The sequence below is a fragment of the Acinetobacter sp. YK3 genome, from assembly GCF_001729365.1.
GTDB classification, from domain to species: domain Bacteria; phylum Pseudomonadota; class Gammaproteobacteria; order Pseudomonadales; family Moraxellaceae; genus Acinetobacter; species Acinetobacter vivianii.
In genome coordinates, this window is the sequence record NZ_LZPJ01000001.1 from 1 (window position 1) to 57,671 (window position 57,671).

The window sequence follows — 57,671 nt, forward strand, 5'->3', positions numbered from 1 at the left end:
GTGACACCAGGTGATGATGTGAAACGCCAGCAGTTTGATGGTGGCCGTGGCCGCTACTACATCGATGTAAAACGTAATAGTCACATCGTTGACGTGAACTGGAGCTTAGGCAAAGCCGACTTCAATAAGATGATGGCCTTTTGGCGTGTTTACCAAAGTCAGCCTGCATCATTCTATGTCGATCTGGTGATCGATCAGGGCACACGTCAGCAATACCTGTGCAACTTCATGCCAGGTACTTTTAAAACCAATGAGGTCAACGGCAATCTGTACCGAGTCAATGCCCAGCTGGAGGTTGTGCAGAATCAGAAAGACTTGGCAGCAGATCAGGCCTTAATTAAAGATTGGGTGGTGTGATGGATCAGGAATATGCAAGGTTCTTTCTCAACCGTACAGTCGACATTTATCAGCTGGAGTGTATCGAGCTGACACATCCGTCATTCATCAATACCTATCGGGTGGTCCGCAATGATGATCAGGGTGTTTACGTCCGGCACAAGGAGAATGACAGCCAGCTGTTCTATGAATATCTGCCTGCCGAGATCCAGCGTTCGGGCATGCTCGGCGATCTGGACCAGTCCTTGACGATTTCAATATCAGGCTTGGGTGATGTGCTGCCGGATGAGTTTGAGCGGGTGATGGAAGGGCAGTATCCGGATATTAAGCCAACCGTTAATTACCGGCTGTACAGCTCGGACAATCTCAATACACCGATGTATTTCTTGCTTGGGTTGCAACTCTCAGGCGTGGCGATGGACCACAAGGCAGTGACATTTAAAGCCGAGTCACCACGACTCAATACTGCCAAGACGGGCGACATCTTCTCACTGGATCGTTTCACCGGTCTCAAGGGGGCATTATGAAAGGTCATGACCATTTACTTGATCGGCAATATGATCAGGAAAATTACAACTGTGTTCACTTTGCCCACGAAGCTGCGATGGATCTGTATAGCATAGACCGTGGGGAAGCACTGGAACTGTTTATGCAGCCTAAGGGCAGTATTGAGTTCAAGCCATCCAGAATAAAGCTACTAAATCCGCTGCCCATGCCCAAGGAGGGCTGCATAGTCGCCTTCCACCCAAGACTAAGAAATAAGCCCCCGCATGTGGGGCTTTTTCGTGGGGGGAAGGTTTTGCACCTGATGGAAAGTGGAGTTTCTTATTTATCTGAACAAGTCGTAATGGCAATGGGGTTTAATCGGGTCAGTTACTATGATTAAGATTATTTATAAACAAGATCCTTTATCTGAAAACAAGGTTGTAGAACGAGCTGCAACCTTAGGGCAATGGCTTACAGCAAAGTATGCGCATATGCCTGAGCATCTGCGCATCTTCCACAATCCAAGTGATATGGAGCATGCTGAAATTTCGGTGGCCAACGAAGTTACACCCAAAAATGCCCATGATCTGAAACAGCTCGATTTTCTACCTGGTACATTCATTGTGATTGAGAATCCGAAGGGGATTCCTGCATTGATTGCTGCAGTTGTATCGTTAGTTGTGGGGCTGGCCGTGGCACTATTAATGCCAACACCGTCGATCGCACAGACTAACCAGAATAACAACCAGTCCTCATCCGCCAATAACGAGCTTTCAAGCCGTGAGAACAAGATGCGGGTAAATGGCCGTATTGTGGATTTATACGGCGCAGCAAACGATACACCTGACCTGATCGCTGTGCCTTACAAAGTCTACGAGAACAATGTCGAAGTTGAGCATATTGTCGGGTGCATTGGCCGTGGCCACTATAAAATCAATGGTGCCTTTGACGGCGAAACCAATATTGTCGATATCGCCGGTGCATCGATCGAGGTGTATAGCCCTGATGTCGATATTGTTACTGGCAATCCGTATTTCTTTTTAGGCAGTGAGATTACAACACCGCCGTTGTCGGTACAGCAGCAAAATTCAGTCAATGGCCAGATCCTGCGCTCTGCAGATACTCAGGTACTGGAAGGTACAAATCATCTACGCTTTGGTTATCCCAATGAGATTTTAAGATCTGCCTCAAATTTTACGGATCTAACCACCAAGTTTGTCAGTAATGATCGGGTGGAAATCACCAATAGCGGTTTCTGGTTCAATAACCAGTTCTATCATCTGGATGGTGTCTACAGTGTCTTGTCGGTTGCTGATGACCGGATGACCTTATCCAATCCGGCAGCCGTCAATCCAGGCTGGTGGATCCTGAAGGAACTCGCAACCCAGAAAACTGCAGAACTATCACCAAGACTTGCTTCGATAGGCGAGAAGTGGATTGGTCCTTTTGTCCTGGATAATGTTGAGCGAAACCGGGTACTGTGTAATTTTGTCGCTTCAAATGGATTGTATGCAATTTATGAAGGGAATAATCAAGGTGCTGTAAACATTACCATTGAGGTAGAGGTGACTCCAGTCAATGTGAATGGTGAACCATTGGGCAATCCGATGTACCAGCGGATCACGATGAAGGGATCTGCAAAGTCACGTCAGACGGTGGGTGTCACGCTGGACATGACCACGTTTCAGGGCCGTTGTAGTGTGCGTGCACGTCGGGTGACTGGTGCAATCAATGCGCCAAGTGTCATGGATGAGGTGAAGTGGCAGGCACTCTATGGAGCGTTTCCTTTGCAAAGCACACGGTACCACAGTGAAACTGTTTTTCGTGCCAGAACCTATGCCACCACCGGCGCTCTATCGGTCAAGACCCGCAAGATCAACTTTGATCTGCAGCGGATGCTGCCTTTTTACCAGAATGGCGTAATGACCAAGGAAGTCTTTCCGACTTCAAGCTTTGCAGATGCCCTGGTATCGATGGCACTGGATGACAAGATTGGTCGCCGTACAGTTGACGAGCTGGATCTGGAGAATATCTATCGGACTTACTTTGAAATTGTGGATTACTTTGGTACACCGCTGGCCGCAGAGTTCTGTGCAACCATTGATGATACAAACCTGTCCTTTGAAGAACTGGTCACCAACGTTTGTGACGCAGTAGGGTGTACGGCCTATCGCCAGAACAACAAGCTCAAGCTGTATTTTGAACGGCCTACAGATAACTCGGTACTGTTGTTTAACTTCAGGAATATTTATCCGGAAACCTATCAAAAGGATCTGAGCTTTGGGGTGATGGATGACTATGATGGCCTAATCTATGAATATACGGATCCTGCTGACGATAGCCGTATCAATATCTATCTGCCGGACAAGAGTGCCAAGAATCCTAAAGTCGTGAAATCGGTAGGTGTACGTAACAAGTGGCAAGCTCACTTTAATGCGTACCGGTTGTGGAACAAGATGCGCTTCCAGCGTCGATCCATTACCTTTGATGCTGCATCTGAGTCAGAGTTACTGGTACTGCGTGACCGGATTGCAGTGGCGGATTATCGCAATCGTATTCACCGCGGCGGGGATGTGCTGCAGCAGGAAGGCCTGATCCTGACCTTAAGTCATGATGTGGAGTTTATTACAGGCAAAAGCTATGTGATTTATCTGCAGATGAGTGATGGCAGCGTGGATCTGATTCCGGTGACTGCAGGTGCGGCTACAAATAAAGTTGTGTTAGGGAGCTTGCCAAATGGACCGCTTAAGCTAAATCCAGAGGATTACATCAACACGACGTATATCGTGGTGAGCGATGATACTAAAGGCTCGTTGCCTTATCTGGTGGCCAAAAAGGAACCTGTGGGTAAGACGAGTAATAAAATCACTGCCATCAATTACGATGAACGCTATTACCTGAATGATAAGGACTATACCGACACCCCGATTGACGATAGCCCGATCTATATCCGTTACGATCAGCTCGATATCAATCTGGCTCGGTTGTACCAGATGCAGAGAGGTGAGTTGCCAGTCTCTGGAGTCATTAACTTCGTTGTGGAGCCTGGTGTACTGGTGTGCAGCTCAAGTGCTTTTCGACCGTACACAGAGCTTATTTATAAACATAGTCGGGATTTTGCCTCAGTTAAATATGTAGTGCCAGAATTACCAGAAATTTCAGCCATTGATACAGGAGAGTTTCCACCAGATCTGGTGGTGAATCTCACCATTAAAGGTGCAATTGTAGGACGTGGTGGTGATGGTGGTATTGCGCATGCAGCTTTCTATGATGGAAATGACTATGAGAATGCTTTCACGAAAACTCGACGTGACGGCAGTATCGGAGCACCAGGCTTACTGGTGCGTCATTCTAAAGTGAATCTGATCATCGATGGCGGTATTGTTGCGCGTGGTGGATCCGGTGGTGGTGCCACTCCAAGTGGACGTAGTACACGATATAGCTATGCAATGCAGGGTACATGTGGTGGCGGCGGTGCACCGTTTGGCATGGCGCTGAGTTTTGTTCCAACGTCCAGCGAAGTACCGCAATTCAGGGGCTATTTTAATAACAATTACCAGACCGATAAGATTACTGATGCCCAGAGAGATATTCCAGGCAGAGGTTATCAAAGAGTGACTGGCGATTATGGATCACCGTTTTCTGGTAATGGTGGTGGTTGGGGCCAACGCGGTACCAAGTCAGTTAATACCGGGACTTGGAACTGGAACTATCACGGAACACTTGAGGGTGAGCCAGGACTAGGTGGACCGGCCATTATTGGTGCACCGTTACTGACCCTACAGATAATTAATGGAGGTCAAATTTTACAAACGCTTTAACAGTCTTAAATCTTTTATAAGCACCCAAACGGGTGCTTTTTTATTGTCTATTGGAGACAGGAAATGCAAGAACAGGCAGCAAGCGCGGTTGAAGCTGCTACAAACACAATCGCAGCAACAGCATCCAAGGTTTCATATACATCAGCGGGGTTATCAGTGGCAGCGTATGCAGCAAGCATTGATTGGGCGGTATGGGCCTCAGTCTTTATCGGTGTAATTACTTTTTTTACCACACTGTATTTTAAACGGCGAGATGACAAGCGGGCCCAGGAGATCCATGAATTGCGTAAGAAGCAATATGAGCAGAATAAAGAACGTTTAAAGGGGAATTGTGATGACAAGTGAACAGACTCGGGCTTATCTGGCCTTTGCACTCGTAGGGCTAATGTTTGTCCTGGTGATTGCTTTATTTTTTGTGGATATGCCACGGGAGAACAGCAACCTGATCAATACAGCATTAGGTTTTATTGCTGGGGCAATGACAACGGCCTGCGGTTTCTATTTTGGTAGTTCAGAGCAAGAAAAGAAGAAAGATAAAGACAGTCCAAATCAGTAGTTAAATTTTTAAATCAACGTGACCGCCTTCGGGCGGTTTTTTTATGCATGAGGAAAAGTGATGAGCATTCAAAATTTACAGAAAGCATTGGGCGTTAATGATGACGGTATCGTTGGCCGTGGAACGCTGACAGCATTATTCAAGAAACTAGGTGCACCACATGCACGTGCGGAAGAGCTTGCACTTGCAGCGAATGTACACATGCGTACATATCATATTTTAGATAATGATCTACGTCTGGCGCACTTCATAGCTCAGTTGGCGCATGAATCGGGTAATTTTCGCTATATGGAGGAAATCGCCAGTGGTAGAGCATACGAGGGGCGTAAAGATCTAGGGAACACTGAAAAAGGGGATGGTACTCGATACAAAGGCCGTGGACCGATCCAGTTAACGGGCCGTGCAAACTATCGCAAGTATGGCCGAGCTCTTGGGATAGACTTTGAGAATAATCCGGAGATTGTGGCTTTACCTAGTATCGGGATGCTGGTGGCATGTAAGTACTGGTATGACAATGGATTAAATGAGCTGGCCGATAAAGACGATATCAACCTGATTACACGCCGGATTAATGGCGGTTTCAATGGTTTGGATGATCGTAAGGCAAAGTTAAATACGATGAAAAATATGTTGGGGAAGTGATGCGGTACCATTGCAGACGTTCACCTGCATCCATTGCATTGAGCCTTGCGGTATTGATACTTTTGCCAGGATGCACGGCGCATACGATCAACAATAATATTCATGTTGGGATTTGTGTTCGAGCACTTTAATATTATTGTATGATTGGCATTATCTTCCAGATTAATTTTTTGGCCACAAGATCTGCAGCGAAGATCCGGGCAAACGATCGACAACCTAAATTATTGAAAAATATATAAACCAAAAAAAATGCCAATTTTTAGGGATTGGCATTTTATTACATTTTACGGACAAAATATTATTTCAGTTTTAGACACTGAATATCACCCATAGGATTTGCCGAGTTTTTAAGAATCTTATCAATTTCTGGCTGAAGAGCTAAGGCTTTATCTGATAGATCTTTTACGTCCGGTGAAATTTTACTTCCAGACTTAACCTTTAAAGCTGAGTACTTTCCAATAAATTTATTACCTACACATAAAGCATCTAGGGCATTTAGTGTCATGGCACTATTTTTCCCTTCTGAAAGCGCTTTAAGATCCCCGGATAAATTAATGCCCAAAGTGTCATAAGTGGTTTTAATAGCATGGGCTTGATAGCTTGCAAAATTTAATAACTGATCATTGGTTTTGGATACTTGTGTAGCCTCTTCATAAGCAGCACTAAATACAAATTTTGTGTAATACAGTTGATTAAATTGAGCGTAGAGGGAAGCCTCTCTTGCCTTGTTTAGATCGTTTTCGACTTCCTGTTCGGTTAATTTATTTGTGTTATCTGCCTGACTGCAGGCAGCTGTAAAACCGGCAATAAGAATAAGTAATATTTTAAATTTGTTCACTGTTTAATCTCCCATTTTTCGCATTTCTGATAAAGGTCTTTCATAGCCATATTCTGATACGGCCAGATTATAAGCCTTCCTATTCCATTTTTTTCCATTTCCAAATACTACTTCGTACATTACCTGGTCGATGTAGAAAGGTCCTCTATTCATTGGGATCGCTTCAGCATAGGCCACGTAACTGGCTTTTGAATACATACCCATACCAGAAGGAGCAAGCTTAATCAGCCCCTCAATATCTCTATAATTTGCAGCAACACGAATATCGAAAACATCTTTAGATAGCTCGATAATCGCTTTACCGGCTCGGCTTGTCGCAACGTTTTTTAGATATGATGCAAAGCGTAAATACATCAATGTATGAAAATACTCTGTATAGATTAAGCCAGGTGTACTTTGTTCAATTTCACGTAGATCAAATTGCAAGCCGAAATGTAGAGCCATGTCGTACTCAAATGGCTGTTTATTCTTTACATGATCCCAGTGTGCCTGAGACATGCCAAAGGTATAGGGCACAGTCTTTTTAACTTTTATTAGGTTTTTCCACCCGTCACATGCAGTTAGATAACCATCTTCAGCATGACACATATTTACTGTTTGCTTGAGATCTATACTTGATGCTGCATCAGAGCTGATCGGTTTCTTATCATAATTTTTGTGGAAAATTATTCGACCTAAATTTGTCGCATTACTTCTTTCGGTTGTCATAATTTAAACTCAAATTGGTTCGAGAGTTTTAGATAAATCAATGGTGATAATTTCAATCGATTCAGGGGAGTATTGACTGTCATAAAGCGCAGTCATACCGCTTTTATCTGTATAGCCTCTCACTAACAATTCGCCTGAATCCTTGCTATATAGTTCGTATAAAATTTCTGTCAAAGGCTTGTTAGTCGTTGTCTCCATGACTTGAAACTGAATTTTGTGTAATTCATTGTTCTCAGCAACAAGTGAATCTTTCTGTTGTTGTGTTGCCATAGGACTTGAAGCAGATGCCGTAGCTTTAGCCGTAGGTGATGGGCCATTGTCTTGTACAACAAGGCTCTGTTTTGGTAGTAACTTACAGCCACATGAAAGTGAGTCATTGACTCTTGCTGCAGCTTTACCAAAGATCTGCATGCACGGATCGCCTGAGATGATCGTTGCAACGGTTTTATGTTTCGGGCATGTAGCCTTATCACCGACACAAGCGATTGGAATGCCTTCTATCTGGAACATGCTATTGCCAGATATAACTTGCCCACCTCCAGTGGTCGGGCAGCCAACAACAATATATGGTGTGGCCATAAAATTTACCCTCTGTTTAATTTTTGTGAGAGGATAATAACAGTCACTGTACAGAACATACTGTTTAGTTTTTTTTAATGACTAAGAATCAAAAGAAGATGCTTGGATAAAAATAATAAAATTTTTTTAACTTACTGATTCCTTATTTATTCTTAATGCGACAATGATAAATATCATTTATTATTTAATTAAAATTTAATGGATAGTTGGAAAATGTTAAAACAAGTACCAATTCAACAAACTGAAGCTGAGCTTCAAGTCGGATACAAGCCGACTGTTCTAGAGACGACATTTGATGTTTTACCTTTTAATAATTTAGGGGATCGTGAATTTGAGCTTCTTGTATATTCTTTGCTTAAAGCTGAAATTTCATCTAATTCATTAGAGGGAGTTAAGACAGTTTCATTAATGCAGGGTGTTGGAGAGAGAGGAAGAGATTCAGTTTTATATGATGATAACGGTGTTTGTGGAATAATTCAGTGTAAAAAATATGCTGGAAGAGTTACTAAACCAGCAATTCTGAAGGAGTTAATAAAATTTGCTTTATATGTTAATAAAGATCCATCAATTATTTCCAATAGAAATAATGTTGATTATTATTTCTATATATCCAATGATTTATGTGGCCCAGCTATAGATTTAATTCATGATTTTAAAAACGTTTTAAATACTGAAATCATAGTGGGTAATGTTGAAAAATACTTAAATGAAATTGTTGAAGAATATGAGTCATTTAGACTAGAAAGAGCTTCTCCCCCTTTTGAACAAGTTAAATCTATTCTTTTTTCCTTTGATGTACATGCTGTTGTTGGTACAGATTTAACAAATAGACTCCATAGCCAACCCGAGGTTTTAAAGGCCTTTTTTAGTGTAAAGTCGATAGTATCGGTAGAGGATGCCGATAAAGTTGTGAGATCTGCATTAGAAGATTTTGGGCTTAAGTTAATTACAGATGATGATCTAAAATATATTCAAGAACGAATTTCTCAATCAAAAAGTGAAGATCGTCTAAGTTATGGAATGGTAGATTTTTATGGTTATAGTATTGATTTCTTTAGAACTATAGAAGCAAACCATTTAGGCGAAATTGTACAGAAGGCTATAAGTGTTCAATCTGAACTAAATATGCATTTAATGAATTATTTTTCTGATAAAATGCAAAATTTAATTTTAACTCGTGTTACAAACAATTTATTAAGAGCTGGAGTTATTCACCAGTATAGTGTTGGTATTTGTGCTCCTTACTTAACAATTAGAGTTTCGCCCAAAATTCTGAATACACGTATTTTTGAAGGTGGTAGCGAGAGCAAAACTGATGTTTCTAGCGAGTTTGTTTTAAACACAACAATTCAGCGTTTGATTAATAGTAGCACTAAAATATTACAAGGCGATTTTAGTGCACTTGTTGGAGATGAAAAAGATATAGCCTTTAAAAAAGAAATTTACAATCATTTACACCAAGGGCTTAATAATGTAGAGGAAATAAGGGCCCGCATTGAAAAAGATTTAAAAATATTAAAGCCAGTCCTGTTGGCGATGGAAGAGGAATTGAATAATTTATTTTCACAATCAAAAACTATAATGATTTCTGATTTTTCGTTTATAGAGAATAAAGATAAATTAATAAAAACATTTGAATCTGTAAGGCGGTTGGAAAGTTAAAGAAGTGAAATAGAAGCCTTATGTAAAGGCTTCTATTTTTTTAAAAATTATATTTTACTAGTCACAGGTATTAGTTGAGGTCCAGCTAATCTAGCCTTTCCAATTATTTCAACCAGCTCATCATAAGTTAATTCGAATTTATCTTCACTATCAAAAACATACTCGACATTCTTTCCTTTCAATTCAGCAGGCTTCTCTGGCACAAACCGCTTCGGAATAAGGATCTGTGCAAGTTGTTCGTTCGTTAGCTTAAAAATATGCATAGTGATTATCCGATTCTAAAAAGTTCGTTCCAGTTGGTTAGATAAGAGGGAGAGCGGCGATTCTGATTCATTTGCCAGATAGCTTTAGTGTTATTGCAAAGCCCTAGCGAGACATGATCTTTTCCGTATTTTTCTTTGATGGCTTCCATTGTTTGTGAAAGCTTTTCGCGTTGATTTCGATGTGTGTAATCCGTGAATAGATCAGGTACAAATTTAGACTTGGGAATTAACTCGAGCAGAACAATTCCCGCCTTTTTATACTTGAATCCTTTCTTATAGATCTGGTCGATCCCTTTCATAGCCGCCCTAGTAATCTCTAACAAATCGTCTGTATGCTCAGGCATTTGAACAATAATATACGGGGAATAACGCTCATCTTTATTGAATTTCCCAGTCTGAATAAATACACCAATCATCTTGCAGATAGATCCGTCATGACGCATTCTTTCTACGCCTCGAGTCACGAATAAGCGTACTGAAGATTTGATATCATCTTTCTCGTATACAGGTTGGCCATAGGATCTGCTGCTGATAATTTGCTGTTTTGATGGGTTCTCATTTTCTATATCAATGCATGAAACACCCTGCAGCTCGCGAACAGTCTTTTCCATTACAATCGAAAATGACTTTTTAATTTCCTTTGGATTTGCTTCAATCAGATCCAGAACACTCTTAATATTCATTAAGTTTAGTTTCTTACAGTTCTGGCGGCCAACGCCCCAGACTTCAGCTACGTCCACCTGCGATAGCAATTGTTCAGCAGAGCACGGATCCATCTCAGCTAAATTACACACACCATCAAAATATTTATTCTTCTTCGCTATATGGTTGGAAATTTTAGCCTCGGTTTTACTGCGGCCAATTCCAATGCAACAGGGTAATCCAAGCCACTGTTGAGCCTTCATTCGCATTTCCTGAGCGTATGCTGTCAGATCATAGTTTTTTGCATAAGTTGTTAGATCAAGAAAGCATTCATCAATACTATAAATTTCCTGCTCACCAGGTGCCACATACTGGCCAAGTAGACTCATAAAACGGCGTGACATTTCAGCGTAAAGTGCGTAATTGCTTGAGAGCACTTGTACGTCATATTTCTTAATAACATCTTCAATTTGGAATACCGGTACACCCATTTTGATACCGATATCTTTTGATTCTTGGCTGCGAGCGACTGCACAGCCATCGTTATTGCTGAGTACTATTACTGGGCGATCATTCAGGGATGGATTAAAAACACGTTCACATGAGACGTAGCAGTTATTCACATCCACGAGCGCGAATATGCGAGTATTACTTTTCATGACTATTCTTCTTATTATGAGCGGTAATGCATACGCTTTAAGTTGAATGTCACGACACCCCAAACAACAACGGTTTGATTATCTGCAGGGATGATGTGCTCATACGCTGGATTTTCAGCTTTAAGCCAGACCTTAGGTAATGGATAGTTCTCATCACCAAATATCTCTTTAATATCATTTTTAGACATCTTTGCCGTGATCATGAGGCGTTTAATCGTTGAGTCTTTATTGTCGATTAACGCAACCACGATGTCTTGATGAGCAGCTTCAATGCTCCGATCGATGATAATAGGGTCATTAACCTCAAGACCAGCACCGAGCATTGATTCACTATCAACGCGCGCTATGAAAGAGGATATCGGGTTATGAATCAAGTATTCATTCAGATCCACAGTTGTGGTCATATCATCTTTTGTGGCGAAAGCTGGACCAGCAGGAATGCGCTCTAAAGCCATCGGGATCGATGCTTTAGATTTTGGAAGGATAGGGGTTAGACCGAGTTTATCGATCAGATCTGTTTGAAACGCGATTTGTTCAAGAAGGATATTAATTGTGGGACTAGGTTTCCCGTCTTGGCCCATGAGATTTTGAAGGCTCGACCAACCAAGATCAGAGAAGTAGATAGGTAACTTCTTAGACATTTTTAAACTCCTACGCTACTGGGCGTGTTTGGAATTGAATTTACCTTTTTAGGATATGATTTTTATCATTAGAAACACAAATTAAAAAAATCGTTTATGAACAGATAGATGTCATAGATTGACGTAACCTATTGTGCATTTGGTCGGAAAATAAACTTCCAAAAATATTTAGATAAATCTTTGATAGTGAGTGAGTGGTTTTTAACCATTTCTTTGATTTTAGTTTGTAAGGGATTATTACGGATCCCTAAAAAAATACCTGTTCCAGATTAGTTGAAATGACTATTTTTTAGGGAGAAAGCCATTCTATGTAATTGTTAAATAAGTGATTAAAACATGAAAAAAAATTTACTAAAATGTCAATTATTGATCTACTGCGAAAAATCACTTACTGTATTGAATATCAAGTAAAAACTTATTTGAGATCTAGGGGATATAGAGAAATTTATAGAACTTAGAAGAAAGGCTGCCACTTACTTTCGTCCTCGACCAAAATTTCGAAAATAAGTGGCTTTGTATAAAACTGCGAAGCTAGACGAAGTCTAACGAAGCTAAGTTTTCAACTTTTAAACGTTAGTTTTAAGCGGTGATTTCTACCGTACAAACTAACGATGAAGTTTAAAAGCGGAAAATAAGCTGAGCTTTATAACTTATGGTTTTAATGTACCAAAAGAAGACGACGTTTAGCAACGCTTATTTGACGGAGCGCTGCTATGATGACGATCATTGTCATTATGTTGCGACTAATCAGCTTCTTTGCTGATATGTTGCAAATAGCCGATTTCATTATTCGGTAATTGAACCGGTCTAAGAATTTCAAATGAAAAATCGTTTGTTTAGGCAGGCGATTTTTTTTGTAAATATTACTGATGCCTTTGACTTAAATCCTTTTTCGGTGCCGCAGTGTATTCATCGGGTGGCAGATCTACTAAAAAATCTCGCGCTTGATTATGACCGCAGGTAAGCCAATCTTTACGGCGACCCTTCGGAATTACAACGATCGACCGTTTTTCATCGTCTGGCGCATGAAACTGTTTCATGAATGGATGCATGTCTGCATTGATTGTTAGCATGCTCATTGATACCACTGGTTCGCCGTTAACAACGGCATATTCATAAATACCGGCGACAGTGAAGGGCATATCATCTTGCCGATAAATACCATACCAATGCGACTTTCCATCAATGTATTTTGGTTCAAAGATCGTTTCTACTGGGATTAAACAAAACTGATTTTTAGACCAGGCATGGCGAAAACTTGGCTTCGATGCAACGGTTTCAGATCTTGCATTATGAGTGTTGCGCACTTTCCTAATATCTTCTGCCCAATTTGGTACCAGTCCAAATCTGGCTTCGCGCCACTCGATGCCATGCTCGGTCGCGATGAGGATAGGTCCGCCGTAACCTGGGTATAGATCCGCTTTATATTCGAAAGTCGGTTCAAGCAGATTAAGTAGCTGTGCTCGGCTTCGAGCTATTGGTTCGTAGTTTGCGCACATATGACTCTCCATCTCATGCCAAAAATATGATCAAATAATGGGTTTAATTGGAGGATATTTTTGTTATAAATATTATGTGTCTGTAAATTAAAATCATATGCAATGAAGAATTTTTTTAAAAAAAACTTTTTGACAATTATTGGTTGGCTATTAAGTCTTATATGGCTAATGATCGTTGCAATTTTATTATACACTCAAGATTTACCAAAAAACTTAAACGAAATTGGTGATTTTGTAGCAGGCATGGCTTCGCCATTGGCCTTTTTATGGGTAGTGATTGGATATTATCAAAGCCAAGAAGCATTGAGGTTACAGGCCAAAGAATTAAGTCAAAGCTCTGAGGCTTTGGTTCATCAAGTAAATGAGATGAGAGTAGCTACTAAACTACAAAAAGAACAATTAGAGCAGATTAAAAATCAGTTCGAAAATACAATTTTAAGTGAAAAATACAATTTACAGCCTTTTTTTGATTTAAGAATAAAAAGCATTGTGGATATGGAAGAACCAGATGATTTTTATAAATTTATAACGTTTGAATTGGAGTGTATTGAGGGTAGTGCGAGATTTATAACTTTATTCAACGAGAAAGATAAAAATAATTCTTTTGATAGAATTAATCAAATAACAAAAGGGAAGATTGATGTGTTACAAATAGACGTGGTCGTGAAAGATGACGTTAAATTACATGGGTTAATATTTAGTTTAAGTTATTTTGATGTGAGGGGGAATATAGCCTCTCAGGAATACATGTTGACAGTAAATGGTCAGATTAAAGAAATGGTACATAGTAGAACACTAGTTACTTAATAGTAATTTAATTGAATTAAAACATTTTTTTATTTTATATTAATTTTAGTGCCGTTTATCGCTTTTTTTATTGAAATATTATCTGAAACGATTGAAAAAAAACTATTTAATCCCAGAAAGGATAATTCTAATAATCAAGTTCTGGAGAACTTAAATGCAAGAGCATAATTTTTTGGTCACTTACTCTGTTAAGGGAAAAACACCAAGACAAATAGACCAAGACAAAGCTGCTGATGTAAGAAATGCTTTAAATAATCTTAAAATAACGAATTGGACTAAGTTGAAAGATGTTGAAACAGTCTTTTCAGGTATTTTATCACTTAATTTTTCAACAATACAAAGTCGTAGAAATCAGGCTTTACGCCATGTTTCTGATGTCTTTAATAATGTCATAAAGCAGGAGAAAGCATCAAGCCACGTTAATATCTACGGAGTATTTTTAGTTGATAAATTAGGGGAAGAAATTTCATTTACTGTCTAAATCAGAATAATGCTACTCAAACTTGAGTAGCATTTTCTATTATATAGTTTATAGAATGCTTATGCTTTAAAAGTAATTTTTTAAATTATGCTGCATCTAACATTCTGGCAATTTCGGTTGCAGTCGGGTTGTAGTATGTATTGACCAGAATTGAAATTGTTTCGTGTCCAGTAATTTTAGATAGAATTTCAATCGGCAATTTAAAATTATGCACGAATCTGGTGATAGCTTCATGTCGTGTATCGTGGAAACGGATCTTACCTACAAGACCTGTTTTAGTGAGATTGCGTTGCCAGATCAAACGGAACGAGTTTGCATTGTGCGGAATTAATCTGTCGTCATCAATTGGGGTTGCAAGCAACATAAGAAGTTCTTTTGCACGTCGTGTCAAAGGCACATCTCGTGATTTTCCGTTCTTAGTATCAACCAAGCGTATAAAATCATCAAAAACATTTTTCTTCTTAATGCTGAGGATTTCACCCTTTCTCATTGCAGTTTCCAATGCAAATAGAAAAGCCCAAGCAACATAATGCATTTGTTTCGTAGGAACTTTGCCCCAGTGGTAGTCAAGGCCGGTTATGATTGCCTCGATGTCATCATCACTTACACGTTGATTACGTGGTTGAGCCTCGGGCGGCCTGTTTACTTCTTTGAATGGATTTTCTTTCGTTAAAAACAGTTCCTTTCGTGCATAGTTAAACGCAGCACTGAACACAGCAAACTGTCTACTGACGGTCGCAGGTTTTACAACTTTCAATCGCTTATCTCGCCAGTCTTTAACAATTTGCGGAGTTAAATCATGAATTGATAGATCGGCAGCAGGACCCCATTGTTTCCTTAATAACTTTAATTGCTGATCAATAAAATTTTTACTTTTTTTATTTCTGCCTGATTCATTGTAATACTTTTCAAAAAGAGAATGGAAAGATAGGTGAATTTTCTCAGGCTCTTGGCTTTTGTTGCCGCTGGCTTGTAACTCTAATAATTTTTTAGCGGCCCACTGTTCACATTCTTGAGCTGTATCTCTGGTTGCTGTGAATCGTTGACCATTATGGCGTAGGGTAATACGCCAAGCGTTGCCGCGTTGTACGGGTTTCTGCATGAAAACACTCCAAATTTCGTGGTGTCGCAACGTCACCAAAATTCAGAAAAAGTCTAAAGACCCTAACTTTCTTGGTGTCGTTACGGAAATATAAAGCGTTTTTTAATGTGAAATACAGTAAAAATGATCTACTGTAGCTGACCCATCGACAATAAAAAACAAGCCACATAGAAAACTAATTCCATGTAGCTTATTGATTTTAATAAATAAAATCTTGGAGCGGGAAACGAGACTCGAACTCGCGACCCCAACCTTGGCAAGGTTATGCTCTACCAACTGAGCTATTCCCGCAATAGGACGCATTATAGAGAGTTTCATTCAGCTGTCAACTCTCTGGCATGCTAAGTGTTGAATTAATCAGCACGTCGCCAGATCGTTCCTTGACGTGTATCTTCCAAAACCACACCCTGATCCAATAAAGATTGGCGAATACCGTCGGCTTTGGCAAAGTCTTTGGCTTTTTTCGCATCAACACGTTGCTGGATAAAATCTTCAATTTCAGCATCTGAAAGCGCTAGCGCTTCCTGACCAATATCTGATTTGAGGAAGTCATCAACATCATGCTGAACCAAGCCAAGAATGTCAGTTAAATGGCGTAGGGTAGAGTAAAGAAGCATGGCTTGTTCAGCTTGTTCTTCTTTGACTGCACGGTTCAGTTCCTTATTGAGTTCAAACAGGACTGCCATTGCTTCTGCCGTATTGAAGTCGTCGCGCATCGCACTATTAAAACGCTCAACAAAGTGCTGCTCTAAAGTCTTAGTGTTTTTTTGACCATAGACTTGCTGATAGGCTTTAAAAGAGTGATAGAAACGGCTGAGTGCTGTTTTAGCTTCTTTTAAGGCCACATCAGAGAAGTTGACTGGACTACGGTAGTGCGATGACACGATGAAGTAGCGAATCACTTCTGGATGGAATTTTTCCATCACATCACGGATGGTAAAGAAGTTGCCTAAAGATTTAGACATTTTCTCGCCATCAACGTTGATGAAGCCCACATGCATCCAGTAATTGACATATTGTTCGCCAGTCGATGCTTCACTTTGCGCGATTTCATTTTCATGGTGTGGGAACATCAGATCTGAACCACCACCATGAATATCGAAATGATTGCCTAGGCAGCAAGTCGACATTGCAGAACATTCAATATGCCAGCCTGGACGGCCATTGCCCCAAGGTGAAGCCCAAGCAGGTTCATTTTCTTTGGCATGTTTCCAAAGCACAAAGTCAAATGGATGTTTCTTTTCAACTTCAACATCAACGCGCTCAGATGCACCCGCTTGCATGTCTTCCAGTTTACGACCAGATAGACGACCATATTTATCGAATTTACTCACTTCAAAATAAACATCGCCATTGCTAGACGGATAAGCAGTGCCTTTATCAACCAAGGTGTTGATCATGCTTTGCATCTGATCAATATATTCAGTTGCTTTTGGCGCTTCGTCAGGTGCAGCACAGCCTAGGTTCGCTGCGTCTTCATTCATGGCATCGATAAAACGTGTAGTGAGTTGCTGAATGCTCTCACCATTTTCATTGGCACGTGCAATGATCTTGTCATCAATATCGGTGATGTTACGGATATAGCGAACTTTCCAGCCCTGACTACGCAAGAAGCGAATGATGTAGTCAAATGCAACCATAACTCGAGCGTGCCCGATATGACAGTAATCATAAACAGTCATACCACACACATACATATCAATTTGACCTTCTTTGCGTGGGACAAATTCAACTTTTTTACGTTGCTCAGAATTATATAGAACAAAAGGTTGCATAAGGGTTTTCAAACACTCTACAAAAATCGTTATTCATCATAACGTATGCACCATATTTCATAAAGTTATCAGTAGAAAAAAGATGGTTTTGGTTTGCAATATTTTTCCTTATTCAAAACGTAGTTTGCTGGTCGCTCGAACTTGAGCTTTTTTTGCAAAATAATAATAAATCACTGCTGTTGCTAAAAGACCGACCAGCCAGGAAATATCAATACCACCTAATGCAGTGGCAATTGCACCTGTAAAAAACTTACTATGAATAAAAGGAAGCTGTAGTAAAACACCCATGACATAGCAGCCAATACCGATACTATTCCAGCGCCCATACTTTCCGTTCGGATCATATAATGCAGCCACATCGCACTCTTCTTTAGAAATGAAATAGTAATCGACTAAATTAATTGCACTCCACGGGATAAAAAAGGTGAGCAAGAACAGGATGAATGCTTTAAAGGTATTTAAGAATGTATGTTCACCCAAGATTGCGATCAAGGTCGAAATAGCCACCATACCCAGTACGATACTTAACCGCGTGAGTTTAGAAATTTGATATTTGGGTTTGAAGCTATTCCAAATGGTTGCAATACACATGAAGCAACCATAGGCATTGAGTGTCGATAAGGTGACTTTGCCAAAGGCAATGCTGAAATATAAAAAAGTAATCACCAGTGCAGCAGCATTCATACCCACTACATATTGCACCTCATTCCCGACAAAGCCACCTTGGGAAATCTGCGCAATGAATACACCCAAGGTCATGGAGATTTGTGAACTGAGGAGTGAACCTAAACCCACCGCTAGAAAAACACGGGTGGAGGAGGTGTTTGAGGGTAAATACCTGGAATAATCTGCCACATAAGGGCCGAATGAAATTTGCCAAGAGGCTGAAAGCGAAATTGCCAATAAAAATGAAGGCCAGCTAAATTTTTGAACTGCGATTAATGCTAAGAAATTTGAATGAGTTAAAATCTGACTCAAAATAATCACAAATGCAATGATGCCAATCACGCTGGCAAATTTTCCAACCCAGTGGATTAAGCGGTAACCAATGGTCGCAAAGATCACAATAAAAGAGGCGTAAATTAAAATACCAGTTGTACTACTGACATTGATCAATTGTGCGATAGCTTTACCTGCCAGTACCTCACCAGTGGCTGTAAATCCGATATACATCAGACAAACCAACAAGATAGGAATACAAGCACCATATACCCCAAATTGAACGCGGCTTGAAATCATTTGTGGAAGACCAAGCTTTGGACCCTGTGCTGCGTGTAAAGCCATCACAACGGCTCCGAAACATTGTCCAATCAGTAAACCAATAATGGACCAAAACACATCTCCGCCAAGCACAACGGCCAAAGCACCAGTAACGATTGCAGTTATTTGTAAGTTGGCACCAAACCACAGGGTAAATTGACCAAATACACTGCCATGTCGTTCATGTTCTGGAATGAAGTCAATACTTCGGTTTTCAACAAACTGGTGTTTTTCTTTCTCATCCAATGAGCTCATCTGTTACTCCTGATCCATGAAGCATTGATTGTTATAGAAAATACATGATCTGGTTTTAGTATACTTATGTACAATCTAGTGTGTATATGTATATACAAGTTGTTTTAAATCTGGGCAAATTTATTTGTGTTAAGAAAGGTAAGTTTTCTGTCCCTGATGAAGCTGTAAATCCTATACGGAAGAGAATAACGAAAATTTTGTATTTCACACAAATTCGTGATCGATGATTGCACGCCGAAAAGCTCTCCATTTTTCATGAAAACTTATACATTTAGAAACGTGCATAATTCACAGTTATGTTAGAATCGCCCTCATTCTTTTGATTAAAATCATCTGCCAATAGGTAGATAGAGTATTATTTTGAGTCAAGCTCATATGTCACAAGCCATAAATTTCCAGAAAAGCGCAATAGAAACTCTGCGTATTGAACAGCAAGCGATTGAAGTACTTGCAACACAAATTAATGAACATTTTGATCGTGCCTGTGAAATATTGCTGCAATGCCAAGGGCGTGTTGTGATTACCGGTATGGGGAAATCGGGTCATATCGGTCGTAAAATGGCGGCAACCTTCGCATCGACAGGTACACCTTCATTTTTTATGCACCCAGGTGAAGCGGGTCATGGCGATCTGGGCATGTTGGTGCGTGGTGATGTACTTATTGCGATTTCAAACTCGGGCAAGAGTGATGAAATTATGATGTTGATGCCACTGATCAAGCATTTAGGCGTGCCATTAATCACGATTAGCCGTGATGATAAAGGTCCAATGCCACAAAATGCAGATGTTGCATTAACACTGGGCGCAGCTGACGAAGCATGTCCTTTAGGCTTGGCACCAACATCAAGTACAACAGCTACGCTGGTTCTCGGTGATGCTCTAGCGGTTGCATTATTGGAAGCACGCGGCTTTACGGCAGATGATTTTGCGCGTTCACACCCAGCAGGTGCATTGGGTAAACGTTTACTGTTGCATGTGAAGCATCTCATGCATACAGGTTCTGAATTACCAAAAGTACGTCCAGATACACCAATGAATAAGGTGTTATATGAAATTTCTGATAAGCGTCTTGGTTTAACCACGATTGTTGATGACAATGATACGTTATTGGGTATTTTCACCGATGGTGACTTACGTCGAATGATTGACCAGCAACAAGGTTTTGATGTCAATCTGGCAGTTTCTGAAGTGATGACCAAAAATCCGTTAACGATTTCTCAAGAAGCCCGTGCGGTCGAAGCATTAGAAAAAATGCATGAGAGAAAAATTAATCAGTTTGTTGTGGTGGATGACGCGAAAAAAGTGATTGGTGTGATCAGTATGCATGACCTTATTCAGGCGGGAGTAAATTAAGCCATGGCATCTTATGCTTTACAAGAACAAGCACGTCATTTACAGGCACTCGTGCTTGATGTGGATGGAATCTTAAGCGATGGCTTTGTTACATTAACTAACTCGGGTGATGAAATTAAATCATTTGATATCCGTGATGGTCTGGGCATGAAATTAGTCCAGCAAGCGGGTATGAAAGTGATTATTATCACGGGCCGAAAAAGTCATATCGTTGAAAAACGAATGTCTGATCTCGGTGTTGATCTGGTGTATCAAGGGCGTGAAGATAAGGGAACAGCTTTACGTGAAGCTTGCGCCCAACTCGGTCTATTGCCTGAAGACTGTATCTATATGGGTGATGACTGGCCAGATTTATCTGCATTTGCAATTGCTGGGATGAAAGTGACTGTTCCAAATGGTCATGAAGAAGTCCGCCGCCGTGCCAATCTGGTGACTCAGGCGATGGGCGGCCGCGGAGCTGTTCGAGAAGTCTGTGATATGTTGTTGATGGCAAAAGGTGTTTACCAAGAACTGCTTGAAAAATATCTTGCTGTACCACATTAATATAGTGTTGATTTGCTCAAAGGTTAGGTAACCCAGTTTATGGATACCAAAGTTTTATATGTTGTTGCTGTTGCAGTCGCTGCGGTGAGCGGTGGCTATTATTATTACAGTGGCAAGGCAAAAAAGCTGGATGTTGATTCAGCCAAGAATATGACTTATTCCGCACAGGGTGTTCACTTAACACAAACTGATGAGAAGGGTAATTTATATATTCGTGCTGAAGTGAAGCAGTTGCAGCAAAATATGCAACTTAAAACCTCTCAGCTGGATCAACTGAATGCAGTGATGTACAAACAGGGCAAAGCAGACGCAACCTTTTACGCAAAACAGGCAAATGGCTATGATGACAACACTAAAGTTGTCTTGCTTGGTAATGTTGTTGCGACGAAATTGTCCGATCAGGGTAAAATGGAGTTTCATACCGATGAGCTCACAGGTTACCCAAAAACAAGAGAACTCGAAACACAACATCAGGTCACGGTTCAATCGCCAACTGCTGAGTTTGTGAGTCAAGGTCTAAAGGCTAATATGAATAATGGTCAATATGAATTTTACAAAATTCGAGGAAAGTATGCGCCAAGCTCTTAATTCTAAATCTCGTCTAACTTTCCTTAAACAAGCCGGCTGTGTCGCTGTGGTTGCGTTATCTGCAAGCACGAGCTTTGCCTTGCCGTCAGACCGCAATCAACAGCTTTCTCTGGTTGCTGATCGTGCAACCTATAATGATAAATCGGGTGTAACGACCTATACCGGTAATGTCGTGATTGAGCAGGGCACTATGAAATTGCAAGCAGACTCACTGGTTGCAAACTTAAATAGCCGTAAAGAAATCCAGACCATTACGGCAAAGGGGCGACCTGCGAAGTTCCAGCAACAAATGGATGCCAATAAAGGTCTGGCACGTGGCGAAGCTCAAAATATCGTATATAACGCAGATACTGGGATTATCACGCTAACAGGTAATGCTTACCTGTATCAGGATGGTTCAAGCATTCGTGGTAATAGCCTGAAATATAGTATGAATAAAGGTGATGTCGAGGCTCAAGGTTCTTCGAGCAATCGTGTACAAATCATTATTCCACCATCAAGCTCTAAAAGCTTCCCAGGGGCGCGTGATTAATGGAACAGGCAGTGCAACAACCACAGACTTTATGTATTAAGCATTTAGCTAAAAACTATAGTAAACGTTGGGTGGTAAAAGATGTTTCTTTTACTATGCAAAGTGGACAAATCGTTGGTCTGCTTGGCCCGAATGGTGCAGGGAAAACCACTAGCTTTTATATGGTTGTTGGTCTTGTTCGTATGGATAAAGGCGAGATTCATTTAGATGATCTCGATATGTCTGATCTTGCGATGCATGAACGTGCGCGTAAAGGGATTGGCTATTTACCCCAAGAAGCTTCGATTTTTAGAAAGTTAACGATTTCTGAAAATATTATGGCGATTTTAGAAACGCGTAAGGACTTGAACAAACAGCAGCGCCAGCAACGTTTGAATGAGTTATTAAGTGATTTTAAAATTACCCATATTAAAGATTCATTGGGTATGAGTGTATCTGGTGGTGAACGCCGCCGTGCTGAGATTGCGCGCGCTTTGGCTGCTGATCCGAAATTTATGCTGCTGGATGAGCCTTTTGCCGGGGTTGACCCGATTTCAGTCGGTGATATTAAAGATATTATCCAGACGCTCAAAGATCGTGGTATTGGTGTACTCATTACCGATCATAACGTGCGTGAAACTTTAGCGATTTGTGAAAAAGCTTATATCGTCAGTGAAGGATCCGTGATTGCTGAGGGTACTCCACAAGAAATTCTGGATAATGAGCAGGTGCGTAAAGTGTATTTAGGTGACGATTTCGTCGTTTAATACCGAATGCATTCTGTATTTGAAGAAAGAGCCGAAAGGTTCTTTTTTTATGGCAGTTTTTTAAGTGAAAATCCTGAATACCAACGCTTCTGCTCGGAAATATTGGGGATTTTGCTGTAATTTGCTGATAAATATTTATTTTATTTTTTTAATTAGTTTGGCATATTTTATAAAAATGAGAACTGTTTTACAAAAATAAACACTTATAAATGTGTGAAAACGTGTTTAGAACATAGTGTTTTATGTAAAAAAATGATTAAAATGAAAATGCTGAAATGATAACAATACGAAAAAATATGAACTTAAAGAAAGATATAAAAGTGAATAATGGATCATGGAAAAGAAGTATGGATTTTAAGTGGTTACTTTATGTAGCAACGCTATCTGTGCCAATGACACATGCAACAACACCAAGTGAACAATATCACACTTTAAAGAATAATCTGTCACGGCTGTTTGTTCCGCAAAGTAGTGATGAATTTAAAGTTGCCCAGATGCAAAAGCTGAGTAACTTCTCGGTCGATTCATCATTAGGCAGTGATTTGCCTGTTGTTGGATCAGGGCGTCCGCAAGAGACGGCAGTCGCAAATGCATTTTGGCAGAATCAACGTAAAGTATTGAAAGATGCAGTGCAGGTTGCGGTACAACGTAATCCTGATATCTCTCAAGGAATCGCAGCATTGGCTTCACAAAATGCCAATATCGATGTTGCAAAATCGGGCTATTACCCACAGATTGGTGGCGGTGTCAGCACGGGAGACTTAGGTAAGAAAAGTACTCGCGGTCAGCAATTACTGACTTTAAGTGCAACCCAGATGCTTTATGATTTCGGCAAGGTTAAATCTGGCGTTAATGTAGAAAAGGCCAAGGTTGTTGTTGGGCAAGCCAATGTGCTGGTGAAAATTGATGATATTTCACTAGATGTTGCGCAAACAATTATCAATATTCAGCGTTATCAAACTCTTATTCAGATTGCAAATCAGCAGATCGCAGGGATCAGACGGATTCAGGAAATGGCGAATCTGCGAGCAAATGCTGGAATCAGTAGTCAGGCTGACCCGATCCAAGCGCAATCGTATTTACAATCAGCACAGTCAGCGATGATTGCCCAGCAATCTTTACTCAGTCAGTATCAGCAACATCTTTATACATTGCTTGGTTTTGATACCCGCAATGTGAAATGGGCGATTCCTGAAGATTTTGTAAAACAATCAGATTTATACGCAACACCACAATTCAACACCATTCCGCAAATGATCGCTGCACAGGCGGGTATTGAAGTTGCACGTAATCAAAAATTACAGACACAAGTGAGTAATTATCCGACACTATCTGTAAAAGGAGAACTGAGTCAGGCTTTACACGGACGCAACCCGGGTAATGATAAAGAGGGTGGCTTTGATAGTGCGATCATGCTCGAAGCCAGCAGCCAGTTCTACCAAGGGGGAGCAACTTCCTCAAGAACCAAGGCCGCAAGTTATGCTGAAGAGGCAGCAAGAGCACAGGTCAATGCGGTTTATCTAAAAGTGCTGGATCAGATCAGAACCAGCCGTGAACAAATTGAAAATAAACAACGTCAGATGCAGGTATTGGCGGGACAACAAGCAACAACAATACGTACAAGAGAGCTTTATCAAGAACAATATAAGTTGGGAACACGAACTTTAGTCGATTTGTTAAATGCAGAACAAGCGATTCATAGTGCGAACTCAGAGGCTGAAACAGCACGTTATGATATTTACAGTAGCATTGCGCAATATATTGCTGCGACAGGACGTTCTCGTCAGGCCTATGACCTCAATAATTTAAATATACAAGGGTTTGAGGTACAACCATGATTACTACAAAAATAAATTATCAGCCCTGGTTACAAGCAATATTAACCATCGCCAAGCATTACCGAATTGAACCATCTGAAGAACGGATTCGCTTACAACTGGACTGGAATCAAAACCAGAATCTGGATGAGGTTCTGGTGCTGATTAGCCGCCAGATTGGTCTGAATTTACGCAAAGTTGCTTTCACCAATGAAGTGATCAACCCTTGGCGTTTACCTGTATTAGTCGAATTGGCTGATGGACAGGTAGGTGTTATCGATAAGGCTGATGGTACTGGCCATGTCAGTATTCAATTGAGTGGTGATCAGGGACTTTCGCAAAAATTTGCGGTGGGTGCGCTAAGACACATCATTAAAAATGTCTATGTACTGCGTCCTGAACAGTCGGTGCCTGATGCGCGTGTTGATGAATATATCAAACCTTATCAACCAAGCTGGTTCTGGTCCATCGCTCTGCAAGACTGGAAGCGTTATATCGACATTATGCTGGCATCGATGATTGCCAACATTCTGGCATTGGCGACCATTATTTTCTCGATGCAGGTGTATGATCGGGTGGTACCTTCACAATCCATTCCGACGCTTTGGGTATTGGCAGCCGGTGTATTAATCGCTGCGATTTTCGAATTTGTACTGCGTCTTTCGCGTATTTACATTTCAGATATTATTGGAAAGCGTGCCGATTTAAGAGTGTCAGATCGTGTATTTGGTCATGCACTACGTATCAAAAATAGTGAACGTTCTAAATCTACCGGTACTTTTATTTCTCAAATTCGGGAGCTGGAAGGCGTACGTGAGCTGGTCACTTCGACCACAATGGGCGCGATTGCAGATTTACCTTTTTTCTTCTTATTCCTGATTATCTTTGCGCTGATTGGCGGAAATTTATTTTGGGTTATGCTACTTGTTGTGCCTTTAATGATTTTGCCTGCGATCTTGGCACAAAAGAAACTGGCTCAACTGGCACAAGAAGGGATGCGCGAATCCTCAATTCGTAATGCGATTCTGGTCGAAGCCGTACAAGGGATTGAAGATATCAAGCTATTACGTGCGGAGTCACGTTTCCAGAACCAGTGGAACCACATGAATGAAGTGTCTGCCGATATTAGTATGCAACAACGTAAAATTGTTGGTGTGCTCACGGCATGGACACAAAAGATTCAGGGTCTAACCTATGCCGCGGTAATTCTGGTGGGCTGTTTTGCGGTGATGAAAGGTGATATGACCACGGGTGCATTGGTGGCATGTTCGATTTTGTCTTCTCGTATGCTGGCTCCCATTTCGCAAATCACAGGGATTCTCGGACGTTTACAACAGGCCAAAGTGGCTAAAAAAGGTCTGGATGAGTTAATGAAAAAGCCTGTTGATCAGGCAGATCAGGCTCATCTGGTTCATAAAGAAGTGCTACATGGCGACTACGAGCTTAAAAAAGTTGTATTCCAATATTCCGAAGATGATCCTCGTCCAAGTTTGTCTATTCCACATTTGAAGATTCGTGCTGGTGAACGTATTGCCATTCTTGGGCGTAATGGTGCAGGCAAATCAACACTGCTCCAGATTTTATCTGCCATGCAATTTCCGAATGCAGGTTCGGTTCATTTAGATGATCTGGATATTAGCCTGATTGATCCGTCTGATGTACGCCGTGACATGGGCTTACTCAATCAGAATGCACATCTATTCTATGGCACGATCCGTGAAAACCTGACTTTAGGCGCACCACTCGCACGCGATGAAGACATTCTAAAAGCACTGAAAGTGACGGGTGCATTGAGCTTTGTGCATGAGAAGAAAGAAGGGCTTGATCATCTGGTTTTAGAAGGTGGAGTCGGTTTTTCTGGGGGCCAACGACAAGCTTTATTACTCGCACGTCTGTTAATCCGTCAACCGAACATTCTGTTGCTTGATGAGCCAACGGCAGCCATTGATGATGTCGCCGAGAAGCAGCTTATTGACCATTTAAGAAACTGGCTCGGTTATCGAACTTTAGTGGTGGCGACCCACCGTCGTGCTGTACTGGAATTGGTTGACCGGATTATTGTCATGAATGAAGGCAAGATCGTGATGGATGGGCCAGTGGAACAAGTCTTACAACAATCAGCAATAAAACAAAAAATAGTTTAATACTTAGAGAATAGAGGCAAATTTATGAGTGAAGAACAAAAAACGAGTAGCCGTCCGATGAATGTAACTTACAAGGAACCTAAGTTACCTCGTTCGACACTCGTTGTTTGGATGATTGGGATTGGTTTACTTGTACTCTTGATCTGGGCATGGTTGTTTAATTTAGAAGAAGTTTCTACGGGGACGGGTAAAGTTATTCCATCTTCAAAAGAGCAGATCATTCAGTCACTTGAGGGTGGTATTTTAACCAAGCTTGATGTGAATGAAGGTGATGTGGTGGAAAAGGGGCAGATCCTTGCTCAACTTGATCCGACACGTTTGGCTTCGAATGTGGGGGAGTCGCAGTCTTTACTGATTTCGGCACAGGCAACCGCAGCGCGTTTACGTGCGGAAGTAAATGGCACGCCACTGACTTTTCCTGAGGAAGTTAAGAAAAGTCCTAAGCTGGTTCAAGAGGAAACCGCACTTTATTATTCGCGCCGTGAGAATCTGGAGCAATCCATCGCAGGTTATGAACAGGCTGCCAAGTTAGTGCGACAAGAGCTTGCCATGACTGAGCCATTAGTGGCAAAAGGTGCAGCGAGTGAAGTTGAAGTATTGCGCTTAAAACGTGAAGCCAATGACTTGAATAATAAGATCAATGACACGCGTAACGAATATTATGTCAAAGCGCGAGAAGAGCTTTCCAAAGCCAATACTGATATCCAGACACAACAACAAGTGGTGAATGGACGTGCTGATAGCTTACAACGTGCGGTATTTAAAGCGCCAGTACGTGGTGTGGTCAAAGAAATTGATGTCACGACTTTAGGTGGGGTGATTCCGCAAAATGGTAAATTGATGACCATTGTCCCACTGGAAGATAAACTGTTGATTGAAGCTCGTATTTCTCCGCGAGATATTGCTTTTATTCGTCCGGGACAAGAGGCCTTGGTGAAAATTACGGCCTATGATTATTCGATCTATGGCGGTCTGGATGGGAAAGTAACAGTGATTTCTCCAGATACCATTCGTGATGAAGTGAAGCAGGATCAGTTCTATTATCGTGTTTATATCCGTACCGATTCGGATCGCCTCTATAACAAGGCGGGTAAGGCATTCAGTATTACCCCGGGTATGGTGGCGACAGTGGATATTCGTACAGGTCAAAAAACTATTATGGATTACCTGCTTAAACCGTTTAATAAAGCCAAAGAAGCATTACGCGAACGCTAAGTTGTGCTGATTGAGAAAACCTCGCTTCAGGCGAGGTTTTTTATTTGTCAGTTAAGCGGCTATAATCTGTTTTTCAGTTTTTATCTTGTTTTTTATGCCATTTACCATTGCCAGTACGGTAACTTTTGAAGAAGACATTAAAAAAAGTCGTTTCCAAGCGATTGCGGCTGTTGTTGAAAATGAACAGCATGTTAAAGATTTTCTCGAGCAATACAAAGATACTTCAACCACGCATCAATGCTGGGCATGGAAAATTGGACATCATGTCCGTTTTAATGATGATGGCGAACCTTCAGGCACGGCAGGTCGACCCATTCTTGCGACTATTGAAGGTAATGAACTGACCAACGTTATTGTACTGGTCAATCGTTGGTATGGCGGTATTAAATTGGGTACGGGTGGTTTGGTACGTGCCTATGGCGGTTGCGCAGGTCAGTGCTTATTGTTAGCAGAAAAAATTGAACTGATTGAAAAAAAAGAAATCCAGTTTGCATGCTTGTTCAATGAATGGGCCATTATGCAGTATGAGTTGATGCAGCAACAGATTGAATATCAGGAAAGTTATACCGATACTGGTGTTACGGTTCAGGCCCGACTGCAAGTGCATCAGATTGAGCCTTTAAGACTTAAGCTGCAAGATGTGAGTAGAGGACGTGAGAAATTACATGTATGTGATGACTGAAATGTATCTGTCCTCTCTTGCGGGGCAATGCCTCTCAGGGCGTGAAGTGCTGAAGGTCATTGAGGAGCAAGAAGATGAATGATCCTTTACTGAAATATCGTGAGCAGCATAAGCAGCGCCTTAATTATATGCCTTGGTTATATTGGACACTCAAGCCAAAACATCGTGAATGGGCAGAAGCATGGCAAGCTGAATATCAGGCCTATTTAATGGACATGGAAACGGTGGAAATCGGCAAGAACTGTTTCATTTCTCCATTGGCACATATTTTTGCAGAACGTGGTCGTAAGATTTCGATTGGAGATAATACCTTTATCGCCGCAGATTGCACCTTGCATGGCCCGTTAGAAATTGGCAATGAAGTTGCGATTAACCATCACTGTATTCTGGATGGGGGGCGTACAGGGATCAAATTAAATGACCAAGTCAGAATCGCGGCTTATAGTCATTTATATGCCTTCGATCATGGTATGGAAATGGATCGTGCTATCTATCAGCAACCTGTTAGCTCTAAAGGAATTGAAGTGGGACGCGATGTCTGGCTCGGCGCGTATGTGGGGATCAAGGATGGTATTAAAATTGGAGATCATGCAGTTGTGGGCATGAACAGTATGGTAACCAAAGATGTAGACGATTATGCAATCGTGGCAGGGAATCCAGCAAAAATAATTCGTTATCGTAATGAGTAAAGGTTTATTAAAAAGCTTATGAGATTCGATACATAAATTTAACCTTCCTCGCTTTTATCTGTGATAAGTTAAAAATAAGTAGAAGACCTAAGGTATTACCTAAAGAGAGGCGAAAAATGAACCGTGTAATTGCATGTATTGATTCTTCACCCTGCATTGATGCTGTGGCTGAGGCGGCTGTGTGGGTGGCCAAACAGACACAAAGAGAATTGGTACTATTGCAAATTCTGGACTATTACCCAGCGAGTTATCATTTAGGTGAAATCAGCGGTGTGATTGGCTTTGAAAGTAATGCCATGCTGCTCAAAGAGCTGGCTGAGCTAGAACAAAAGCAAAGTGAGCTTGCACTGGATTATAGTAATAATTTGCTTAAACATATCTCTGAGCTTATCGAAAAACAGTATGGCTTAACCAGCACCAAGATTCAGGAAAAAGGTGATTTTCTTGAGCAAAGTTTTAATCTTCTCGATGAAAACGATATTGTGATTATTGGTCGGGTGGGTGAGCGTGCTGCCGAGAAAAACAAACCGATTGGTAGCAATGTTGAAAACTTCATTCGTGGTGCAAACTGTACTGTTATTACGGTAGGCGAGCATTTCCAGCCACCGAAACGTTTTATCTTTGCCTATGAATATTCACCAACCTGCCAGAAAATGCTGCAACGTATTGCAAAAAGTGACCTGTTGAAACTCTTGCAATGCCACTTGCTCTACGTTGGTGATCATCCTGAAATGCTGGCTGAACCAGAGAAGTACTTAACCGATGCTGGATTGGAAGTGGTATCCGTGTACCGTTATGGTGATGTCGCGCAAAATATTCTTGAATATCAAAGGGAACATGATATTCAGCTGATTGTATTAGGGGCATTTAGCCACAGTAAAATTCATCAGTTCTTCTTGGGTAGTATCACCACCACGATCTTCCGTAATGCCAATGTACCTTTGCTTGTTGCTAAGTGATTCATTTCTTTCCATATAGTTATCCGCAATTCCTGTGGATAACTGTATGGAAAAGCATTAGAGATAAATATAATTTGTTGATATTGCACAACTAAATTAAATAGGTTGTTTTTTAATCTCTATTTTACGATGGCAATTGCAAAGCCATCATGACCTTTTGAGCCTACGGTTTGTAATGCTGTGCAAGATAACAGTTGCGGATGGTCTTTTAACGCCGTGAATGCTTCACGAATCCCTTCAATACTTGGCTTCTTGTTATTTTCATCCAGAATATCTCCTGCACGAATCACATTATCAAGCACGATAATGGTACCTGAATGAGCAAGTTTTAAACTTAGCTCAAAATACTCAGGATAACTTTGCTTATCCGCATCAATGAAAATGAAATCAAATGGCTCACTGCCTTCTGCAATCAGCTGGTTCATGATATCTGCACCACGCCCTTTTTTTAGTTCGATGGTGGTTGGCATATTGGCAAAATCAATATTTTCCTGCGCAATGATGACATGGGTATCACGTCCTTCAACGGTGAGTAGATAACCATCTTCTGGCAGCGCTTTTGCAAGCCAAATAGTGCTGTAAGCACCAAAAGTTCCCAGTTCCAATACACGTTTGCATTGGTTCATCTGGATCAGCATCTGCAAAAACATGCCTTGATTAGGCGCAACAGCCAAATGATTAGAAAATCCCTGAGTATCGGTATTATCTAATGCATGTTGAAGTCTTGGGTCTGTGGGAATTAAATGTGAATTGATATAGTCATCAATGTCGGTCCACATCTGTTGCATAATCAAGTTTACCTATGAATCTGTTAGCTGCATTTTAAACGTTTATGATCAGAGTGCAATTTGATTGCTCAATTAATCCTGTGTAATGAAACAAAAAAGAGATCAATTTGATCTCTTTTTAAGTTGCCGAGGGATTTTTAGAAATTACACATCGAGCTATTGCGGGTCAGGTCAGGACCCCAAGTACGATAGCCTTGCGTATCAATATGAATCTGTCCAGAACTATATAAACCAACGCCTATATCCAGACTTTGTCCATGCTGTGCCCAGAACTGGCATAACTTGAATTTGGTCTGTTCGATAAAGGCATAATCTTGTGGCTGTGGGTATTCAGGGCCAATACGGAAATCAATGGCCGAGTTAAATAGATGTTTTGAAGAGCCCGCACCACCAGCACATTGGTTCAAAGGCAGATCTCGATAAACCGAGGTAACTTCAAAATCCGTTAAAACTTTTGCTGCGACCAGATATTTAAAGACACGTAAGGTTGGCAGGGCATTTCCCCATAACTCACGATTAGGCACCATATATTCTGAACGGCCACATTTTTGCCAGTCTCGTGCAGTACGCAGCAACTCAAAACTTGGAACAATATGGGCAACATTATTACGGGCAAGATACTGCTCGTATTCGCGAACGCGTGCATAATTATCGCCTTGACCGAGCCATCGGCGATAGGAAGCAGGTTCGACTTTATTTGGAACAGGGCGGGTTAAAGTAACTTGTTCTTGAGGAATGTAAATTCTTTTACCTTGGTTTTGATTTACTTTTGTGGTTGAACTTGTACAACCTACCATCATCACAGGGATGGCAAATAATGATAATAGACCCTGTAATTTATTTCGAATCATAAAAAGCGCAGTTCATAATCGATAGGCGTATTATTTTAATGCAAAATGGCGTATGAATAATGAGGTAATTGCAAAGAAATGTGTGATTAAAGTATAAAAAAGACCAGTAAAACTGGCCTTTTTCAATTATTTTTCTAAATATTGCAGCTTGTCTGGCTTGCCATTCCACTCTTCACGGTCAGCAGGTTGCTCACCAATTTGAGTGATGTTATTGCCAGCCCATTTTTCAGACAATTCAGCATTGAGTTCGATAAAGACTTCTTGGCCTTCTGGTAACTCATCTTCCGAGAAAATTGCATTTGCTGGACACTCTGGTTCACATAGTGCGCAGTCAATACATTCATCTGGATTGATCACAAGGAAGTTTGGACCTTCGTAGAAGCAGTCTACTGGACAAACTTCAACACAATCTTGATATTTACATTTAATACAATTTTCGGTGACAACAAAGGTCATGGCGGCAGCTACCTAAAAAATATGGTTTTCATTTTGCATAGCGTATTTTAGGCAAAAAATACCGATAGAAACAATTCCTTTTATTGATATTTATTATTCGTATCAATGAAATGGACTTATTTATATGACTTTTGTTGATAATAAGTCTCAACTACAGCCGCAATTTGCTTATTTGTGCTTTTTCTTGAGACCACCACCATCTTGCTTATTCACCGTTGCCCAAGCAATACGTTCAGCATCTTCCTGAGAGCGACCTTGTTCCAGTTCACTTTCTTCAATATGCTTGGCTTGTCGTTTCTGTTTTGCTGTATATGCAGATTTATCGCCACGAGACATGGTATTTCCTCCACAGAATAATTTTCTAGGTTAGGAATAACATGAACCTTAAAAATGGTGGGTGAGCAATTGTTAGATTACGCAAGCGCTATGTAAATAAGCTCTACCTCAAAGGATAGAGCTTATTGATCGGTGGATTAATTCTCAAGTGTCTGACTGGTCTTAAATAAAGCTTTGAGTTGATAAAGCTGTTCAAGCGCTTGACGTGGCGTCAGGTCATCAACATCAATGTTTTGTAACAACTCTAATGCAGGTGATTTTGCTTCAACCTCAATTACTTTTTCAATAACTTGGGTTTCGATTTCATGCTCAACGGCACTGAATAAGTCATTCTGCACACTATTTGGTAAATGTTGATGCTGCTGCTTTTCCAGAATTTTTAGTCGCTTTTGGGCTTCCTTAATCACACTTGCAGGAATACCTGCCAGTTTCGCAACCTGTAAACCGTGACTTTGGCTTGCGGGGCCATGTTGAACTTTATGTAGCAAAATCAAATTGCCATTTAGTTCTTGTGCGGTGACATGGTAGTTATCAATGCCTGCTTCGCTACCCAGTTCAGTCAGCTCAAAATAGTGAGTCGCAAACAGACACAAACATTTTACGCGTTTGGTTAAATCAACCACACAGGCCCAAGCCAGAGAAAGACCATCGTAGGTACTGGTTCCACGACCAACTTCATCCATCAGTACTAAAGACTGACTGGTTGCGTGATGAAGAATCTGCGAGGTTTCGGTCATTTCAACCATAAAGGTTGATTTACCTGTCGATAAATCATCTGCAGAACCAATACGGGTAAAGATACGGTCAATCGAACCCAGCTTTGCAGCTTTGGCTGGGACAAAGCTACCACAATAGGCAAGCAAACTAATAAGCGCCGTCTGACGCATAAAGGTTGATTTACCGCCCATGTTCGGGCCCGTAATAATTGCCATACGGTGCTGTGGATCAAGGAAGGTATCATTCGGCGTAAATGGTGCTTTATTTAACGCTTCTACCACAGGATGACGACCAGCCTGAATCTTGATGCAGGTTTCAGCGGTAAATTCTGGTCTTGCCCAACTATTTAATCGCGCTTGATGGGCAAAGTTTGCCAGTACATCGATATGTGCAATCGCCGCACTCATCATTTGTAAATGCGCAATATTCTGACGCAATTCATCTAACAACGATTCAAATAAAAGTTTTTCACGGGCGAGGGCGCGTGACTCACTCGAAAGCACTTTATCTTCAAAGCCTTTGAGTTCTGGCGTAATATATCGTTCAGCATTTTTTAGGGTTTGGCGACGAATATAATCGGCAGGCGCCTGTTCAGCTTGTGCACGTGTTAATTCGATATAATAGCCGCTGACGCGGTTATAACCGATTTTCAGGGTGTTGATTCCTGTACGCTCACGTTCTTTAATCTCTAAATCAATCAGGAACTGACCCGCATGATCACGAATTTTGCGTAATTCATCCAGTTCTTCGTCATAGCCTTCTGCAATTACATTGCCATCACGAAGAAGTACAGGTGGGCTTTCAACAATCGCAGCCATTAAGTGCTGATGGAGGCTCTTAAAGTCGCCCAGCTCTTGGTCAAGCTGTGTAAGTAATTTAGATTGCTGGGTTTTTAATACAGGCGCTAAGGCATGACGTAAGAACGGAATCTGTGCACAGGCATGACGGAGTTGTACCAGATCACGGGGACGAGCACTGCCTAAAGCAACACGGCTGAGCACACGTTCAATATCACCAATTTCTTTTAATACCAAACGAACAGGCGCTTCATGGAAACCTTTTAATAACTGTTCAGTCGCATCAAGACGTGCATCGAGAATGGCTGTGTCACGGATCGGTTGCATCAGCGTTCGGCTCAGCAAACGTCCGCCCATCGCCGTTTGGCAATCATTGATGAGTTGAAACAGCGAAGTACCATGTTCAAATAGAGGTTCAATGATCTCTAAGTTGCGGCGCGTAATCGGATCAAGCGCAATAAAGTCAGTACTTTGCTCAATCTGAATTGAACGGATATGGGGTAATGCCGTTTTTTGGGTTTCTTTAGCGTAATGAATCAGCGCAGCAGCGGCAGCTCTGGCAAGTGGTAATGGATCTAAACCAAAGCCAGATAAGGTCGAAACTGAAAATTGGTCACATAACGTCTTTTGGGCATTATTTAAATTAAAGTCGACATTTGGGCGCTTGGTAATCGGGCAGTCCAGATTCTTTTTGATTTGCTCAATAATATTTTTATCAATCAGATCTTCATCAATCAGGATTTCGCTTGGCATTAGACGTGCCAGTTCGATTGCCAGTTGCTCTGGCTTATAGTCTTGTTGCTGGACTTTGAAAATACCTGCACTGAGATCAAGCAAGGCCAAACCGATTTGATTTTGCTGAATGCAAAGCGCAACCAGATTTGAAGATTGATAACTGCCAAGCAGTGCATCATCTGTTAATGTTCCAGGCGTCAAAATACGAACGACTTTACGCTCAACAGGCCCTTTTCCTGTAACTTCACCGACTTGCTCGCAGATCGCAACAGTACGTCCAGCTTTGACTAAACGTGCGAGATAACCTTCGGCTGCATGATAAGGCACGCCAGCCATTGGAATCGGTTGACCGCTGGCTTTACCACGATGGGTCAGTGTAATGCCGAGTAATTTGGCCGCTAAATGAGCATCTTCAAAAAAAAGCTCGTAAAAATCGCCCATACGATAGAACAGCAAAGCATGTTGATAGTCAGTTTTGACTTTAAGGTATTGCTGCATCATTGGTGTATGGTTGGATAAGTCAGCCATGATTTCAGCGCTGTTCATTCGTACTAAATCCTTGAAACTTAATATTTAGATAAATCTGATCTGGAGGATTAACGATGTTATCCATCCTCATAATTCTGTGCAAATCTGACTGAATTAGATAAAAAAGTATAGCTTTTTTATGTCACATTAAGTCAGTGGCATATGCGGTGCAGTTAAATTTGCACGTGGTTCATCTTAACAAATCCATAGAAATTCACAAAAAGGATTGCTTGGAGAAATGAAGAAATAAGCAACAAAAGAAGTTGCTTTGTCAGCTTGTACAACAGTTAATTACAGGTTTGATGATCTTTCGCTTTGACGTTATTGAAATGAGAGGATTGATACTAATATCAATAAATGTAAGTTCATTCGTTTTTTTAATAAGAATCTATTTTAAACCCCCTTCCCAAAATTTATTTGCCGCATAAATTGGGTCATTCGTTTCTTCAATGGCTTTCACCCATACATTGTAATGATTAATAAGTGGGTAGAGTGGCTAGGATGAAAGTCTTCTTTTAAACTATCTAAAATTAATGGCATTTTTGTGGTCATAATACCTTTCGGGCCAAAAAGCCAATCCTTTCCTTTATCCAACATCAGTTTTCTTTCATTGTGATTAAAACCATCGCAACGTAACATAATATTTGCTACTCCAAGTGCTGAATCAAAAATAAGAGAAAAAGTTTTGCGAAAGGCGATGACTCTCATCTCTTCATCAACATTGCCCACTTGTTTCATGACATTGAAAGCAACTTCTCGATGCTCCATTTCTTCTATAGAGTGCCAAATCCATAGCGCTTGCATACGTGGATCCGCCTCAGCAAAAACTTGTCTATCTTCAAATAAACATTGGGCGAGTAGGGCTGTAACATGTTCATATGCAACTGTAACTGCTAAATTGAATTCTAGAGATTTATTATAATTTAATGAGTTTTTAAGCACGCCCATCAGACGCTTAACTGGAATATTTTGTTTCTTGAGATTTTCATTCATTAAGTTATGAATAATGCCATGCTGGGCTTCTTGTTTGATAAAGACGGAGATATCAGTGAGCAGCTTAGGATCTGTGACTTTATCTCTAAAAGCTTTAACGCTTTGTATGAAAAATTTCTCTCCGTCGGGAAAAGATAACCCCAAAGCATCAAAAAAACGAGTTTTAAAGGGATCTTCTCCAAACCAATATTTAGGTACTTGATCAAAGTGGAACTCTAAATTCGTTCTGGAGACTATTTCGTCTGTTTTATAAAGAGTGGCATTTTTCATAAACGTATATAAACTGAACAAGAAAAATCTTATCTAGATAAAATCAGAGTGTTGGTCGAGATAGCAACATAAGGCATATTTTGTTAATTATTTTGAGTTTGTTTGAGCTAATAAATAATCAATATGTTTTTCTTTAAACTGTATAATATACGATATAGAAAACCATACTTACAGCTAACCGAAGAACTTATTTATTATTATCTATATGATTAAGTTAGTTATTTGTATAAGTGGTTATATAAGGGGGAGTTTGCATGAAGAGGTTATCCCGACTAGATCAAGATGAATAGAACAATACTACTTTTGCTGGTTCTGTATGATTGCGTATTATCAGCTTCAAACAAGTTATTTATTCAGTTTAAATTAAGCTAATCGCTCTAATCTAAAACTACGGTATAACCGTAGCAAGCAAAGCAATACTTTAGCCACATTCTCCAGATGTGGCTTTTTTTATCCAAAAATTATCAATGATCCTTTTTAGATACCCTTATTTTTTTATGGAATATGGGGGTATATTCATAGGGCTATGCTAAAAATATTGGGAATGATCTTTTATCGGCCTTTCGAAATACGTTCTTCGATGGCAAATTTGAGTAAAGAAGCACTGCGGTAAAAACCGTGTGCGAACTTTCCAAATGGCATGGTAATGAAGAAGGTCATGACTGTAGCTAAATGGAAAATCAGTAAAAGTGCCATGTAAGGTGTATTGCGAAATGCCATGAGGGCTAAGCCTGAAGCACTGACTAAAATTAAAAGGAAAATAAAGCCTCGATCTACAGGTTTTTGCTCACGGTCACCATGTAATGGATGGCGTTTAAGGTTTAAATAGAGCAAGCCAGATGGTCCAATCACTAAGCCAAGTCCACCTAAAGTGCCTAAAATAACAGGCAAGCTAAAGATAGGGTAAGGCGCATGTAGGTTAAGGAAATAGTGATATAAAGTCGCTACGCCTGTGGCTGCAAAGCAAAGCATAAAGCCATAAAAGGTGAGGTGATGGAACACGCGGCGGATTTGTGTATAACGGTCATCTTGTTCATTACAGCCTTTGCCATGTCCACCATCTAAATATTTAAGCGTTAACACATTTTGGGTAGCTTGAACTAGGTCGGGTTTTTCTACTTTGCCGTGAATAACTTTAGACGTCTGTCTCCAAAATTTACTAATTCCAATGCCGAGCAAAACAATCGCAACTGTAAAGGTTGCTCCAAAAAGTAGAGCTAAAAAGTTATGCGGGAAAATTGCATAGAAGTTACCTTGATAGCCTGCAAACAGGTCGGTGCCTTTGTACCAGACCACAGCTAACATGCATAAAAAGAAAATGAGTGATAACGCTGAAACAAAAGGAATGCCCACCGATTTATAAAGTCGGCCTAGCGGTTGAGGGGTCGCAAATTCTTGGTAAGTTTCCAAACGTACTTGCGCCATTGCTTTTGGAATGTTTACACCAAACTCATGTGGCGGGGCATATTGGCAAGCATGTAAACACGCACCACAGTTATGGCACAGGTTTGCGAGGTAATGAATATCGGCTTGATTAAACTCAAGACGCTTGGTCATCGCCGCAAATACAGCACAAAACGACTCACAGTAACGACAAGCATTACAAATCTGTAGGGCTCTTTGAACTTCCTGCTCATGGTCAGAGAGCTGAACAACTGGAATTAGGGCTTTAGTACTAGCATTCATGTTCAACTCCTTGTGAAAGTGCATAGTGGGCTGCATTTTTTCCGGCAATGCGTCCAAAGGTTGTGCCAATCGACATACCAACGCCTGCGGTATAACCCTGACCGAGTACGTTACCTGCCATCATTTCACCAGCGACAAACAGGTTGCGGCTGGCTTTATCGTTAAAACGGACCGCAGCATCATCTTCGACTTTTAAGCCTAAATAGGTAAAGGTAATGCCGGGTTTAAGCGCATAGGCATAGAAGGGAGGGCGATCGAGAGGAACGGCCCAATGGGTTTTGTTGGGAACAATATCTTGGGTAGTGCAGTCATCTAAAATGGTATGGTTAAAGGTGCCTTGTACGCAGGCTTGGTTAAATTCTTCTACGGTATGGCATAAGGTCTTTGCATCTAACCCTATTTTTTCAGCCAGTTCTTGAATACTATTTGCTTTTACGCCTGCAAATACAGGTGGCATAAAGCGCCCAATCGCTTTTGAGTCAATAATCGAATAGGCAATTTGCTGCGGCTGTTTGGCAACAAGACGGCCCCAAATGGCATAGCGTTTTGGCCAGAAGTCTTCGCCTTCATCGTAAAAACGTTCCGCTTTGTTATTGACCACAATTCCCAGTGAAACGCAGTCAATACGGGTGCAGATGCCACCGTCATATAACGGTGCGCGTGCATCTACAGCCACGCAGTGCGATTGTGATGGATCACCAATAATATCGGCGCCTTGATCGATCATAAATTTGAGTAAGTTGCCTTGATTAAAGCGGGTTCCGCGAATAATGAAATTATCGGCAGGCCATTCGCCGTTTTCATTTTGCCCCCATGCTTCTCTTAACCATTCCAGATTTGATTCAAAACCACCTGAGGCCAATACACAGCTTTTCGCTTTAAACACACGACCATCTTCCGCAATTGCAGCTTCAAAATGTCCTTGGTTTAACTTTAGATCTTTAATTTTTGTGTCGTATAAAATCTCAATGCCAAGCTCTTGAGCACTTCGGTAATACGCATTAATGAGGGCTTTACCGCCACCCATAAAAAAGGCATTGGTACGTGCAACATGTAAAGCTCCCGATAGGGGCAGCTGAAAATTCACGCCATGTTTACGCATCCAGTCGCGGCAAGTCGCCGTGCTACGTATGACGAGACGAGCTAAGTGCTCATTGGTTTTTCCGGCAGTGACTTTAAGCAGGTCTTGCCAATATTCTTCTTCTGGGTAGGCATCGACTAATACATCTTGAGGAGCATCATGCATGCAACGGAGGTTACGAGTGTGTTGTGAGTTACCACCACGCCATTCTTTAGGTGCTGCTTCTATGACAAGCACAGACGCGCCACTTTCTTTTGCCGTGAGCGCGGCACACAGTGCGGCATTCCCACCACCAATTACAATCACATCATGCATGGATTTCTCCCTTTCTCAGCTAAGGCTAATGTAGCTTTAAAAGGGAAGATGCAGTGAGAGGCTAAGCTTGAATGGGTATTTAGTAAAAATAAAGACTAAAGGCTTAAGTGTTTATGAGTTTCGCACCGGGCCAACGCTTTTCATTAATCAGGTTGGTGACACAAGCACGAATCACCACTTTGGTGGCTAAAGTTGCAGGTGAGAGTTCTTCTTCGGAGAGACTAATCAAATAGTTAATGCGTTCAATAGCAGGTTCTACAATGCGCAGTAAACATAGGTCTTGCCGCGAGTTTAACGATGCACCCGCAGGTTGGATGGTTGCCATTTCGAGTTGGCTAATGCTTTCCATTAGCAAGTGCAGTCCATCAATTTCATAGGCCACTTTAAGCTGATGAATTTTCTGTTCGAGCAACAAACGCAGCCCATGTCGTTGGCTCGGTAAAATTAGCGGAAGTTCTTTTAGCTGTGAATGGGCAATCGTTTGAGTGTCTATACAGCTTTCAAGGTGGTACTGACTCAGCACTTCTTTAGGCGAGATTAAAAACATCTGTTCTTTGACTAAAGGTTGTATGGCCCACTGTGGGTCGACATCGTCACTAAAGATGATGGCAACATCGAGCTGCCTTGCATTAACTAAAGCTTTTAAGTCACCCGATAAACCTTCAATTAAACGGACTTTAATGTCGGGATAACGGTTTCTCATGAGTTTTAAAAAGTGCGTGCCAATAACCGATGCGACACTTGGGGAAAAACCGACAGTGACATGACCACTTAAACGTGAAGAGTGTGCAGAGTCTACGGCATGGTCTAGGTGCCTAAGCGCCAGTTGAACTTGTTGAAAAAAAGCTAAACCCGCAGGGGTGGGAACCGTACCTAAAGCAGTACGTTGTAAAAGGCGAATAGAAAGCTCGCTTTCTAATTTTGAGATTTGCTGACTTAATGCAGAAGTTCCAATATCGAGATTTTTTGCAGCTTTACCCAAGCTTCCTGACTCGATGACCGCAATAAAATACTTTAATTGTTTGAGTTCCACGGCAAATACTATATTGACCTTTATTGGTTATTCTACACTGGTTTATTGCTATTCATTTTGCTCTATTGCGCTAAGTAAACCACCAACAGAGTAAAGGCAACATCACCTCAAGACGCTGCCTTTTAGAGCTTTTATTGTTTAACCTGCTCTAGACCCTGTTCTTCAATAATTTGTGTTGCTTGTGGTGACTTCACAAATTTGATGAGTTCTTTTGCGACTTTTTCATGTTCAGAGTTTTTACCAATGCCAGCTGCAAATACAGTGACTTTTTGATAAGGCGCAGGAATTGGACCGACTAAATCAACTTGACCATATTGACCGGCAAAAGGTTTGATTTCACTAATTTGCTGGAAACCAATATCAAACTGACCTTCAGCAATACGTTTTGCAACACGGTCACCGACCACTTTTTCTGCTTTACCAGCAATCACTTTGTACTCGACAGGTGGAAAGCTTGGAAAAACATCTTTTTCAAGATGTGTACCGCTCGCACTTGCCGAATAGCCGATGTGCTTAGCATTTAATAGAACTTTTTCGAATTTTGCCGCAGAGCTAATGTCTGGTTTTGGCGCACCCTTAGGTACAGCCATGCCAATACTTGAGTTCACTAAAGCACTTTGTGAACTTGGGTCTACATAACCTTTTTCTGCAAGCTTGTTCAGTTCAGGAGCAGCCAACACCACCACATCAAAATGTTCACCACGATCGAGTCGATTTGGAATTGCAGTTGGTGATGCGCCCATTGATGAACCAGACGAAAGGTGAACAGTATGGCCAGTTTGTTTTTCAAATATTGGAATGAGTTTTTCCATAGATGAATAGAAACCGCCTGAGCTAATCACTTCGAGCGTATCTGCGTTAGCAAGGGTTGAGCCTAAGCCTGCACCAGCTAAGCAAATGGTCATGAAGATAGGGGAATTTTTCATAGTATCTCGCTTTAATGATAGGAGAGCACAGTACGGCTACAACATACGCCGTACTGTTCATTAAAATTTCAGGTTAAGTTGTTGTTTTAAGCGCTAACCTTCGCAGGTTCAGCAATTGGGTCTGCATTCTTCTGTTTCGAACTGCGACATAAATACAGGCTTGAGACTAAGCTACATACCGCAGCGAGCATCAGCCAGAAAGCAGGGGTACTTGGATTACCCGTATGTTCGACCAGGAATGTACAGGCCATTGGAGTCATACCACCGAAAATAGCGGCGGCAAGACTAAATGCTAAAGAGAAACCAACTGTACGGACTCGTTTAGGCATCACTTCGGCAAGTGTTGCAACCATGGTGCCGTTGTACATACCAAAGAAGAATGAGAAGTAAGCAAGCGAGATAATCAGATTGGTAAAACTAATGTCACTGACTAACCAGCTTAAAACTGGATAAGTTGTAAAGATGGCAAGGGTTGTAATGCCGACTAACACTGGACGACGGCCGATTTTGTCTGAAAGCAAACCACCCATTGGTAACCAGAAGAAATTTGATAAACCCACAAATACGGTTGCTAAAAGACTATCCGTTACCGACATTTCTAGAGTACGTTTTGCATACACAGTGGTGTAAACCGTAATGAAATAGAACGTGGTTGTGGTCATGGCACTCATCATCATGCCCGCAAGTACGATGCGCCAGTTGCTCGCAAGCGTGCTGAAAATTTCTTTAGTCGATGGATGAGTTTTTTGCGCTTTAAAGTCTTCAGTTTCCTCTAAAGTACGACGGAATAAGAAGATTAAAGGAATAATCAAACAGCCAATTAAGAAGGGAATACGCCAGCCCCATTCACCCACTTGAGCAGTCGTTAAGATAGTGTTTAGCCAATAACCCAGCAATGCCGCAAATACAACTGCAATTTGCTGGCTGCCAGATTGCCAGCTTGTGATAAATCCACGGTTTTTATCTGTTGCAATTTCAGCGAGATAAATCGATACACCGCCAGATTCAACACCTGCCGAGAAGCCTTGTAATAGACGACCAATCACCACCAGAATTGGCGCAATAATACCAATGGTTTCATAACCTGGTACAAAGGTAATCAGAATCGTTCCGATGGCCATCAGACTTAAGGTCACGATTAAGCCTTTACGACGTCCCACTCTATCAACATAAGCACCTAAAAAAATAGCGCCGAGAGGACGCATAAGAAAGCCCGCAGCAAATACGGTAAATGTCATCATTAAAGAGACATATTCATTTTCAGAGTGGAAAAATTTTGCTGCGATATAAGTGGCATAGAAGCCAAAAAGAAAAAAGTCGTACTGTTCTAAAAAGTTGCCACTTGTTACATTTAATATTTTTTTAAAAGTAGCCCTGCGATTATTTGTAATATCCATTAGAGACCTCCTTGGCCTAGCAAAATGGAAACATTCACAATTTTCAATATTGGAAAAAACAGATCGGATCAATCAACCATTCATAGAAATGGATGGGAAATGAGATCTAGCGCTATCCTTTGCAGAAAATGTGATGCCTTGTTTCCAGTTAAAACTACACATCTAAATTTTGATAAATAGAAATCCACTTATCTTTCGGAAGAAAATGTAATCGCAAAAAGCAGAGGAGAGTGAGAGGGCAAAAGTAATGAGGTATTTAAAAAAATTAATGACCTTTTATAAAATAATTTCAGAACACGGCCAAATCTGATTTTGGATCAGTTCTTTCACGCATGCTTTAATCGCTGATTTTGCAGCAAGTGCCGCTGGCGATAGTTCTTCTTCAGCTAGGCTGACTAAATAATTAATTCGTTCTACTTCGGGGTCAACCAGTTTGAGTAATTGAATCTGGTGTTTATATTCTTGTAGGCAGGCACTCCCAGGGCGAACACTTGCAAGATCAAGATGAATCAAGCTGTCCATGAGTAAGTGTAGGCCATCAATTTCATAGACGACATTGAGCTGTCCTATCTTGTGTTCGAGCAGTTTTCTTAAGCTATGGCGCTGACGTGGCAGTACTAATGGAAGATCTCCAATCTGTTGAGACTGAATAATTCCACTTTTAATACATTCAGAAAGACCATATTTTTCCAGCACTTCCTTGCGTGCCATTAAATACATTTGCTCACGTACTAATGGTTGTATTGACCATTGCTTATCAATTTCATTGGTGAAAATAATGGCAATATCAAGCTGACGCGAATTAATGGACTGAATTAGATTTCCTGACAATGTTTCCACAATTTCGAGACGAATGTCTGGATAACGTTCAGACATTAATTTCATTAAAGGAATGCCAATTAAAGCGGTGATTGTTGGTGGAAAACCAAGGCTGACATGACCAGAAAGCCGAGCAGAATGAGCAGCATCAATCGCAAAGTTAATTTGACGCAAGATGAGTTGAGAATGTTTTAAAAAGGCCAAGCCCGCAGGGGTCGGTGTCACACCAAAGGCATTACGCTGTAATAAACGAATACTTAATTCTTGTTCTAACTTACTGATTTGCTGGCTAATTGCCGACGGCCCGACATCAAGTTTTTGAGCAGCTTTACCAATACTGCCTGCTTCAACAACCATCGAAAAATACTTTATTTGTTTGATTTCCATGGAGATATATTCTTCTGTATGTAGATGTCAGATTATTCAGTAGCGCAATTTAATGAATATGATGGATGTTATCAATGTTATTGGAAAAATTTATATTAAGACTTTACAGTGTTGGATGACAAGCAATCGAGTTACTTGTTTTAAGGTCATGGCAGAATAGATAAAAGCATTCTGTACTCTTTTAATTAAGCATGAATAAATTTTTATTTACGTAAAATTTACGTTTTCAGGTTTTTTCAATATAGAGAATTTACGTCCCTCATTTCCATACTGGTGTTGACCAATTTTTAAATGGCATCTGCTATGTGGGAATTTATTTCTGTATTTGTCCTTTCTTTGCTGCTGGCTTATCCGCTTGGTGCTTACCTCGCTGATGTGATGCAAGTAAAACCAATGAAAAGCGACCGATTGTTTAACTGGATCGAGCAACCAATTTATGCCGTACTTGGCGTAAAACGCCGTGGTATGAACTGGCGCCAATATCTTGCCGCTTTTATCTTTAGCAATATTTTACTGCTTGGTGCAAGTGTCACAATCTTGATGACACAGGCATGGCTGCCTCTGAATCCCGATCATATTCCGAATATGAACTGGGATTTAGCCTTGCATACCACGATCTCATTTTTGACCAATACCAACCAGCAACATTATTCAGGGCAGGCACAACTGTCTTATCTATCACAAATGACCGTGATTGTCGGCTTGCAATATTTATCACCCATAATTGGTCTGGCCTTATTGGTCGCCATGTTGAGAGCTTTATTCCTACAATCAGGTCGTGGAGAAGCAGCGAATCAAAAAGACTGGGATACGATCAATCTGGGTAATTACTGGATGGATCTCATTCGACCATTGTTTAGATTCTTTATTCCACTTGGTTTAGTTTTTTCTTTGCTGCTGACTTTTCAAGGTGTGCCAGCAACCCTGTCTGCGGGACCAATAGCGCAGGTCTTAGATCAAAGCGCTGAGGTACAAACACAACATATTCCACTTGGTCCTGTTGCGCCTATGGTTGCAATTAAACAGCTGGGCAGTAACGGTGGTGGTTGGTATGGCCCAAATAGTAGTGTGCCTTTAGAAAACCCAACACCGTTGTCCAATGTGATTGAAATGATTGAGATCTTACTGATCCCGTTGTCAGTAGTGTTTATGGTTGGACGCTTTATCCAACGTAAAAAACTGATGTGGATGATTTTTGGCAGTATGTTGTTGATGTCATTGATATCGACTTCACTGGCTTTCTGGACTGAAAAATCATCTTTAATTGCTAATGTAGCCTTGATGGAAGGTAAGGAAGTGCGTTTTGGTGCGGATGCATCAGCACTTTGGGCAAGTCTCACCACACAAGTGAACAATGGTTCAGTCAACATGATGCATGACTCCGCCTCACCACTCACAGGTTTGGTTGAACTGTGCAATATGCTGATCAATGCCATCTGGGGCGGTATTGGTTGTGGTCTATTACAGTTTTTTATTTATCTATTTTTAGCAGTATTTATCGCGGGCTTAATGACAGGCCGAACCCCTGAATTGTTTGGTCGAAAAGTGGAAGTCACTGAAATCAAGCTTTTAGCTCTTGTGATCTTGTTACAACCTGTGGTGATTCTTGGTTTGACTGCGATCGCAATCGCATTTCCAACGCTGACAGGCAATTCCAATCCAGCGTTTCATGGCATTAGCCAAGTGTTTTATGAGTATGTCTCTGCCTATGCCAACAATGGCTCTGGTTTTGAAGGTTTAGGCGATAACACCTTATGGTGGAATTTGAGTGCCAGTGTGGCTTTATTGGCAGGTCGTTATAGCGTGTTGATTATTCCTGTTTTGATTGCTGTCAGCCTAGCAACCAAACCACAAGCTGCTAAAAGTAAAGGATCTTTACACATCGAATCCCCCACATTTGCACTGACTTTAATCGGGATTGTGTTGATTCTTACCTTATTGCAATTCATGCCAGTGTTGGTGATTGGACCAATTGCTGACTATCTGTCTATAAAAGTTTAAGTGTGGAGCAAACACAATGAAACATTCAAATGCGACACAACAGATGGATATTTTGAATAAAGAAATCCTTCAACAAACCTTTTATAAACTATTACCGCAATATGCATTTAAAAATCCAGTCATGGCATGTGTATGGATGGGCACACTTTTAACCATTGCAGCGACCTTGATGGGAAGTACCAGCTTAGGTTTCGGTGTAGTGTTGAGCTTGATTCTATTGGTCACTGTATTATTCGCCAATTATGCTGAAGCAGTTGCAGAAGCTAAAGGACGTGGACAGGCAGCCTCCTTACGCCAAGCGCGTGAAAACTTAACTGCTAATCGGATTGCTGATCTGGATGCAGCGCCGATGGTCATCTCTGCAAACCTACTCAAAAAAGATGATTTAGTCATTGTCAAAGCTGGTGAAATTGTCCCTGCGGATGGGGAGATTATTCAAGGTTTCGCGACCATTAATGAGTCTGCAGTGACTGGTGAGTCTGCACCTGTATTGCGTGAAGCCAATACTGACCGTTCAGGGGTCATTGGGGGAACCAAAGTTTTATCTGATGAAATTATGATTCGGGTGAGTAATGAAGCGGGACATAGCTTTCTAGACCGTATGATTGCCTTGGTTGAGGGAGCCAACCGTCAAAAAACACCGAATGAGATTGCACTGAGTATTTTACTCAATATCATGACCATTACCTTTATTGTGGTGGTCGCGACCTTACCCTTTATCGGGGCAATGGTCGGGATCAAAATCAGTCTAGTCTTGTTGATTGCTTTACTGGTGTGTTTGATTCCAACCACGATTGGAGGATTACTACCAGCGATAGGGATTGCAGGCATGAACCGCGCCTTAAAAGCCAATGTTCTTGCTAAATCAGGCAAGGCTGTCGAAGTTGCTGGTGATATTGATGTACTGCTATTAGATAAAACAGGCACGATCACCTATGGTGACCGTCAAGCCACGGCCTTTTATCCTTTGGCTGGCGTAAGCCCAAGTGAGTTACGCCAAGCCGCAATGTTAACTTCTTTTGCCGATCCAACTCCTGAAGGGAAGTCAGTAATCAGCCTTGGGAAAGAACTGGGTGAAAGCATTAAAGAACCAACAGGTGCAGAATTCATCCAGTTTAGTGCTGCAACACGCTTGTCTGGAGTGGATTTAGTCACAGGGCAAAGCATTTGTAAAGGTGCTGTGGATGCGATTCTTAAATTTACTAACCAAGACATCAAGGATAACGTTGAGCTTAAAACCCGAGTAGAACAGGTTGCATCGAAAGGTGCAACACCACTCGTTGTTGCTTCGAATCACAGTATTTTAGGGGTGATTGAACTCTCAGATGTGATTAAACAAGGGATTAAAGAACGCTTTGCACTATTACGCGAGATGGGCATTAAAACCATTATGGTCACAGGGGACAATCCATTGACTGCCGCTGCGATTGCAGCTGAAGCAGGGGTAGATGATTATATTGCCGAGGCACGACCTGAAGATAAACTGGCTTGTATTCGCAAAGAACAAGCGGCTGGTAAATTGGTGGCGATGGTGGGTGATGGAACCAATGATGCGCCTGCTTTGGCTCAAGCAGATATTGGTTTAGCCATGAATTCAGGCACCCAAGCAGCCAAAGAAGCAGGCAATATGGTGGACCTTGATTCAGATCCAACCAAACTGCTTGATGTCGTGGAAATTGGGAAGCAGCAATTAATCACCCGCGGTGCATTAACCACCTTTTCTTTGGCAAATGACGTGTCTAAATATTTTGTGATTTTGCCCGCTTTGTTTTCAGTGGCGATTCCGCAACTTGGGGTGCTCAATATTTTGCAACTGGGCAGTCCAAGCAGTGCTGTGATTTCAGCCTTGATCTTTAATGCGCTGATTATCCCGATGCTCATTCCATTGGCACTAAAAGGGGTGCAGTTTAAGCCTGCCAGTGCTTTGCAATTATTACGCCGTAATATGTTGATCTATGGTGTTGGTGGAGTGATTTTCCCTTTTATTGCAATCAAGTTGATTGACCTTGTTGTGTCATTGTGGATTTAGGAGAAAGAAATGAATACATTAGAAAATCTGCCTTTATCAACCGAAGTTCAGTCTGCGCTACGTCCAAGTATTGGTTTGATCTTGGTTGGCTTTTTGATTGCAGGTGTGTTGTATAGTGCGGTAAGCGTTTCTATCGCTCAATTGGTCTTCCCCAAGCAGGCGAATGGTAGTTTGATTGAGCTGAATGGAAAGATTGTGGGTTCGAGTTTAGTTGGGCAGAATTTCGTGAGTGAGCAATATTTTCATGCTCGCCCAAGTGCGGTAAGTTACAGTGTAGATGGGATGGCAGGGAGCAATTTAGCAGTTTCTAATCCTGATTTGCAAAAACAAATTAAAGAAAGAACAATGCAATTTGCCCAGAATAATCATATTTCAGAACAGCAGGTACCAAACGATATGGTTACGGCATCAGGCAGTGGGATTGACCCAGATATTTCACCTGACAGTGCCTTGTTGCAAGTGAAACGCGTGGCACAGCAGCGTCATTTATCAGAATCACAGGTCAAAGATTTAGTACAGCAACAGATTCAGCCTGCACAGTTTGGTTTATATGGGCAAGCGAGGGTTAATGTTCTACAACTGAATTTGGCCCTAGATCAATTGTCATCGACCACACGTTGATAGAGCGTAATTATGCAGATCGACCGTAATAACAAAGCTGATGCATGGCTGGCACATAGCCAGCGTGAACAGTCTGGACGTCTGACCATTTTCTTGGGGGCTGCGCCTGGCGTAGGGAAAACCTATGCGATGCTGACCCGAGCACATGAGTTGATGCAGCAAGGGCAACAGGTTGTGGTTGGATTGGTTGAAACCCATGGTCGATCTGATACCGAACGTTTGATTCAGGGGCTAAATGTTATTCCTCGAAAGACGGTGGAATATCAGGGGCGAATGCTGGAAGAGATGGATCTCGACCAAATTCTCAAGCTGAAACCTGAAATAGTGCTGGTTGATGAGTTGGCACATCGAAATGTACCGAATAGCCGGCATGAATATCGCTGGCAGGATGTGAATGAATTATTAGATGCGGGCATCGATGTTTATAGCACCTTGAATATTCAGCATCTGGAAAGTCTCAATGATGTGGTGTATCAAATTACAGGGATTCGGGTCAGCGAAACCGTACCCGATGCATTGCTCAAACGTTTGAAGGATATTCGTCTGGTCGATCTGCCTGTGCCTGAATTATTAGAACGGATGAAGCATGGCAAGATTTATTTGGCAGATGTTGCACCACATGCGCTACAAGGCTTTTTTAAACCTGCTCATTTGACCGCCTTACGTGACTTGGCGATTCAAACGGTGGCAGGACAAGTTGAGATTGATTATCGGGAAAAATTTGTCACCCAAGGACAGATCATTCCGATTCAGAATCATGTTATGTTGGCGATTGATGGTTCCGCATTTTCGGAGGACTTGGTACGACGCGCGCATCGTATTGCAGAACGACGCAATGCTACCTGGAGTGTGATTTCGATTCAAAAGAGTCAGACTTCAAATACCCAATCCTTTGCGGTGACCAAGGCATTTAATCTGGCACGTAAACTGGGCGCAGATACTTATTTGCTCTATAGCAATCATATTGCAGCGACTATTTTACAGGCAGCTTATGATTATGGAGCATCAAATATTCTGCTTGGCAAAAGTCCTCAAAAATCATTATGGCAACGGTTGTTCTCAGATCATATTGCTGATCAGTTGTTAGAAAAGCAGCATCCTTTTGAAATTACTTTTGTTCAACCTTTAAAAGCTAAAGATCACGCAATTAGGCCACAGGAACAGAGTGAGCGTTCGTTCTGGCCGAGGCAAGCACTGAATTTTCATCCGCGTGAAATGATTGAAAGCATTTTGATTGTGTTGCTGGGCTTAATCGCTGCAACAGTAAGTGATCATTTTATTGGTTATAGCGAATTGGCTTTAATCTTTGTGGTCACGGTACTTGTAGTTGCAATGCGGGCAAGGATGTTTATCACGATCATAAGCGTTCTGATTTGTTTCCTGCTCTATAACTATTTATTTATTGAACCGCGTTTTACCTTGCGAATTAGTGCCGAGCGTGGGGTGATAACGATGATTATCTTTATCATTTCAGCTTTGCTGGTCGGGCGTTTAGCCAATCAGTTACGCGCTCAGGTATTGAGTTTACGTGCAGCAAATTCTATTTCCGTACAGCTTCAGGAGCTGGAGCGAAAATTATCCAGCTGTGTTGATCTTGAGCAAGTTTTGAATGTCGCCAAACAACATTTAGAAAGTTCTTTGAATGCGCTGGTCTGGCTTAGAATCGGAACACAAGAGTCAGGAGCGGAGCCTCTATTCAATGAAAAAGATCAGATCGCGGCAAACTGGACACAGAAAAATGCCAAGCCGTGCGGACGCTTTACCAATACTTTGACTCAATCCGAATGGTGGTTTAATCCGCTGAATCTGGTGGGGGGCTTTGGTGTGATTGCGATACGCTTTCAGCAAAATGCAGAAAACATCAGTTTTGAACAGCAACGTCTGGCTGAATTGATGATCGATGATATTGCCCAAACGGCTTCGCGAGTACAGTTAGCTTTGCAACTGGAAAATTCTCGTGTGGTTGCTGAGACTGAAAAGTTGCGTTCTGCATTACTGTCTTCGGTCTCGCATGATTTACGTTCGCCTTTAGCTGCGATGATTGGTTCTGCGGATACGCTAAAATACTACGGCGAACAGATGCCTGAACAAGATCGCCATGAACTGTTAGATACCATTCATGTCGAAGGTGAGCGATTGGATCGTTATATTCAAAATTTACTGGATATGACCCGCTTGGGCCATCAGGGTTTAAGCTTAAGCCGAGACTGGATCGGTGTTGAAGAGCTGATTGGATCTGCCACACAACGTCTGAAACGCTATCAACCCCATGTGAATATTGATGTGTCCTTAACAGAGGATTTACCTCAGCTCTACGTGCATCCAGCTTTAATTGAACAGGCGATTTTTAATGTATTGGAAAATGCGGCCAAGTTTTCGCCTGATGATGTACCTATCAAAGTAACAATCAAACAAGAGGATAATTTCTTACAGATTGATATCGAAGATCAAGGTGTTGGGATTCCCGAAGATGAACGCGAGCAAATCTTTGATATGTTCTATACCATGCAACGTGGAGATCGTGGTAAAACAGGAACGGGTCTAGGGCTTGCCATCGTAAAAGCCATCATTGGGGCGCATATGGGCAGTATAGAAGCTTTAGCGGGAACTCATGCTCAAGGCACTTTAATTAGAATGCGCTTACCACTTCATCAGGATTAAAATCATTACTTATGCCGCAAACATTGAATCAGCATGCCTCTATTCTCATCATTGATGATGAACCTCAAATTCGGAAATTTCTGGATATTGCCTTACGTGCGCAAGGGTATTCGGTACATGTCGCTGAAAATGGGATGAAGGGACTGGAGAGTCTGGCGACACGTGGTGCAGATCTGCTGATTCTGGATCTGGGTTTACCTGATATGGAGGGACAGAAGGTTTTAACCGAATTACGGCAATGGTCAGATATTCCTGTGATCGTATTATCTGCACGACCCGATGAAAATCAGAAAATTAAATTGTTGGATGCAGGTGCAAATGATTATGTGACCAAGCCCTTTAGTATTCAGGAACTGTGTGCCCGTATCCGTGTAATGTTTCGCAATAAACCACAACATGCAGAACAAAATACGGTATTCAATGATGGTCGGCTTTGGGTGGATGTGGCAGAACATAGCGTCATCTTGGCGGGTGAGGAAATTACCTTAACCAAGAAAGAATTTCAGTTATTAGCCTTGTTGATTCGTCATCAAGGCAAGATTGTGACCCAAAAACAAATCATGACTGAGTTGTGGGGCATTACCCATGAAGAAGACACCCATTACCTGAGAATCTTGGTAAAAAAACTCAGAACAAAAATTGGGGATTCAGCGCTGAGTCCAAAATATATTTACACGATAGCAGGTATTGGGCTGCGTTTTCTGGGCTGATTTTTTAACACATCATTTAAATGACTTTGATCCTGCGTGAATGGATGAGCAGGACGGGCAAACTTTGTCTAATTAAAGTCGATGGACGAGAGGAAAAATTTACGCAAATTTTACGCCTGTAACTTTTTAAGATTATTAAAATGCGATTTTGGAGATCATTATTATGGGTAGGTGAATGGGTTTCTTTAATACGGACAGTCAAAGCAATCATTTCCATAACATGGTTCTAAATCAAAAAAGCGTATTTACAGGTTACAGCACTGAAGTTCTGGTTGAAAAATATTCCGTAAAGCCTGCTGAAATACAAAAAATAATTGTTCAGATTTTAAAAGAAAGAGGATACACCTCGATAGAAATACAGCAGATGCTTAAGTTACAAAGAGCTTAGCGTTGCAGAATCTAGAGCAAAGAACTGAGCTAATTTAAATCACGCATTGTTAAAAATGTTGCCTGCCATAACATGATATAGAACATTCATTATGCAAAGTACTGTAAAAAAAGCTGCATTGCCAGCGACTGCATTAGCAGCCTTAGGCGTGGTCTTTGGTGATATTGGAACCAGTCCTTTATATGCTTTAAAAGAGTCTTTTCATGCCGCGCATGGTTTAGCGATTCAGCCTGAAAATGTATTGGGCATTCTCTCGATTATTTTCTGGTGTTTAATGCTGATTATCAGTATTAAATATATTGCAATCGTGATGCGTGCTGACAACAATGGCGAAGGTGGCATCATGGCTTTACTCGCCTTGAATCTACGTAAAGCTAAAATTACAGATCATAAAAAGATTTATCTGATCGCAATTGGTTTTATCGGTGCTTCTTTATTTTTCGGCGACGGTATTATCACGCCAGCGATATCCGTGCTTTCGGCAGTTGAAGGCTTATCTATTGCCACGAATGCGCTTGATCCTTTTATTATTCCCATCGCGCTGGTGATCGTGATTACATTATTTTTAATGCAAAAACATGGTACCGCTTTTGTGGGGAAATTCTTTGGCCCAATTACGCTAGTCTGGTTTCTCTCGCTGGGGGTGCTGGGTATTGCCAGTGTGATACAGACGCCGTTAGTGCTTGGGATGATTAGTCCGCATTGGGCGATACAATTTATTTTTACCCATCCTGTACAGTCTTTTTTTATTATGGGCGCCGTGGTCTTAACCGTGACTGGAGGCGAGGCACTCTATGCCGATATGGGACATTTTGGCCCTCAACCTATCCGGTTGGGATGGTTTAGTGTGGTACTTCCATGTCTGGTTTTAAATTATGCAGGACAAGGTGCATTACTATTGCGTAATCCTGCTGCCATTGAAAATCCTTTTTATTTGCTGGTGCCGAGTTGGGCGTTATATCCCATGATTATTCTAGCGACAATGGCTGCGGTGATTGCTTCGCAGGCTGTTATCTCTGGTGTATTTTCTTTGGCGCGTCAGGCCATACAATTGGGGTATTTACCGCGCTTAAGTATTAAGCATACCTCAGATTTAGAGGCAGGCCAGATTTATGTACCTTTTCTAAACTGGTTACTTTTAGTCGCAATCGTGGTGCTGATCTTGATTTTTCAAACCAGTTCCAATTTAGCCAGCGCTTACGGTCTTGCGGTCACCTTGACCATGTTGTGTGACACGATTTTGGTTGCAGTCTTTATTTACTATGCATGGAAATGGAGCTTGCCAAAAGTTCTACTTTTGATTATTCCTTTCTTCTTGCTGGAATCTATTTTAGTCGCGGCGACATCTTTAAAAATGTTCTCGGGCGGTTGGGTACCTCTTCTTATTGGTGGTATCGCAATAACAATATTGATGACGTGGAAACGAGGGCGGGAGCTTACTTTTGCCAAGCTTGAGCACGATACATTGTCACTGGAGTTATTTGTCAAAAGTATCGGGAATAGTGTACTGCGTGTACCTGGCGATGCTGTATTTCTGACGGGCACGCCAAATGTAGTTCCACATTCGATGCTGCATAATCTTAAACACAATAAAGTCTTGCATGAGCGTAACATTCTCGTGACAGTCGTGGTGGAAGATATCCCATTCGTCTCACAGGAAGAACGTATTAGTGTTGAAACTCTGGATGAGCATTTTTATCGTATTAAGATTTTCTATGGGTTTAAAGACGAACCTAATGTGCCGCAAGCATTGGTTCAGGCTTATGAGCAATTAGAGTTTGAATATGATGTGATGCAAATCAGCTTCTTTATTTCACGTGATCGTATTGTACATAGCGTCGGGGATGGGATGTCACCTTGGCGTGAGCGCTTATTTATTTCGATGCAACGTAATACCAGCCCTGTTAGTGATTTTTATCAAATTCCAACCAATCGTGTCGTGGAGTTGGGAAGCCAGATTGAAATTTAATTGGTGATTTAAATAGTTGCTTCAACTGCATCATGCGTGGTGCAGTTTTATTCTCTTTTATAGATGAGAAAATCTCGATATAAAATATTTTGTTTTAGGCGCTAACATATTTTCTAAGCTGTTATACGGAAAAATACTGATAACAAAACATTGGTTGATAACTCGGCTAATTAATTTTATTTTTTTATTAAAAAGGAGTGGATTATGAAATATTTTTTATTGGTGGTGACGTTGCTAGGCAGTGTGAGTCTTACGGCTTGTGCTGTACATACGCGTGAGGGAAGTATCGTTGTTGATCCTGAAGGCCGACTCAATGATGGGCGCTACTATGACGGGCATGGAAATGGTCGTTTCTGTCCTCCTGGACAAGCCAAGAAAGGCAACTGTTAGTATATTTTAGAGAATTAATTAGCTCATCTTAGGACGGGCTTTTTATTTTTTATATTGATTTTAATTTTTGATATTCCGCTATAAAAATTGAGTGACGTAAATTGTCATAAACAGACAGAACCGTATAGACAGATCAACACTATACTTTGTAAAATGCACTAAATTTAAGCGTAAGCCTATAAGAAGATGTTGAACAATATATTTCAAGCCTTAGACAGCTTAGGGCTTACTGCACAAAAACGCGCCTTACATATTTTATTTTCAAATTCAGATTTAAATACGCAAGTCTTTTTGCAGCGTATCGATGGGCAACACCAAATCAATGCTGGTGTGAAAGCCGAACTTATCTGCCTGTCAACCAATGCTACCATTCCACTCAAACAATTCATTGGCAGTCAGGTTGCTGTTGATCAGGTCACAGATACAGGGCAATTGTTCCGTACTACCGGTATTATTACCCAAGCTTTGCAGGGGCAATCGGATGGTAGTCTGACAGTCTATAAACTGACTTTAGAAGACCCGACTGCACTGTGGAAACATCGCAGAAACAGCCGTGTTTTTATGGCAAAGACTGTGGTCGATGTGGTTCAGACCATTTTTAAAGAATGGCAGGAAAGAAGCCCATTATTCGCTTCTAGTCTGACTTTGGACTTAACTGGACTCAGCCAGCAATATGATGTCCGTCCATTTATCATGTCCCAAAATGAAAGTGACTATGATTTTCTGACGCGATTGATGCGTAGTGAAGGCATTAACTGGCTGATTGATGAAGCACAACTGACAGTATCGAATTCAAGTAGTGCCATTCAGCCGCAACGCTTGAGACTGATTGATGACAATGCCCAGTATCAGGCTTTAGATCGACGTAAAGTACAGTACCACCGTAGTAGTGCAACGGAACAATTCGATTCGATTACCAGTTTTATCGGCAACCGTTCCTTACAGCCGACTTCGGTGTATGTGAACCGTTGGCAGCCTGATGCTTTAGATATGGATGAAGGCACGGGTTCAGTTCTCACCACCCAGCAGCATTCAGAACAGCATGATGCAACTAGTCTGGGACTGGAGGATGCATGGCACTTTACGCCTGCATGGATGCAAGACCTGAACAAGGAAGATGGCGCAACGCCTTCAGGTAATCAACAGGTTGAACGTTTCAATCAAAATCTCAGCCATTACCATAATGCACAAGCCAAGCAATTTATTGCCCAATCGACTCTACGTGATGCACAAGTAGGTTACTGGTTTGAATTGAATGATCATCCCGAAATTGATCAGCATGATGGGGCAGACAAAGAATTCCTGATCACAGGCAAGCATTTCTATAATCAAAACAACCTGCCTAAAGATTTACATCAACAAATTGATCAGCTATTGGCACAGAGTCAGTGGCAACCTAAACCGTTCAATACAGGTAACACAGAAGAACGCCAAGCCAATCAGCTCACACTACAACGCCGTCAGATCAAGATTGTTCCAGAATATAATCCACAGCAGCATCGTCCCGAAGCTCATCCGCAACGGGCGAAAGTGGTCGGGCCAAGTGGTGAAGAAATCCATGTCGATGAATGGGGCCGCATTAAAGTTAGATTCCTGTTCACGCGAGCAGATGATCATAGCCATGATGGTGGCGCAGGTGCTAACAATAACGATACCGATTCTGCATGGATCGACGTACTGACGCCGTGGGCAGGTGAAGGCTATGGTGTACGGTTCTTGCCACGTATCGGTGAGATCGTGGTGATCAACTTCTTTGATGGCAATATTGACCGTCCCTATGTGGTTGGACGGATTCATGAAGCACAACGTAGTCCGATCAAGTTTGACAATACAGGCAGGCTGCCTGATACCAAGAAACTGGCAGGGATCAAGTCCAAAGAATACCAAGGCGAAGGCTTTAACCAGCTCCGTTTTGATGACACTACAGGTCAAATCAGTGCACAACTACAAAGTAGCCATGCTGCCAGCCAACTGAACCTCGGTAAACTCAGCCATCCAAAAGACAAAGCTGAAAGTGAAGACCGAGGTGAAGGCTTTGAGCTGCGTACTGACCAATGGGGAGCGGTGCGTGCAGGACAAGGCTTACTTGTTAGCACACAAAAGCAGGATCAAGCCCAAGGTGAGCATCTGGATGCACAGCCAGCCAAGCAGCAACTCGAAGGCAACCAGAGCAATGCCAAAGCATTAAGTGAAGTTGCCAAGAACCAGCAAACGGATGAAATTGAATCATTAGAACAGTTAAAAGACTTTGCTGATCAGATTCAGGACAAGATCGCAAAATTTGAGAAAGCACTATTATTACTTAATTCACCTGCGGGAATTGGTCTGAGTAGTAATGAAGATATTCATCTTTCTGCGGATGGACAGATCAATCAGATTGCGGGCGATAGCATTAACCTAAGCACACAAAAAAATCTGGTTGCCCATGTCCAGAACAGGATTAGCCTGTTTGCAGCACAGAATGGGATCAAGCAGGTGGCTGCCAAAGGTAAATTTGAAGTACATGC

General features: G+C 41.4%; 52 protein-coding genes and 1 tRNA gene (1 of these 53 running past the window's edge). 30 read left to right on the forward strand and 23 right to left on the reverse strand.

Annotation, left to right across the window (positions count from 1 at the left end; translation table 11 throughout):
- The 7 genes from A9Z07_RS00005 to A9Z07_RS00035 form a co-directional block, all read left to right on the forward strand.
- Window positions 1–357: hypothetical protein (locus tag A9Z07_RS00005; protein WP_139126613.1), on the forward strand; the 357-nt coding region annotated here is incomplete at its 5' end.
- The gene (locus A9Z07_RS00010; RefSeq protein ID WP_069576037.1) at window positions 357–863 is read left to right on the forward strand and encodes a DUF1833 family protein; all 507 of its coding nucleotides are present in this window, start codon (window positions 357–359) and stop codon (window positions 861–863) included. The genes A9Z07_RS00005 and A9Z07_RS00010, both read left to right, overlap by 1 nt.
- A complete protein-coding gene (locus tag A9Z07_RS00015; RefSeq protein WP_069576039.1) occupies window positions 860–1,222 on the forward strand; it encodes a hypothetical protein in 363 nt (120 codons plus the stop codon). Before A9Z07_RS00010 ends, A9Z07_RS00015 begins: the two co-directional genes overlap by 4 nt.
- On the forward strand, window positions 1,215–4,643 hold the full coding sequence (locus tag A9Z07_RS00020; RefSeq protein WP_069576042.1) for a host specificity factor TipJ family phage tail protein: 3,429 nt from the start codon (window positions 1,215–1,217) through the stop codon (window positions 4,641–4,643). The genes A9Z07_RS00015 and A9Z07_RS00020 overlap by 8 nt, the downstream gene beginning before the upstream one ends.
- A 63-nt stretch (window positions 4,644–4,706) precedes the next feature.
- Window positions 4,707–4,988 carry a phage holin gene (locus A9Z07_RS00025; protein ID WP_005231579.1) on the forward strand — a complete coding sequence of 94 codons (282 nt, stop codon included), beginning with the start codon at window positions 4,707–4,709 and terminating at the stop codon, window positions 4,986–4,988.
- The gene (locus tag A9Z07_RS00030) at window positions 4,978–5,199 is read left to right on the forward strand and encodes a hypothetical protein (RefSeq protein WP_005231578.1); all 222 of its coding nucleotides are present in this window, start codon (window positions 4,978–4,980) and stop codon (window positions 5,197–5,199) included. Before A9Z07_RS00025 ends, A9Z07_RS00030 begins: the two co-directional genes overlap by 11 nt.
- Window positions 5,200–5,259: 60 nt before the next feature.
- Window positions 5,260–5,841 carry a glycoside hydrolase family 19 protein gene (locus tag A9Z07_RS00035; RefSeq protein WP_005231577.1) on the forward strand — a complete coding sequence of 194 codons (582 nt, stop codon included), beginning with the start codon at window positions 5,260–5,262 and terminating at the stop codon, window positions 5,839–5,841.
- 298 nt (window positions 5,842–6,139) lie between these two features.
- Here the strand turns inward: A9Z07_RS00035 and A9Z07_RS00040 are convergent, their stop codons facing one another.
- Genes A9Z07_RS00040 through A9Z07_RS00050 form a run of 3 tightly spaced genes read right to left on the reverse strand, consistent with a single transcriptional unit; the run spans window position 6,140 to window position 7,966 of the window.
- Window positions 6,140–6,679 (reverse strand): hypothetical protein, encoded by a 540-nt coding sequence (locus A9Z07_RS00040; RefSeq protein ID WP_069576047.1) that lies wholly within the window; start codon window positions 6,677–6,679, stop codon window positions 6,140–6,142.
- A 3-nt stretch (window positions 6,680–6,682) separates the two neighbouring features.
- Complete coding sequence (locus A9Z07_RS17835; RefSeq protein ID WP_005231575.1) at window positions 6,683–7,387, reverse strand: hypothetical protein; 705 nt, start codon at window positions 7,385–7,387, stop codon at window positions 6,683–6,685.
- A gap of 9 nt (window positions 7,388–7,396) precedes the next feature.
- Window positions 7,397–7,966: a PAAR domain-containing protein gene (locus A9Z07_RS00050; protein WP_005231574.1), complete on the reverse strand. Its 570-nt coding sequence runs from the start codon at window positions 7,964–7,966 to the stop codon at window positions 7,397–7,399.
- A gap of 213 nt (window positions 7,967–8,179) precedes the next feature.
- On the opposite strand from A9Z07_RS00050, the gene A9Z07_RS00055 reads away from it, so the two are divergent.
- A complete protein-coding gene (locus A9Z07_RS00055) occupies window positions 8,180–9,628 on the forward strand; it encodes a hypothetical protein (protein WP_069576052.1) in 1,449 nt (482 codons plus the stop codon).
- Between the two features lie 47 nt (window positions 9,629–9,675).
- Here A9Z07_RS00055 and A9Z07_RS00060 read toward each other — a convergent pair whose 3' ends face one another.
- The 4 genes from A9Z07_RS00060 to A9Z07_RS00075 all read right to left on the reverse strand — a co-directional run bounded on the left by A9Z07_RS00060 (window position 9,676) and on the right by A9Z07_RS00075 (window position 13,332).
- Window positions 9,676–9,891, reverse strand: a complete 216-nt coding sequence (locus A9Z07_RS00060; protein ID WP_069576056.1) for a hypothetical protein — start codon at window positions 9,889–9,891, stop codon at window positions 9,676–9,678.
- Between the two features lie 5 nt (window positions 9,892–9,896).
- On the reverse strand, window positions 9,897–11,192 hold the full coding sequence (locus A9Z07_RS00065; RefSeq protein ID WP_069576059.1) for a Y-family DNA polymerase: 1,296 nt from the start codon (window positions 11,190–11,192) through the stop codon (window positions 9,897–9,899).
- A 14-nt stretch (window positions 11,193–11,206) separates the two neighbouring features.
- Entirely contained in the window at window positions 11,207–11,833 is a 627-nt protein-coding gene (locus tag A9Z07_RS00070) for a LexA family protein (RefSeq protein ID WP_069576063.1), read from the reverse strand.
- 863 nt (window positions 11,834–12,696) lie between these two features.
- The gene (locus A9Z07_RS00075) at window positions 12,697–13,332 is read right to left on the reverse strand and encodes an SOS response-associated peptidase (RefSeq protein WP_069576065.1); all 636 of its coding nucleotides are present in this window, start codon (window positions 13,330–13,332) and stop codon (window positions 12,697–12,699) included.
- A 102-nt stretch (window positions 13,333–13,434) separates the two neighbouring features.
- Here A9Z07_RS00075 and A9Z07_RS00080 point away from each other — a divergent pair, with 102 nt between their 5' ends.
- Together A9Z07_RS00080 and A9Z07_RS00085 are read left to right on the forward strand one after the other, a co-directional pair.
- On the forward strand, window positions 13,435–14,139 hold the full coding sequence (locus A9Z07_RS00080; protein ID WP_069576067.1) for a hypothetical protein: 705 nt from the start codon (window positions 13,435–13,437) through the stop codon (window positions 14,137–14,139).
- A 154-nt stretch (window positions 14,140–14,293) separates the two neighbouring features.
- Window positions 14,294–14,620 carry a hypothetical protein gene (locus A9Z07_RS00085; RefSeq protein ID WP_069576073.1) on the forward strand — a complete coding sequence of 109 codons (327 nt, stop codon included), beginning with the start codon at window positions 14,294–14,296 and terminating at the stop codon, window positions 14,618–14,620.
- A gap of 85 nt (window positions 14,621–14,705) precedes the next feature.
- Here A9Z07_RS00085 and A9Z07_RS00090 read toward each other — a convergent pair whose 3' ends face one another.
- The 4 genes from A9Z07_RS00090 to A9Z07_RS00105 all read right to left on the reverse strand — a co-directional run bounded on the left by A9Z07_RS00090 (window position 14,706) and on the right by A9Z07_RS00105 (window position 19,012).
- Window positions 14,706–15,722 carry a tyrosine-type recombinase/integrase gene (locus A9Z07_RS00090; protein ID WP_069576074.1) on the reverse strand — a complete coding sequence of 339 codons (1,017 nt, stop codon included), beginning with the start codon at window positions 15,720–15,722 and terminating at the stop codon, window positions 14,706–14,708.
- A gap of 215 nt (window positions 15,723–15,937) precedes the next feature.
- Window positions 15,938–16,013, reverse strand: a tRNA-Gly gene (locus A9Z07_RS00095).
- A gap of 62 nt (window positions 16,014–16,075) precedes the next feature.
- Window positions 16,076–17,497: a cysteine--tRNA ligase gene (gene cysS, locus A9Z07_RS00100; protein ID WP_069576075.1), complete on the reverse strand. Its 1,422-nt coding sequence runs from the start codon at window positions 17,495–17,497 to the stop codon at window positions 16,076–16,078.
- Between the two features lie 108 nt (window positions 17,498–17,605).
- Window positions 17,606–19,012: a purine-cytosine permease family protein gene (locus A9Z07_RS00105; RefSeq protein ID WP_069576077.1), complete on the reverse strand. Its 1,407-nt coding sequence runs from the start codon at window positions 19,010–19,012 to the stop codon at window positions 17,606–17,608.
- 375 nt (window positions 19,013–19,387) lie between these two features.
- On the opposite strand from A9Z07_RS00105, the gene A9Z07_RS00110 reads away from it, so the two are divergent.
- The 11 genes from A9Z07_RS00110 to A9Z07_RS00160 all read left to right on the forward strand — a co-directional run bounded on the left by A9Z07_RS00110 (window position 19,388) and on the right by A9Z07_RS00160 (window position 30,280).
- On the forward strand, window positions 19,388–20,365 hold the full coding sequence (locus tag A9Z07_RS00110; protein ID WP_004773618.1) for a KpsF/GutQ family sugar-phosphate isomerase: 978 nt from the start codon (window positions 19,388–19,390) through the stop codon (window positions 20,363–20,365).
- Window positions 20,366–20,368: 3 nt separating this feature from the next.
- Entirely contained in the window at window positions 20,369–20,908 is a 540-nt protein-coding gene (locus A9Z07_RS00115; RefSeq protein ID WP_004773617.1) for a KdsC family phosphatase, read from the forward strand.
- Between the two features lie 39 nt (window positions 20,909–20,947).
- Window positions 20,948–21,496, forward strand: a complete 549-nt coding sequence (lptC, locus tag A9Z07_RS00120) for an LPS export ABC transporter periplasmic protein LptC (protein WP_004773616.1) — start codon at window positions 20,948–20,950, stop codon at window positions 21,494–21,496.
- Window positions 21,480–22,028: a lipopolysaccharide transport periplasmic protein LptA gene (gene lptA / locus A9Z07_RS00125; protein ID WP_005258742.1), complete on the forward strand. Its 549-nt coding sequence runs from the start codon at window positions 21,480–21,482 to the stop codon at window positions 22,026–22,028. Before lptC ends, lptA begins: the two co-directional genes overlap by 17 nt.
- Entirely contained in the window at window positions 22,028–22,774 is a 747-nt protein-coding gene (gene lptB / locus A9Z07_RS00130) for an LPS export ABC transporter ATP-binding protein (RefSeq protein WP_004773613.1), read from the forward strand. The genes lptA and lptB overlap by 1 nt, the downstream gene beginning before the upstream one ends.
- A 347-nt stretch (window positions 22,775–23,121) precedes the next feature.
- A complete protein-coding gene (locus A9Z07_RS00135) occupies window positions 23,122–24,612 on the forward strand; it encodes a TolC family protein (protein WP_004773611.1) in 1,491 nt (496 codons plus the stop codon).
- Window positions 24,612–26,735 (forward strand): type I secretion system permease/ATPase, encoded by a 2,124-nt coding sequence (locus A9Z07_RS00140; protein ID WP_032810841.1) that lies wholly within the window; start codon window positions 24,612–24,614, stop codon window positions 26,733–26,735. The genes A9Z07_RS00135 and A9Z07_RS00140 overlap by 1 nt, the downstream gene beginning before the upstream one ends.
- A 24-nt stretch (window positions 26,736–26,759) precedes the next feature.
- A complete protein-coding gene (locus A9Z07_RS00145; RefSeq protein ID WP_004773607.1) occupies window positions 26,760–27,950 on the forward strand; it encodes an HlyD family type I secretion periplasmic adaptor subunit in 1,191 nt (396 codons plus the stop codon).
- A 94-nt stretch (window positions 27,951–28,044) separates the two neighbouring features.
- Window positions 28,045–28,632: an IMPACT family protein gene (locus A9Z07_RS00150; protein ID WP_069576079.1), complete on the forward strand. Its 588-nt coding sequence runs from the start codon at window positions 28,045–28,047 to the stop codon at window positions 28,630–28,632.
- A gap of 74 nt (window positions 28,633–28,706) precedes the next feature.
- Entirely contained in the window at window positions 28,707–29,321 is a 615-nt protein-coding gene (locus A9Z07_RS00155; RefSeq protein WP_069576081.1) for an acyltransferase, read from the forward strand.
- 116 nt (window positions 29,322–29,437) lie between these two features.
- Window positions 29,438–30,280 (forward strand): universal stress protein, encoded by an 843-nt coding sequence (locus A9Z07_RS00160; protein ID WP_004773602.1) that lies wholly within the window; start codon window positions 29,438–29,440, stop codon window positions 30,278–30,280.
- A gap of 119 nt (window positions 30,281–30,399) precedes the next feature.
- Here the strand turns inward: A9Z07_RS00160 and A9Z07_RS00165 are convergent, their stop codons facing one another.
- From A9Z07_RS00165 to A9Z07_RS00215, 12 genes are all read right to left on the reverse strand, one after another.
- The gene (locus tag A9Z07_RS00165) at window positions 30,400–31,068 is read right to left on the reverse strand and encodes an O-methyltransferase (protein WP_004773601.1); all 669 of its coding nucleotides are present in this window, start codon (window positions 31,066–31,068) and stop codon (window positions 30,400–30,402) included.
- A 137-nt stretch (window positions 31,069–31,205) separates the two neighbouring features.
- A complete protein-coding gene (locus tag A9Z07_RS00170; RefSeq protein ID WP_032874297.1) occupies window positions 31,206–31,919 on the reverse strand; it encodes a D-Ala-D-Ala carboxypeptidase family metallohydrolase in 714 nt (237 codons plus the stop codon).
- A gap of 126 nt (window positions 31,920–32,045) precedes the next feature.
- The gene (gene fdxA, locus A9Z07_RS00175) at window positions 32,046–32,375 is read right to left on the reverse strand and encodes a ferredoxin FdxA (protein WP_004652744.1); all 330 of its coding nucleotides are present in this window, start codon (window positions 32,373–32,375) and stop codon (window positions 32,046–32,048) included.
- Between the two features lie 168 nt (window positions 32,376–32,543).
- On the reverse strand, window positions 32,544–32,711 hold the full coding sequence (locus tag A9Z07_RS17840) for a hypothetical protein (RefSeq protein WP_004773598.1): 168 nt from the start codon (window positions 32,709–32,711) through the stop codon (window positions 32,544–32,546).
- 137 nt (window positions 32,712–32,848) lie between these two features.
- On the reverse strand, window positions 32,849–35,506 hold the full coding sequence (gene mutS, locus A9Z07_RS00180) for a DNA mismatch repair protein MutS (RefSeq protein ID WP_069576083.1): 2,658 nt from the start codon (window positions 35,504–35,506) through the stop codon (window positions 32,849–32,851).
- Window positions 35,507–35,944: 438 nt separating this feature from the next.
- Window positions 35,945–36,751 carry a metal-dependent hydrolase gene (locus tag A9Z07_RS00185; protein WP_227516920.1) on the reverse strand — a complete coding sequence of 269 codons (807 nt, stop codon included), beginning with the start codon at window positions 36,749–36,751 and terminating at the stop codon, window positions 35,945–35,947.
- 552 nt (window positions 36,752–37,303) lie between these two features.
- Window positions 37,304–38,437, reverse strand: a complete 1,134-nt coding sequence (gene tcuB, locus A9Z07_RS00190; protein WP_069576085.1) for a tricarballylate utilization 4Fe-4S protein TcuB — start codon at window positions 38,435–38,437, stop codon at window positions 37,304–37,306.
- Window positions 38,427–39,833, reverse strand: coding sequence for an FAD-dependent tricarballylate dehydrogenase TcuA (gene tcuA, locus A9Z07_RS00195; RefSeq protein WP_069576087.1), 1,407 nt, complete (start codon window positions 39,831–39,833; stop codon window positions 38,427–38,429). Before tcuA ends, tcuB begins: the two co-directional genes overlap by 11 nt.
- A 103-nt stretch (window positions 39,834–39,936) precedes the next feature.
- Window positions 39,937–40,866 carry a LysR family transcriptional regulator gene (locus A9Z07_RS00200; protein WP_069576089.1) on the reverse strand — a complete coding sequence of 310 codons (930 nt, stop codon included), beginning with the start codon at window positions 40,864–40,866 and terminating at the stop codon, window positions 39,937–39,939.
- A gap of 131 nt (window positions 40,867–40,997) precedes the next feature.
- Entirely contained in the window at window positions 40,998–41,792 is a 795-nt protein-coding gene (locus tag A9Z07_RS00205) for a substrate-binding domain-containing protein (RefSeq protein WP_069576091.1), read from the reverse strand.
- A gap of 86 nt (window positions 41,793–41,878) precedes the next feature.
- A complete protein-coding gene (locus A9Z07_RS00210) occupies window positions 41,879–43,189 on the reverse strand; it encodes an MFS transporter (RefSeq protein ID WP_069576094.1) in 1,311 nt (436 codons plus the stop codon).
- Between the two features lie 276 nt (window positions 43,190–43,465).
- Window positions 43,466–44,395 (reverse strand): LysR family transcriptional regulator, encoded by a 930-nt coding sequence (locus tag A9Z07_RS00215; protein ID WP_047428958.1) that lies wholly within the window; start codon window positions 44,393–44,395, stop codon window positions 43,466–43,468.
- Between the two features lie 303 nt (window positions 44,396–44,698).
- Between A9Z07_RS00215 and kdpA the strand changes: the two genes are divergently transcribed.
- The 9 genes from kdpA to A9Z07_RS00260 all read left to right on the forward strand — a co-directional run.
- A complete protein-coding gene (gene kdpA, locus A9Z07_RS00220) occupies window positions 44,699–46,396 on the forward strand; it encodes a potassium-transporting ATPase subunit KdpA (protein ID WP_069576096.1) in 1,698 nt (565 codons plus the stop codon).
- Window positions 46,397–46,412: 16 nt separating this feature from the next.
- The gene (gene kdpB / locus A9Z07_RS00225; RefSeq protein ID WP_069576098.1) at window positions 46,413–48,425 is read left to right on the forward strand and encodes a potassium-transporting ATPase subunit KdpB; all 2,013 of its coding nucleotides are present in this window, start codon (window positions 46,413–46,415) and stop codon (window positions 48,423–48,425) included.
- Between the two features lie 9 nt (window positions 48,426–48,434).
- Window positions 48,435–49,046, forward strand: a complete 612-nt coding sequence (kdpC, locus tag A9Z07_RS00230; RefSeq protein ID WP_069576100.1) for a potassium-transporting ATPase subunit KdpC — start codon at window positions 48,435–48,437, stop codon at window positions 49,044–49,046.
- A gap of 12 nt (window positions 49,047–49,058) precedes the next feature.
- Complete coding sequence (locus A9Z07_RS00235; protein ID WP_069576102.1) at window positions 49,059–51,707, forward strand: sensor histidine kinase; 2,649 nt, start codon at window positions 49,059–49,061, stop codon at window positions 51,705–51,707.
- Between the two features lie 11 nt (window positions 51,708–51,718).
- Window positions 51,719–52,417 carry a response regulator gene (locus tag A9Z07_RS00240; RefSeq protein WP_069576104.1) on the forward strand — a complete coding sequence of 233 codons (699 nt, stop codon included), beginning with the start codon at window positions 51,719–51,721 and terminating at the stop codon, window positions 52,415–52,417.
- Between the two features lie 175 nt (window positions 52,418–52,592).
- On the forward strand, window positions 52,593–52,805 hold the full coding sequence (locus tag A9Z07_RS18120; RefSeq protein ID WP_069576106.1) for a hypothetical protein: 213 nt from the start codon (window positions 52,593–52,595) through the stop codon (window positions 52,803–52,805).
- 91 nt (window positions 52,806–52,896) lie between these two features.
- Window positions 52,897–54,774: a potassium transporter Kup gene (locus A9Z07_RS00250; protein ID WP_069576108.1), complete on the forward strand. Its 1,878-nt coding sequence runs from the start codon at window positions 52,897–52,899 to the stop codon at window positions 54,772–54,774.
- Window positions 54,775–54,978: 204 nt separating this feature from the next.
- Entirely contained in the window at window positions 54,979–55,164 is a 186-nt protein-coding gene (locus A9Z07_RS00255; RefSeq protein ID WP_047428943.1) for a hypothetical protein, read from the forward strand.
- A gap of 186 nt (window positions 55,165–55,350) precedes the next feature.
- On the forward strand, window positions 55,351–57,671 hold the 5' portion of the coding sequence (locus A9Z07_RS00260; RefSeq protein ID WP_069576110.1) for a type VI secretion system Vgr family protein. It continues 532 nt past the right edge of the window; 2,321 of the gene's 2,853 nt are visible here — the first part of the coding sequence; its start codon is at window positions 55,351–55,353; the stop codon falls past the right edge of the window.

Coding starts and splice junctions, on each gene's coding strand:
- A9Z07_RS00050 (WP_005231574.1), bottom strand. CDS start 7,966: ATGGCCACACCATATATTGTTGTTGGCTGCCCGACCACTGGAGGTGGG.
- A9Z07_RS00160 (WP_004773602.1), top strand. CDS start 29,438: ATGAACCGTGTAATTGCATGTATTGATTCTTCACCCTGCATTGATGCT.
- A9Z07_RS00035 (WP_005231577.1), top strand. CDS start 5,260: ATGAGCATTCAAAATTTACAGAAAGCATTGGGCGTTAATGATGACGGT.
- A9Z07_RS00185 (WP_227516920.1), bottom strand. CDS start 36,751: ATGAAAAATGCCACTCTTTATAAAACAGACGAAATAGTCTCCAGAACG.
- A9Z07_RS00020 (WP_069576042.1), top strand. CDS start 1,215: ATGATTAAGATTATTTATAAACAAGATCCTTTATCTGAAAACAAGGTT.
- A9Z07_RS00090 (WP_069576074.1), bottom strand. CDS start 15,722: ATGCAGAAACCCGTACAACGCGGCAACGCTTGGCGTATTACCCTACGC.
- A9Z07_RS00135 (WP_004773611.1), top strand. CDS start 23,122: ATGGATTTTAAGTGGTTACTTTATGTAGCAACGCTATCTGTGCCAATG.
- kdpC (WP_069576100.1), top strand. CDS start 48,435: ATGAATACATTAGAAAATCTGCCTTTATCAACCGAAGTTCAGTCTGCG.
- lptA (WP_005258742.1), top strand. CDS start 21,480: ATGCGCCAAGCTCTTAATTCTAAATCTCGTCTAACTTTCCTTAAACAA.
- A9Z07_RS00025 (WP_005231579.1), top strand. CDS start 4,707: ATGCAAGAACAGGCAGCAAGCGCGGTTGAAGCTGCTACAAACACAATC.
- A9Z07_RS00235 (WP_069576102.1), top strand. CDS start 49,059: ATGCAGATCGACCGTAATAACAAAGCTGATGCATGGCTGGCACATAGC.
- A9Z07_RS18120 (WP_069576106.1), top strand. CDS start 52,593: ATGGGTTTCTTTAATACGGACAGTCAAAGCAATCATTTCCATAACATG.
- A9Z07_RS00080 (WP_069576067.1), top strand. CDS start 13,435: ATGAAGAATTTTTTTAAAAAAAACTTTTTGACAATTATTGGTTGGCTA.
- A9Z07_RS00145 (WP_004773607.1), top strand. CDS start 26,760: ATGAGTGAAGAACAAAAAACGAGTAGCCGTCCGATGAATGTAACTTAC.
- A9Z07_RS00115 (WP_004773617.1), top strand. CDS start 20,369: ATGGCATCTTATGCTTTACAAGAACAAGCACGTCATTTACAGGCACTC.
- A9Z07_RS17835 (WP_005231575.1), bottom strand. CDS start 7,387: ATGACAACCGAAAGAAGTAATGCGACAAATTTAGGTCGAATAATTTTC.
- A9Z07_RS00255 (WP_047428943.1), top strand. CDS start 54,979: ATGAAATATTTTTTATTGGTGGTGACGTTGCTAGGCAGTGTGAGTCTT.
- kdpA (WP_069576096.1), top strand. CDS start 44,699: ATGTGGGAATTTATTTCTGTATTTGTCCTTTCTTTGCTGCTGGCTTAT.
- mutS (WP_069576083.1), bottom strand. CDS start 35,506: ATGAACAGCGCTGAAATCATGGCTGACTTATCCAACCATACACCAATG.
- cysS (WP_069576075.1), bottom strand. CDS start 17,497: ATGCAACCTTTTGTTCTATATAATTCTGAGCAACGTAAAAAAGTTGAA.
- A9Z07_RS00250 (WP_069576108.1), top strand. CDS start 52,897: ATGCAAAGTACTGTAAAAAAAGCTGCATTGCCAGCGACTGCATTAGCA.
- A9Z07_RS00155 (WP_069576081.1), top strand. CDS start 28,707: ATGAATGATCCTTTACTGAAATATCGTGAGCAGCATAAGCAGCGCCTT.
- A9Z07_RS00075 (WP_069576065.1), bottom strand. CDS start 13,332: ATGTGCGCAAACTACGAACCAATAGCTCGAAGCCGAGCACAGCTACTT.
- A9Z07_RS00015 (WP_069576039.1), top strand. CDS start 860: ATGAAAGGTCATGACCATTTACTTGATCGGCAATATGATCAGGAAAAT.
- A9Z07_RS00150 (WP_069576079.1), top strand. CDS start 28,045: ATGCCATTTACCATTGCCAGTACGGTAACTTTTGAAGAAGACATTAAA.
- A9Z07_RS00165 (WP_004773601.1), bottom strand. CDS start 31,068: ATGCAACAGATGTGGACCGACATTGATGACTATATCAATTCACATTTA.
- tcuA (WP_069576087.1), bottom strand. CDS start 39,833: ATGCATGATGTGATTGTAATTGGTGGTGGGAATGCCGCACTGTGTGCC.
- A9Z07_RS00240 (WP_069576104.1), top strand. CDS start 51,719: ATGCCGCAAACATTGAATCAGCATGCCTCTATTCTCATCATTGATGAT.
- A9Z07_RS00030 (WP_005231578.1), top strand. CDS start 4,978: ATGACAAGTGAACAGACTCGGGCTTATCTGGCCTTTGCACTCGTAGGG.
- fdxA (WP_004652744.1), bottom strand. CDS start 32,375: ATGACCTTTGTTGTCACCGAAAATTGTATTAAATGTAAATATCAAGAT.
- A9Z07_RS00055 (WP_069576052.1), top strand. CDS start 8,180: ATGTTAAAACAAGTACCAATTCAACAAACTGAAGCTGAGCTTCAAGTC.
- kdpB (WP_069576098.1), top strand. CDS start 46,413: ATGAAACATTCAAATGCGACACAACAGATGGATATTTTGAATAAAGAA.
- tcuB (WP_069576085.1), bottom strand. CDS start 38,437: ATGAATGCTAGTACTAAAGCCCTAATTCCAGTTGTTCAGCTCTCTGAC.
- lptB (WP_004773613.1), top strand. CDS start 22,028: ATGGAACAGGCAGTGCAACAACCACAGACTTTATGTATTAAGCATTTA.
- A9Z07_RS00070 (WP_069576063.1), bottom strand. CDS start 11,833: ATGTCTAAGAAGTTACCTATCTACTTCTCTGATCTTGGTTGGTCGAGC.
- A9Z07_RS00060 (WP_069576056.1), bottom strand. CDS start 9,891: ATGCATATTTTTAAGCTAACGAACGAACAACTTGCACAGATCCTTATT.
- A9Z07_RS00085 (WP_069576073.1), top strand. CDS start 14,294: ATGCAAGAGCATAATTTTTTGGTCACTTACTCTGTTAAGGGAAAAACA.
- A9Z07_RS00010 (WP_069576037.1), top strand. CDS start 357: ATGGATCAGGAATATGCAAGGTTCTTTCTCAACCGTACAGTCGACATT.
- A9Z07_RS00210 (WP_069576094.1), bottom strand. CDS start 43,189: ATGGATATTACAAATAATCGCAGGGCTACTTTTAAAAAAATATTAAAT.
- A9Z07_RS00215 (WP_047428958.1), bottom strand. CDS start 44,395: ATGGAAATCAAACAAATAAAGTATTTTTCGATGGTTGTTGAAGCAGGC.
- A9Z07_RS00065 (WP_069576059.1), bottom strand. CDS start 11,192: ATGAAAAGTAATACTCGCATATTCGCGCTCGTGGATGTGAATAACTGC.
- A9Z07_RS00170 (WP_032874297.1), bottom strand. CDS start 31,919: ATGATTCGAAATAAATTACAGGGTCTATTATCATTATTTGCCATCCCT.
- lptC (WP_004773616.1), top strand. CDS start 20,948: ATGGATACCAAAGTTTTATATGTTGTTGCTGTTGCAGTCGCTGCGGTG.
- A9Z07_RS00105 (WP_069576077.1), bottom strand. CDS start 19,012: ATGAGCTCATTGGATGAGAAAGAAAAACACCAGTTTGTTGAAAACCGA.
- A9Z07_RS17840 (WP_004773598.1), bottom strand. CDS start 32,711: ATGTCTCGTGGCGATAAATCTGCATATACAGCAAAACAGAAACGACAA.
- A9Z07_RS00110 (WP_004773618.1), top strand. CDS start 19,388: ATGTCACAAGCCATAAATTTCCAGAAAAGCGCAATAGAAACTCTGCGT.
- A9Z07_RS00205 (WP_069576091.1), bottom strand. CDS start 41,792: ATGAAAAATTCCCCTATCTTCATGACCATTTGCTTAGCTGGTGCAGGC.